The following is a 57,464-nucleotide window of genomic DNA, read 5'->3' as shown; positions in this document are numbered from 1 at the left end:
CTTGCCGTCGCCCGGCAGCTGGATGTCGCCGACGCCCACGTCGATGTTCAGCTTCACGGTCGCGTCCTTGGGGACGATCACCTTGAGCCGGCCGGCGCCCACGTTCGCACTCGTCCTCACCGTCTGGCCCTTGGCGAGGTCGAGATGGGTCAGATCCAGCGTGCCGACGCCCGTGCCGAGGTGGAACGACTCCTGCGCGGCGGCCACGGTGGCCGGCGTCCAGTCGGTCCGTGTCCAGTGGGTGGTGATGTCCTTCGGCAGAGCCACGGAGGCTGCCAGCAGACCCGCGGTGAGCACTGCCAGGAAGATCGAGCCCGCTCCCGTACGCCCCAGGAACGCGCTGATCGCGATGCCCAGGCCGAACACGATGAGCGCACCGGACAGGCCGATCTGCAGGCTGGTGCCGAGCGCGTGGTCCTCCCACGTCAGGCCCGTGCCGAGGCCGCCCGTGAGCAGCGCGAGCAGGAACACCCAGCCGCCGATCCAGCGCGGCCCGCGCGGCTTGGGCTCCCGCGCCGTCCGTATGTCCTGGCGGACGGTGCCGCGAGCGATGTTGACCGCCGCCGCGACGTCCCGCTCCCGGGAGTCCTTCGGGCCCCACAGGTAGCCGGTGCCGCCCACGTGCGAGCCGTCCTTGACGATCGGGTCGCGCCACCAGGAGGGGTAGGAGGCGGGGACGGGCGGGGCCTTGGCCTCGGGCGGGGCGTCGGCCACGGCCTGGGCGGCGAGCGGGTCGGGATCGGGGGCGCCGCGCTGCTGCGACCAGTAGCCCGCGCCCGCGAGGAGGAGGGAGAGAACCACGGCGAAGGCCAGCACCCCGCCGTTCTTGAGCATGGAGAGGAAGACGCCGCAGCCGACCAGCGCGAAGAGCACACTCGCCAGGGCCTGGCCGTCGACACGGCCCGTGAGGAGCTTGCGCACCTCGTTCTCGTCCTCGTCGTCGGAGGGAACGAACAGCCAGACGAAGCCGTAGAAGATGAGGCCGAGGCCGCCGGTCGCGGAGAGCACCGCGAGGACGACCCGGAAGATCACCGGGTCCATGTCGCAGTGCCGCCCGAGCCCTGCGCACACCCCGCCCAGCATCTTCTGCCGGGGGTCGCGCCGGAACTTGCGCGGGACCTCGGGCGCGGCCGCGCCCTCGTGCACACGCGGTTCCTCACCCGTGGCACCCGCGGCGGGCGCGGTGTCCCGCGGGCCGGTGTCCGGTGGTGGGGAGCCCGGGCCGGAGTCCGGCTCCGCTGCCGCGTGCTGGTGATCTGTCATGCGTCCATGGTGCCGGGCGCGGGCCCGCTGCGGCAGTCGGGATGACCCTGGCCGGACCCTGATATCGGCCCTGACATGTGCGGGGACGGGGCGGGGATTCGAAGATCAGGGGAGTCTCGGGGCTCGACCCTGATGCTCCGGACCGCCATGCGTGTGAACATCGATGGCATGCCGGAAGCCGCAGCAGTGCCCCTCGTCGACCCGCGGCCCCCGCGCAAGCTCTACCGCAGCAGCGACGGACGCTGGCTCGGAGGCGTGGCGCGTGGGCTCGCCGGGCATCTCGGGCTGCCGGTGGCCTGGGTGCGGCTCGTCTTCGTCGGCCTGTTCATGGCGGACGGGCTCGGCGGCCTGCTCTATGCCTCCTTCTGGTTCTTCGTGCCGCTGGGAGTCGGCGGCGTCGACTCCGTACGGCCCTCGGCCTTCACCACCGAGACCGCACCCGACGGCCGCCGCAGACTCGTCGCCCGCAAGCCCGACAAGGGCCAGATCGTCGCCCTGCTCCTCATGGTCGTCGTCGCCATGGTCTTCGTCGGCAATGTGAACCTCGGCGGCGGAGCCAAGGCGTATCTGTGGCCGACCGTGCTCGTCGGCGCGGGCGTCGCCCTGGTCTGGCGCCAGGCGGACAACGCGCGGCGGGCCCGCTGGGCGGAGGTCGGCCGTCGCAGGCACACCCTCACGCTGCTCCGCTCGGCGGCCGGCGTCCTGCTCGTCACCGCGGGCGTCACCGGCATCTTCGTGCTGCAGGGATCCGCCGCCCACCTCGGCTCGGTGCTCCAGGCCGCGCTCGCCGTGCTCGTCGGCATAGCGCTCCTGGCCGGTCCCTACCTCGTCCGGATGACGCAGGACCTCTCCGAGGAGCGGCTGATGCGGATCCGCGCCCAGGAGCGGGCGGAGGTCGCCGCCCATGTCCACGACTCGGTGCTGCACACCCTGACCCTGATCCAGCGCAACGCGGAGAACGCCAACGAAGTACGGCGGCTGGCCCGCGCCCAGGAGCGCGACCTGCGCGCCTGGCTGTACAAACCGGAGGGCACCGGCAAGGACGAGGCCGACGAGCCCGACACCCTCGCCGAGGCGGTCCGCCGCAATGCCGCCGAGGTCGAGGACAAGCACGGGGTGCCCCTGGAGGTCGTCATCGTCGGCGACTGCCCCCTCGACGACGGCCTGAGCGCACAGATGCAGGCCGCGCGGGAAGCAATGGTGAACGCCGCCAAGTACGGTGGCGACGGCGGCGCGGTACAGGTCTACGCCGAAGTCGAGGGCAGGACGGTCTTCGTGTCCGTCCGAGACCGCGGCCCCGGCTTCGACCTCGACTCGATACCCGCCGACCGTATGGGCGTCAGAGAATCGATCATCGGCCGCATGGAGCGCAACGGCGGAACGGCGCGGCTGCGCGCCGTCCCGGACGGCGGCACGGAGGTCGAACTGGAAATGGAGAGGGCGGAGAAGACGTCATGAGCGACGCGAACGAGCCGACCGGAGCGGTCGAGCCGAACGCCGGCGCGACAGGGGCGGGTGCGACCGGGGCGACCGCTCCGACGGGTGCCGCCGTGACCCCCGAACCCGTCGGAACAGCCGGCCCGGCCGGGGCCCCCGATGGGCGCCATGTGCGGGTCGTCCTCGTCGACGACCACCGGATGTTCCGTACGGGCGTCCAGGCGGAGATCGGGCAGACCGACCGGACCGGCGTCGAGGTGGTCGGGGAGGCCGCCGACGTCGACCAGGCGGTCACCGTGATCACGGCCACGCGCCCCGAGGTGGTGCTCCTCGACGTCCACCTCCCCGGTGGCGGCGGCGTCGAAGTCCTGCGTCGCTGCGCCCCGTTGATGTCCGACGCCGAGCAGCCGGTCCGTTTCCTCGCGCTGTCCGTGTCGGATGCCGCGGAGGACGTCATCGGGGTGATCCGCGGCGGTGCCCGAGGCTACGTCACCAAGACGATCACCGGTACGGACCTTGTGGACTCCGTCTTCCGCGTCCAGGACGGCGACGCGGTCTTCTCCCCGCGGCTGGCCGGCTTCGTCCTCGACGCGTTCGCCTCGACGGACGCGCCGCCCGTCGACGAGGACCTCGACCGCCTCACCCAGCGCGAGCGCGAGGTCCTGCGCCTCATCGCCCGTGGATATGCGTACAAGGAGATCGCCAAGCAGCTCTTCATCTCCGTCAAGACGGTCGAGTCCCATGTCTCCGCCGTGCTGAGGAAGCTTCAGCTGTCCAACCGGCACGAGCTGACGCGGTGGGCGACGGCGCGGCGGCTGGTCTGATCCCACCCCACCGCCACCCGTGCGTCACTCCTCGGCGGCGCCGGGGTTCACGGCGACCGCCTTGAAGAACGTGTAGTGGAAGGTGCCGTCGTCGGCTGCCGTGCGGTGCAGGTCCGTGATGCCCCGGTCCCAGTCGGACGGGGTCATCAGGCCCGCGGCGAGGGCGTCCTCGCGGACGGACTCGATCATGGCGATGAAGGTGTTGCGGGTGAAGCCGTTCACCAGGGCGGGACGGGAGCGGTCGGCGTAGACGGTGCGGGGGCGGACCACGACATCCTCGTATCCTGCGCCGGTGACGAGAGGGTACAACTGGCGGCCGATCAGAGCGTTTCCGCCTGCGGTGGACTGGAGCTGGACCTGACAGTCGATCGCCGCGTGGGCGTAGGCGCTGTCGGGGTGGAAGAGCGGCGAGCCGTGGTCGCCCTCGATGACGGTGAGTGTGCCGCCGGGCTTCAGGACGCGCCGCAGGGCGGCCAGGGCCTGGCCCGGGGCCGGAAGATGCTCCAGCACGAAGCAGACGAAGACATGGTCGAACTCGGCGTCGGGGAAAGGAAGTTCGAAGAGGTTCGCCTGGAGCCACTCCACCTGCGCCCCGGGTGCGTGCGCGGTCACCCGGGCGCGTGCCTGGGCCAGTGAGTCGGCCGAGATGTCCGCCGCGACGAAGTGGGCCAGGGGGCTCCCCGTCACCAGGTGCACCGTCTGGGCGCCCACTCCGCAGCCGACCTCAAGAACCTTGCTGCCCGGGGGGTACGCCGTGCCGGAGTGCAGCAGGGCCGCCAAGGTGTCGGCCTGGTCGCCGAGGCGGCGGGTCTCGTGGGCGGAGTAGCCGTGCACGTAGCCGATGTCATCGATTTCTACAGGATCTACAGGCGTGGTCATGGACCGACCCTCGCCCGACGGTGGCCCGGCATACAGGGCCAATGGACACCATGTATGCGGGACCAATGTCCGGCGCCTGGTGCCTGGTGCCTGCTGCCTGACGCTTGGTGCCTGGCGCCCGATGTCGTGAGCGGCAGCTACCGGTGCTCCGCGAAGTGCGCAGGCGCCAACACCCGTAGCGCCCACCGGTAATGACGTACGGCCTTCACGACTCCTATCAGGCCGGTCATCCACAGGATCAGGCCGATGCCCATACCCAGGACCACCTCGCTGAAGTACGTCTTCCTTGTCCCGGCCGCCGCGAAGGAGGCCCACAGGCCGATCGCGCCCACCACGATCGAGGAGAGGAACCAGAAGAGACTGAGGCCCGGCGAGCGGAGGCGGGCGTCCGTCGGCGGGTGGCTGTCCAGGTGCAGCCAGGCGTCGAGGAGTTCACGCAGCTTCCGGTCGCGGCGGACGGCGAGGACGACGGCCACGACGGAGGGCGCGAGGGCGGCCAGGCCGAGGATCGCGAAGACCGGGCCCAGGATGAAGCCGGTGGGATCGTGCTGCTCGATCTGCTGCAGCGGAAGCACCAGCAGGGACCAGCCGATGATCGCGGCGAGCGCCAGCAGCCAGAGCAGCAGCACCCGGTGCACCCCGAGGCTCCGCCTCAGCAGCTCCTCCAGCGCCCGCCTCCGGTCGGCCAGCAGCGCTGCCCGGTCCGGCCACGTCCGGATATGCGGGGGCGGAGGGGGTGGCGGCACGGAGGAGCGGGGCATCGGGACCTTCCCGGACGGCGGCACGTACAGCGAGGAGCGAAACTCGCGTCGACGCTACAGCGGTCCCGTCGCCGCTCTCACACCACCCGCGTCGCCCCCGCGAACGGCATCTCGTCGATCGGGGCGAGCCGGACCGGAGCCGTCGGGTTCGGGGCGTGGATCATCTGCCCGTTTCCGACGTAGATGCCCACATGGCTGATGCCGGAGTAGAAGAACACCAGGTCTCCGGGGAGCAGTTCGGAGCGCGCGACGCGACGGCCGGCGCCGATCTGGGCGTACGTCGTCCGCGGCAGCGAGATGCCCGCGGAGCGGTACGCGGCCTGGGCGAGGCCCGAGCAGTCGAAGGCGTCCGGACCGGTGGCGCCCCACACGTAGGGGCTGCCGAGCTTGCTGTAGGCGTACGAGACGGCAGTGGCCGCACGGGAGTTGGGGGCGTCGGCCGCGGCGGAACCCGGCGTGGTCAGGCTCTCGCGCGGTGAAGTGGAGGAGCGCGAGGCGTGCCCCGCTCCGCCCGTCTGGGCGAGCCGCGTGCGCTCGGCAGTGGTGAGCTGCGACAGCAGACGCCGTGCCGTGTCCAGCTTCCCGGTGATCGTCTGCTTGTGCCGCTTCAGCTCCGCCTGGCGTGACTTGAGCGAGGCGAGCTCCACATGGGCGGCCCCGCGCAGCTGCTCGATCTCCCGCAGTTGCTTGCGTACGCGGGCCACGGCCTGTGCCTGCCGGTCGCCGGCGCGTTCGGCGAACTCGGCGCCGTCCAGGTAACGGTCGGGATCGTCGGAGAGGGCGAGCTGCAGCGCGGGGTCGAGGCCGCCGCTGCGGTACTGCGCCGCGGCGATCGAACCGAGTGCGTCCCGTGCGGAGTTGAGCCCCTCCGTCTTGCGTGCCGCCTCGTCGCGCAGCTTGTCCAGCCGCTCCTCGGACCTGTCGGCCTTCTCCTTCGCGCCGTTGTACTTCTCGGTGGCCACCTCGGCCTCCTCGTACAACTTGTCGACCTTGGCCTTCACCTGCGCTGCCGACAGGTGTGGCTCGGCGTGACCCGTTCCGTCGAAGCCCGTCGCCGTCGCCGCTCCGGCGAGAGCGATCGTGGCCGCTGTGCGGGCCGTACCGCCTCCGAGCGAGCGCTGTCTGGGCTTGCGGTGCGCTGCCACGAGGGCCCACATCCTTCCGTACGACCGCCGGGGCGTGAGCGGTGAGCGGTGACGCGTCCGACGGCGGCCCACACAGGGGGAGCGGGCCGCCGCCGGACCTTCTCGGCGGTGGTGTCCGACTGCCGCCCCTGGCCCGGGCGGCGGTGGGGAGCCGGTCACCTGGTGGAGGACGCTAAACCTCACTTAGGTCGAGTGGTAACGCAATGTACGGAAATGATCCGACTCGACCGCCGGGCGACCGTCCGTGGCCGTGATCCCGTTCCTCTGCAGCCGACTTCACGGAGTGTGCTGACCGATGAGGTGGTTCGGCGGCGGCCGGGGGCGGCACCGTGCTAGGCCACCGTCCGGCGCCTTCCGTGTGCCGCATCCTGCCGAGGTCCACCCGGGGGGAGGCCCGGTGCTCAGGGGAACGCGGGCCCCCGGTTAGGCTCCGGCCTCATGGACGTACTCATCCATCTCTTCGTCGGCCTGCACATCATCGGCATCGCCGCGCTCCTCGGCGGCTTCTTCACCCAGATGAAGGCGATGGGCCAGGGCACCGCCCGGTTCGTTCCCGCGATGCTCCACGGCGCGCTGACCATGCTGGTCACGGGCGTCGCGCTGGTCGGGCTCAACCAGGCCGACGACCACACGGTCAACACCTTCAAGATCGGCGTGAAGCTGGCCCTGCTGATCGTGATCCTGGGGCTCGTCTACGTGAAGCGCGACGACGAGAAGGTCGACAAGGGGCTGTTCGGGCTGGTCGGCCTGCTGACCACGGCGAACATCTTCATCGCGGTGCTCTGGACCTGACCGCCCCGGCCGCCCCGGCTGCCACGAGCAACCAGGCCGCCACCGCGATCCACAGCAGCGTCTGCCCCGGGCCGCTCAGCCATCCGCTGCCGAGGGCGGTCCCGACCGCCAGGGTCGCCACCGCCGTCATCCCCATGGGGAACACGGTCGCCCAGCGCCGTACGTCGTAGTGCGGCCGCGGCCAGACCGCCTCGGCGGCGAACAGGACGACGTACCAGGCGAGGTCCAGCACGAGCAGCGCGGCGGTGACTGCGCGCAGGACGCCGTTGTCGTCGTCGTTCCACAGGTACTGGTTCGCGTGGTGCGCGGTCACGAGCTTCGCCCCGGCCAGCGCCGAGATGGCGAGCGCACCGCCCGCCACCCACTGGTCCCCGGCCCCGGTGGCCACCTGCCGGATGTCGAAGCGGAGCAACGCCACCCCGTAGAGGACGATCCCGAGCCAGAACAGCGCCAGCGCGGCATGCGCGAGCCACTCCACGCCCACCAGCGCGGCCAGCACGGAGCCCAGCACGGCGAGCCCCTGGGTGGCCACACAGCCGAGGAACACCGCTCCGGGCATACGGCGCCCCCAGTGCCGTACGACCACGATCAGCAGCCCCGGCCAGAGCAGGGCCGCCAGCGCGAGCAGCGCCTCGGCGAGACCCAGCCACCCGAGGGCGGACAGCCGGGTGCCGAGCACGGTGGTCGCGGCGATGGCGGTGAGTGCGCCCGGCGTGCACGCCTCCGCCACCCAGCGCGCCCGGTCCCGTACGAGCCGCACCCCGAAGTCCGCGGCGAGCGCGAGCCATGCGATGACCGCCAGGACCAGGGCGATACGGGACAGGGTCTCGTAGCCGGTCAGGGACAGCCCGACGGAGACGATGCCGGTGGCCATGACGGCGGCCCCGGCGGCGGGCGGACGCTCCGCCCACCACGCGCGGAGCTGGGAGATGCCTGACATGCGCCCGATGCTAGGGATCTTCGCGCGGCTTGCCGTGCTGCACGCGCGCGTGGAGGACGAAAAACGCATACGGCACGAAAAAGGGGGTCCACGCGCGCGTGGACCCCCTCCCTACGGTGCGTTCACGCCGGTCGCACCACGCTGTGGATGATCGAGGAGCCGGCGTAGTAGACGGACTCCTCGCGGACGTACGAGCCCGGCTTCGGGGCGTGGATCATCATGCCGTTGCCTATGTAGAGGCCGACGTGGCTGATGTCGTCGTAGAAGAAGATCAGGTCGCCGGGTTGTGCGTTGGAGAGGGAGACCGTCGTGCCCGCGTTGACCTGGTCGTAGGTGGTGCGCGGGAGGTCGACGCCGGCCGCCTTCCAGGCGGCCTGGGTGAGCCCGGAGCAGTCGTACGAGTCGGGGCCGGTGGCGCCCCACACATACGGCTTGCCGACCTGGGCGCGGGCGAAGGCGAGCGCCTTGGCGGCCTTCGTGGCGTACGAGGAGTCGCCGGTGGAGGTGCCGGTGCCTGTGCCCGTGCTTCCCGAACTCGAGGAGTCCGAGGTGCCGGAGCCGGACTGCTGCTGAGCGGCTGCCTCCGCCTCCTGGCGCTGCTTCGCCTCGGCGGCCTGCTGGGCCGCCAGCTCCGCCGCCTTGCGCCGGGCCTCTGCTTCCTTCTTCTTCTCGATCGCCGCGAGCCGCGCCTTCTCCTCGGCGGTCAGCTTCGAGAGCATCTCGCGCGCCTCGGAGAGCTTCTTCTGGACGTCGGCCTTCGACGACTTCAGCGACTTCTGCGACTCGGTCAGCGTCTCCAGGCTCTTGGAGGCCTCCTGGCGCTTCTTCGCCGTCTCGGACTGCTCGGTGACGTAGTCGTCGACGGCGGTCTTCTGACGGCTGGTCAGCCGGCTCATCAGCTGGGTCTGGTCGAAGTAGTCCTGCGGGTCGTCGGCCAGCAGCAGGGTCGCGGTGCCGGGGGCGGCGGCGCCGGTCCGGTATTGCGCGGCGGCGAACGAACCCAGCTCCTCGCGCGCGGAGTTGAGCTTGTCGGTGCGCTGGGCGACGTCGTCGAGAAGGGTGTCGACCTGCTTGCGCTGCTTGGTGGTCTTCTCCTTGGCGGTGTTGTACTTCTCGGTCGCCGTCTCCGCCTGGTGGTAGAGGTCGTCGACCTTCTTCTGCACTTCTTCGAGGCTCGGCCTGGGCTCGGCCGAGGGTGCGGCGTTCGCCGTCTGGGAGAGCAGGGCCACGGAGGTGAGGGCCGCTGTTGCCAGGGCGGGAGTCCGCATGCCCGCTACGCGCGTTGCAGCAGGACGCGGCTTTTTGTGCGACGCCAAGGGAGGCGACTCCTTCCGTCATCCGCCTACCGGGTTAGCTGTCGGGTTCGGGCGGGTGCTCCGGAAGGTTTGCCCTACGGTCCTTGCCCCGAAAGGCGGTTGGACCGATTCACCCCAGGTTCGGTGGGTCCCCGGTTCCGGCTGCCGCGTGGGCACACCGAATTCGGCGGAGGCCGCACGGCCCGGCGACGTTCGCCGGAGAGGGTCGAGCGGTCTGCCCGGCACGCTAGCCAACTCGTGTGGTCCCTGTGAAGGTTGATGTTCGATATGCCCGATACATTTTCGTGACCTTGGCCTCAACCGCCGCTTCCGTGACCGTCCGTGGTGACTTGTGACCCCATGCAGTGGTCTTCAAGGGGCATTCCCGCCCGGCCGGTGGCTGACCGTAACCGTACGGCTCTTGATCGTCCTGGACGATTCCTGACGGCGAAGGAGTGCCGAGTGGCCGGTTCTGGAAGATCATCGGCTTCCGGGGCCCTCGCGGGACAGGGAAATCCCGGGGCGGCGGTCTGTTGTCAGTGCGGCGGCCTAGACTCGGAGAGCGATGAGCAGCCTCTTTGACGACAGCTTCCTGGCGGACCTCAAGCCCTCAGGGGCTCACGAGGAAGAGCCCCCGCCGCCGCCCGAGGACGGGGCGGCCGAGCCGCTTCCGGACGACCTGTTCGGCGGCCGTTTCGACGTGCCCCCGGACCGCGACGCCTACTACCGCGACGGAGCCCCGCGCCCCGCCGTGGAGGCGGCCGCGCTCCTGGACGGGCTGAACGAGAACCAGCGGGCGGCCGTGGTGCACTCCGGCGCCCCCCTGCTCATCGTGGCCGGCGCCGGCTCCGGCAAGACCCGGGTGCTCACGCACCGGATCGCCTATCTGCTGGCCGAGCGCCATGTGCACCCCGGGCAGATCCTCGCGATCACCTTCACCAACAAGGCCGCGGGCGAGATGAAGGAGCGCGTCGAGCAGCTGGTCGGCCCGCGCGCCAACGCGATGTGGGTCATGACCTTCCACAGCGCGTGCGTGCGCATCCTGCGCCGCGAGTCGAAGCGGCTCGGCTTCACGTCGTCGTTCTCGATCTACGACGCCGCCGACAGCAAGCGTCTGATGGCCCTGGTCTGCCGCGACCTGGACCTCGACCCGAAGCGCTTCCCGCCGAAGTCGTTCAGCGCCAAGATCTCCAACCTGAAGAACGAGCTGATCGACGAGGAGGACTTCGCCGCCCAGGCCTCCGACGGCTTCGAGAAGACCCTCGCCCAGGCATACGTGCTCTACCAGTCGCGGCTGCGCGAGGCGAACGCGCTGGACTTCGACGACCTGATCATGACGACGGTCAACCTGCTCCGCGCCTTCCCGGACGTCGCCGAGCACTACCGCCGCCGCTTCCGCCACGTCATGGTCGACGAGTACCAGGACACCAACCACGCGCAGTACGCCCTCGTGCGCGAGCTGGTCGGCACCTCCGCGCACCCCGTCGACGTACCCCCGAGCGAGGACGACCTCGGCCCCGCCGAGCTGTGCGTCGTGGGCGACGCCGACCAGTCGATCTACGCCTTCCGCGGCGCGACCATCCGCAACATCCTCCAGTTCGAGGAGGACTACACGGACGCGACGACGATCCTGCTCGAACAGAACTACCGCTCCACGCAGACCATCCTGACCGCCGCCAACGCCGTCATCGAGCGCAACGAGTCGCGTCGCCCGAAGAACCTGTGGACGAACGCGGGCGCGGGCTCGAACATCACCGGCTACGTCGCCGACACCGAGCACGACGAGGCGCAGTTCGTCGCCGACGAGATAGACCGTCTGACGGACGCGGGCGAGGCGAAGGCCGGAGACGTCGCCGTCTTCTACCGTACGAACGCCCAGTCCCGTGTCTTCGAAGAGGTCTTCATCCGCGTCGGCCTGCCCTACAAGGTCGTCGGCGGTGTCCGCTTCTACGAGCGCAAGGAGGTCCGCGACGTCCTCGCGTACCTGCGCGTGCTGTCGAACCCGGAGGACTCGGTACCGCTGCGCCGGATCCTCAACGTTCCCAAGCGGGGCATCGGCGACCGCGCCGAGGCCATGATCGACGCGCTGTCGCAGCGCGAGAAGATTAGCTTCCCGCAGGCCCTGCGCCGAGTCGACGAGGCGTACGGCATGGCCGCCCGCTCCACGAACGCCGTCAAGCGGTTCAACACGCTGATGGAGGACCTCCACACGATCGCCGAGTCGGGCGCCGGACCGGCGACCGTCCTGGAGGCCGTACTCGAACGCACCGGCTACCTCGCCGAGTTGCAGGCCTCGACGGATCCGCAGGACGAGACGCGCATCGAGAACCTTCAGGAACTCGCCGCCGTGGCGCTGGAGTTCGAGCAGGAGTCCGGTGAGGGCGAGGCCGCGGGCAGCCTCTCCGACTTCCTGGAGCGGGTCGCGCTCGTCGCCGACTCCGACCAGATCCCGGACGAGGAGGACGGCAACGGAGTCATCACCCTGATGACCCTGCACACCGCCAAGGGCCTTGAGTTCCCTGTGGTGTTCCTGACCGGCATGGAGGACGGCGTCTTCCCGCACATGCGCGCGCTCGGGCAGGTCAAGGAGCTGGAGGAGGAGCGGCGCCTGGCCTATGTGGGCATCACCCGCGCCCGCGAACGGCTCTACCTGACCCGCTCGGGGCTGCGCAGCGCCTGGGGCCAGCCCTCGTACAACCCGCCCTCCCGCTTCCTGGAGGAGATCCCGGCGGCACATCTGGAGTGGAAGCGCACGGGCGCCATGGCCCCGGTGTCCTCCGGTCCGGCCTCGGGCATCGCGGCCTCGCTGTCGTCGTCCCGCTCGCGCTCCGCCGCCTCGGGCGCGTCCGGCTTCGCCACCCGCAGGGCCACCGACAAGCCGGTGGTCTCCCTCGCGGTCGGGGACCGTGTCACGCATGACCAGTTCGGCCTCGGCACCGTCGTCGGCGTGAAGGGCACGGGCGCGAACGCGGAGGCGACGGTCGACTTCGGCGAGCCGAAGCCGAAGCGGTTGCTGCTGCGGTACGCACCGGTGGAGAAGCTCTAAGAGAGGTTCCAAGGCATACGACGGGGCCCGGTCCGTGCGGCGGGTCGGGTCCGTACGGGGCCCGGTCCGTACGACGTCTCGGCGGGCCCGGCGGTTGTTACGTCGGGTCCAGCCCGTGGCTGCGAAGCCACGGCAGCGGGTCGATCGCCGAGCCGCCGGCCGGGCGGACCTCGAAGTGCAGGTGCGGGCCCGTGGAGTTGCCGGAGTTCCCGGAGTACGCGATCGGTTCACCGGCCTTCACGACTGTCCCGGACGGAACCCGGTAGCTGGAGAGGTGGCAGTACCACGTCTCCGTGCCGTCCTTCGCGGTCACGATCGCCATGTTCCCGTACGCGCTGTTCCACTGAGTCCGGACGGTTCCGTCGGTCGCGGACATCACCGTCGTGCCGTACGACACCGGGAAGTCGATGCCCGTGTGCACGGACATCCAGTTGACGCCCGCCTGGCCGAAGTAGGCGCTGAGCCCCTTCTGCGTCACGGGGAGGACGAACTTCGGACGCAGCCGCTCCTTGCGGGCCGCCTCCTCCGCCGCCTTCTTCTTCTCGGCCACCTGCTGGGCCTTGAGGTCGATGCGCTCCTGCGTACGGCTGGCCCGGTCGGCGAAGTCATCGGCGCCGGCGGAGAGGTTCTGGAGCTGGGTGTCCAGCTTGTTGTTGGCGGCGGACGGTTTCACCGCGGTCGCGTCGGGCGCGCTGGCCGTCGTCTCCTTGCCGTCGTCGCTGCTCAGCGTTCCCACGGAGGCGGCGGCGATCCCCGCGACACCCATCACGCAGGCCGAGGGGACGGCGACGGTCAGCAGGGCGGAGCGTTTCGCCGGGCTGCGGCGACGCGAACGCGAACCGGAGCGGGAGGCGGAGCGAGAGGCCGTGGCCGGGATGACCTCGTCGGCGTCGTCGGGCAACCGAGTCCCGTACGAGCCGTCCGCATCGCCGTCGGCCTCCGAGCTCTCCAACTCGCCCTCTTCGGCAGCCGGTTGCGCGAAGTCGTACGTCACCTGCTCGAAAGTGGCGGTGGCCTGCTGCTCGAAGGTGGCGGTGGCCTGCTGGTCGAAAGGTTCCGGCACGGACGAGGCAGGGTCCGTGCCCGGGTCCGGGGCGTGGGGGACATGGGCGGCGGGCTGCTGTTCGTACGACTCGTAGCCGTCGTAGCCCTCTTGGCCGCTGTAGGTGTCGTGGCCGCCCGCCGAGTTCCACTGCGTGGCGTCGTACGCACCCGTGTCCTGGGTCTGCGCGGTCCACTGCTGGGTCTGGTCGGCGTGGTGCTCGGGCTGGATCCAGGCGCTCGCGTCCCACTGGCCCGAGGCGTCGGGGCCCGGGTGCTGCGCGGGGATGTCGGCGAGTTGCTGGTAACCCGTCGCCCAAGCGGCTGTTTCGTAGCTGCCCGTGTCGTACGCGGCCTGGTGCTGCGCCGCGTACGGGTCGTAGTTCATCGTCTGGTGGCTGCCGGTGTTCCACTGCGTGGCGTCGTACGAACCGGTGCCGCCGCCCGTGCCGGGCAGGTCGCCGAAGAGGGGGTCGGTGGCGAAGGTCGACGTTTCACCGTTCGCAGCCGCGTACATGCCCGTGTTCGCGTGGGTGTTGAACTGCGCGTCATAACCAGTGGCGGCGTAACCGTCGTACGTGGTGAAGTCACCGTAATTGGCTTCCTGCTGGCCGTACGACGACGCGTAGTGCGCCGAGGCGGCATCGGAAGCCGGGGCCGGGGCAGTCACGGTCCCCGACGGGTGACGATCGTTCACCAACTTCTCTTTCGCCTCGACGACAGGGGCTGGCAGAGCAGTGCGGTGACTGTACCCGGCGGTACGCGGGCACGACAATCTTCGGCAGGTTTCCTTGGCGCAGGAAACGGGCATTCGGCCGTGTTTCGGGGGAGTGCGGGCACGGCCTTGGCCTGGCGTTCGACGAGTGTTCGAAGTTCAACGACCCCTGGTCGGCTGTGCGTCGACTGTGCGGCGGGTGTTTGTCGTTCGCTCGAAGGTCTCTGTGCGGGCTTTGTGTCGACCTTGCTGTCGACCTGGTGACGACCTGGTGACGCCCTTTGGGGTCGGCCTTTATGCCACCGTCAGGCCCCCCGTGCGAGCGGCGGTGCGGGCTCCGGTCTCCTCGACGTCGAGCGCCTGCCGTATTCCGGTCGCGACGGCGGGATGCACGGGCAGCGCGAGATGTCCGATACCGCTCACCCGCACGTTCTGCACGAGCAGGTCCGGGTGGTCGATGCAGGCCGTCTCCAGCGGGTCCATCAAGTGGTCGAGATCGCTCCAGAAACTCACGAAATGCGTACGGCAGCCGGGTGCGGGGCTCCGCAGTTCCTCGAGCAGGTCCGAACCCGGGCGCATCTGGCGGACGATGGGATGCGCGTTCATCAACGGCACGACACTGGTGCCCGAGTGCGGTGTCCCGAGCGTGACGAGCGTGCGGACCCGGAGATCGCCGCCGAGCCGCTGTACGTAGTAGCGCGCGATCAGCCCGCCGAGGCTGTGCCCGACGACGTCCACCCGATCGTGGCCCGTGCGCTCACATATCTCCTCTATGTGCCGGCCGAGCAGCTCGGCCGCGGTGCGGATGTCGCACGTCAGTGGCGAGTAGTTCAGCGACTCGATCCGGTGCCTGCCGTGCTGGGCGAGCGAACGGCGCAGCAGGACGAAGACCGAGCGGTTGTCGATGAAACCGTGCAGCAGCAGAACCGGCGGCTTGGCCTCGGTGGGCAGCTGTGTGGCGTCCGGCGAGGGGAGCGTGGGGGCGGACCGGCGCTCCTGGACGATGCCGGAGGGATAGAGGAGGAGATGCCCGGCGAGGATCGCGATCTCCAGGGCCGTCGCCTTCAGGAGGGTCACCGAGAGGCCCGCCAGTCTGCTGGGGATCAGCCGCTGGCAGAGCGGAAGAAAGGGGAACATTGCCCTGGTGACCTTCATGGCCGACCTCCAGTCGGCACGTGGGGGGACAGCTCTGTCCCCCGTGTGCCCTCATGGAAAACCGCGGTGACGGTGACATGCGGTGTGCCCGGGGCGGATGTGACGCCCGTGACGCGACGGGGGGCCCTGCCGTCGTCATGACCTGGTTCCACGCCGTCCGTGCGGCGCGGCTCCCTGTCCTCGTACGGGCGTGGCTCCCCGCTTGCTTGCCATCGCCGTGGCGGCCGGCTCTCGCGCCGCCCCGCTGACGGCGTGGTGATGCGGCCACCTGATAGCGGCTCTCCTTGCGCGAACCCCCGACCCGGCCCGTATGCCGCAGATCCGTGCGGCGCATGAGGCGCAGGAGCGTGGAGCGACGCGCTGCGAACTTGTCCCACCGTGTGATTTCCCCCTCGGTCTCCACCGTGAAACTGCCGGTTGCGGGATGCTGGCGATAACGTTCGTTCACCATCCCGGCCGGTACGGCTCGGGGCAGCCGTGCCGCGGATACGCATCCGGTGCAGCAGGCAGTGGAATGTGCGATATCTGTCGGTACAGGTTGGTGTAGTCGGTTCATGGAGGCAGTGATGGGTGTGGCAGCCGGTCCGATCCGCGTCGTGGTGGCCAAGCCGGGGCTCGACGGCCACGATCGCGGGGCCAAGGTGATCGCGCGGGCGCTGCGCGACGCCGGTATGGAGGTCATCTACACCGGCCTTCATCAGACCCCCGAACAGATCGTCGACACCGCGATCCAGGAGGACGCCGACGCGATCGGCCTCTCGATCCTCTCCGGCGCCCACAACACGTTGTTCGCCGCGGTGATCGCCCTCCTCAAGGAGCGCGACGCGGAGGACATCAAGGTCTTCGGCGGCGGCATCATCCCCGAGGCGGACATCGCTCCGCTGAAGGAGAAGGGTGTCGCGGAGATCTTCACGCCGGGAGCCACGACGGCGTCGATCGTGGACTGGGTGCGGGCCAACGTTCGGCAGCCTGCGGGGGCGTAGGTCTGGCGGGGGCGCCTGCTGCCGTTCGCGGTGCGGTGTGTTGTGGGTCGGGTCCGTGCCGGTACGTCTTGCCCGTCGCCGCGTGGGCGTACTGCCCGGGAGTCGAGCACGGCGAAACTCGACTGGGAGCCGGCTACGCGACGGGCAGAGACGTACCGGCACGGACCCTTCCGTGCGTACGCGACTGCGGGTCGTCCTGGCTGCGGGCAATTGGGCAGCTGCCCGCCCACGCTGCGGCGGTGCGTGTGCCGCCGGGTGGCCGGCGAAGCCTCGTTTCTGCGGGCGCGCGTGTGGCTGGGGACGGTTGCCCACCCGGCAGTGGCGGGTGCGTGTGGCGCCGGGTGGCCGGCGGAGCCTCGTTTCTGCGGGCAATCGTGCCGCTAGGGGCGGCACGGGTGGGCGCAGCGCCACCCCGTAAGCGCCGGGCTGCGTGACCCACCCCTGCCCAGCACCAACGCCGGGTGCGAAGGAAACAAGGGGCGCCCGGGGTTTGCCCACCCGGGGGGTGCCCGATAGCCGCAGGGTGGGGCGGCCCCAGGCCGGCCGGAGCGTCACGGCGGGGTCAGTTCCGCTGACATCGCCGCGCGCAACCGTAGCGTGGTGACGAGGCGCTGGAAGGCCTCGGCCCAGTACCCCCCGGCCCCGGGCGACGCGTTCTCCGGCTCGTCGGGAATCGCGGTGAGCCCCTCCAGCCGTACGGCCTCCGCAGGATCGAGGCAGCGCTCGGCAAGCCCCATCACTCCACTGAAGCTCCATGGATAACTCCCCGCGTCCCGCGCGATGTTGAGCGCGTCGACGACCGCCCGCCCGAGCGGCGCCGCCCACGGCACCGCGCACACCCCGAGCAGTTGAAACGCCTCCGACAGCCCGTGGGTCGCGATGAACCCCGCCACCCACCCGGCCCGCTCGGCGGAGTCCAGCGTGGCGAGCAGCTTCGACCGCTCGGCCAGCGACACCGCCCCCGGCCCCCCGGCCTCCGGGGCGGAGGGCGCCCCCAGAAGTGCTCTCGACCACCCCGAGTCCCGCTGCCGCACCGCCGCCCGGCACCACGCCGCATGCAGCTCGCCCCGCCAGTCGTCCGTCACGGGCAGCGACACGATCTCCCCGGGCGTACGTCCGCCCAGTCGCCGCTCCCATGTCGCGAGGGGAGCCGCCTCGACCAACTGGCCCAGCCACCAAGATCGTTCACCTCGCCCCGCCGGTGCTTTCGGTACTACACCGTCCCGCTCCATGCTCGTGTCGCACTCGTGCGGAGCCTCGACCACGATCGTGGGCGTCTTCTGCGTCCGGTCGACGGCCACGCACGAACCGGCCCGGTCCGCCATCCGTGCGGCGAGCGCCGAACCCGGCAGCGCGGACAGCAGCTCCGCCGCCGTGGCCCGCACATTGCGGCTCCGGTCGGCCAACGCCCGCTCCAGGAACGGCTCGTCCGCCGCGCACAGTCGCGTCCGCAACGAGTCGAGGAACATCAGCCGGTCCTCGGCCCGCTCGGTAGCCCATGTGGTGGCGAGCAACTCGCGTGCGGCGGCGGGTTCCTGTGTCCGCAAAGCCCCGAGGAGTGCGACCCGCTCGGCGAACAAGCCCTCCTGCCAAAGCTGTTGGACGCGCTCGGTCTCGCCCGGCCCGGGCAGCGCGGCGCCGCGGCCCGGCGTGGAACGCAGCGCGAACCGCCAGTCCGGGTTCAGCCGGGCCAGCCACAGTGCACGCGGACCCGCGAAGGCCAGCGCGGCGGGCCGCAGATCCGTGCGCCCCCTGGCTGCGTCGAGGAGGGCGGGCAATGCCTTCGGGGGCGCCGCGAAACCGCGCTCGTTCGCGAGGGTGAGCCACTGCGGCAGCAGCTCCATCAGGTCGGGTGCCGCCCCTCTGCGGCCGCCGCCTCCCGTGCCGGGGCGGTCCGTCAGCAGCATGGCGAGCCTGCGGGACGCGGCGGGCGGCAGCGCCGGGCGGGGATCCCGTGCCGTCGGCTCGGGCCGGGCCGCCGCGCCGGCCGGCCGCAGCCCGGCCCGCCGCCGCAGGGTCCCCGCGGCGGCCGCGTCCAGCAACGTCATGGGCGCCTCCCGTCCGGGGGCCCACCCCGGTGGCGTACGCCGTTCGGTCCCGAGCAGGGCCACCGTGACGAGCTCCTCCCAGGAGTCCCCGACGGACGTCTCCGGCGTCGGAGGGGCCTTGGCGGAAGCGGAGGTGCTGTTCATGAGCGTCCTTTCCGTACGGAGGGCTGAGGGTGAGGAGGGACAGGGAGCGGGAGGCGGGAGGCGGGGAGGCGGCTGCACGGGGCTCCGGGGTTCCCCGGCCCCGGCGCGGGCTCGTGCCCTCAGCAGAGGGTCACCGCTTCCCCGGACCCCTCGGGCCAGGCCGTCAGCGGAGTGAAGCCGCGGTGGCCGCACTCGCCGAAGACCGTGACGGGGGAGCCGCCGGACAGGGAGACGAGCCGCCACAGCCCGGCTCGGGTCCGGGCCGCCGGAGTGAGTGGCAGCGCCAAGTCACCGTCGACGGCGGCCAGTTGCCAGGAGTCGCCGTCCGGGATGGGAACGACGCGGTCCAGGGTCACCGGGACGGAGTCCAGCCAGGGGTCGTCGCGCAGCGCCGCGCCGTAGCGGGCCGCCGCCTGTGCCGGGCTCACCCCCGGCGGCCGTATTTCCAGCGGCGAGGGCGGCGCGAACTGCTCTCCCAGCGCCGCCCGCAACTGCCCGGCCCCCGCATAAGCCGACAACTCCGCCTCTACGGCCAGCCCCACCGGCAGCGCCAGCTCCGGGGCGCGCCCGGCGGCCCCGTAGGAGAGGAGCAGCGCGGTGCGGCCGGACTCCGTCCCGTACATCCAGATCCTGCGCGTCGTGAGATGGCCGTCCGACGTGTCGTACTGGGCGAGGACCAGCCAGCGGTCGCGCACCGGCGGGCCGTCCGCCGAGCCGGTCAGCCCCACCCGGGATCGGACCGTCGCCGCCAGACCGTCCGGCAGCGACTCGCGCCGCAGCCATCCCTGGACGAGGAGGTGGAGCAGCGCGCACTCCTCCAGCAGCCGCACCGGCCAGCCCGGTCCGGACGACGGGATCGCCCCCAACTCCCGTACGCGCGCGGCCAGGCCGGGCGCCTGCGCGTCGACCATCCGGGCCGCCGTCTCCTCCCACAGCCCGTACCCCGCCTGCTCGGCGGCGGCCAGACCGCCCCTCAGTACGTCCGTCAGGCGCTGCTCCAGCTCCGCCGCCCCCGCCGTGATCCGCTCGGCCCGCCGCTCCGCTCTGCGCCGCGCCGCCTCCGGATCACCCGCGGCCGCTCCAGATACCCCGCCCGTCGTCCGTTTCTGCTCCGCCCGCTCTCTCCTCCCTTCCATCCACTGCTCCGCCCAGTCCGGCGCCTGCCCCCGCGGCACCGTGTCGCCCGAGCCCGCCCAGAGGAGCAGCAGCCCCAGCGCGTGCTTGCACGGGAACTTGCGGCTCGGACAACTGCACGTATAAGCGGGCCCGGTGGAGTCCGCGATGTCGATGACCGTCCGATACGGCTTGCTGCCACTGCCCTTGCACAGACCCCACACCGTCCCCTCGTCGCTGCGCCCGGCCGCGGACCACGGTCCGGCCGCGCCGAGTTTGCTTCCCGCTTTGCGTGACGCGGCGTCAGGCGCCAGTGCCAGCACCTGATCCGCTGTCCAGCGCACCGCCTGCTGTGTCATGCAATCGAAGGTAGATCCCGCCACTGACAATCGACTGCCGCGAACGCATTTCCGCAGGTCAGAGCGATTGTCAGTGCCGTGGTGCAGGGTGGAACCAGATCCGAACCGGCGAAGCTGGAGGGGGACCAAGCCATGTCTGTGTCCGTTGACCCGATGACCGTGAATCCGCCCGCGCACGACACGCACGAGGCGTTGCGGCCGCACGCCGAGAACGCGTTCGCGGCCGAACTCGCGGCGCTGGCGGCGCAGGACGACCGGCCCCGCCCGGACCGCTGGCGGCTGTCGCCGTGGGCGGTGGCGATGTATCTGCTGGGCGGCACACTGCCGGACGGCACGGTGATCACACCCAAGTACGTGGGCCCGCGCCGCATCGTCGAGGTCGCCGTCAGCACCCTCGCCACCGACCGCGCGCTCCTCCTGCTCGGGGTGCCCGGCACCGCCAAGACCTGGGTGTCCGAGCACCTGGCGGCAGCGGTCAGCGGCGACTCGACGCTGCTCGTGCAGGGCACGGCCGGGACCCCCGAAGAGGCGATCCGCTACGGCTGGAACTACGCGCAGTTGCTCGCCAACGGCCCCAGCCGCGCCGCGCTCGTGCCGAGCCCCGTCATGCGGGCCATGGCGGAGGGGATGACCGCCCGCGTCGAGGAGTTGACCCGCATCCCGGCGGACGTGCAGGACACGCTGATCACGATCCTGTCGGAAAAGACCCTGCCGATACCGGAGTTGGGGTCGGAGGTGCAGGCAGTCCGCGGCTTCAACCTCATCGCCACGGCCAACGACCGGGACCGCGGGGTCAACGAGCTGTCCAGCGCCCTGCGCCGCCGTTTCAACACCGTGGTGCTTGCGCTGCCCGAGAGCGCCGACGCCGAGGTCGACATCGTCTCGCGCCGCGTCGACCAGATCGGCCGCTCCCTCGACCTGCCGGCCGTGCCCGACGGCATCGACGAGATCCGCCGCGTCGTCACCGTCTTCCGCGAGCTGCGCGACGGGATCACGACCGACGGGCGTACGAAGCTCAAGTCGCCCAGCGGCACGCTCTCCACCGCCGAGGCGATCTCCGTCGTCACGGGCGGCCTCGCCCTGGCCGCCCACTTCGGTGACGGCGTCCTGCGCGCGAGCGACGTCGCCGCCGGCATCCTCGGCGCCGTCGTCCGCGACCCGGCGGCCGACCGCGTCATCTGGCAGGAGTACCTGGAAGCGGTCGTCCGTGAGCGGGACGGCTGGAAGGACTTCTACCGGGCCTGCAGGGAGGTGAGCGCATGACCGGACTTCCCGCGGAGCGGCCCCCGGAGGCCTGTGCGATGGGCGCCGATGGGCCGAAGACCCGCACGGGCTCGTACGGCCACGCCTACGACGACGGGCCCCTGTTGCTCGGCGTACGGCATCACGGGCCCGGTTCGGCCCGCGCGGTGCGGGCCGCGCTGGAGGCTGCCGAGCCCCGCGTCGTGCTCATAGAGGGGCCACCGGAGGCGGACGCGCTGATCCCGCTGGCCGCCGACGAGGACATGCGGCCCCCCGTCGCGCTGCTCGCCCATGTCGTGGACGAGCCCGGCCACTCGGCCTTCTGGCCGCTCGCCGAGTTCTCGCCGGAGTGGGTGGCGATCCGCTGGGCCGGGGAACACGGCGTCCCGGCCCGTTTCATCGACCTACCGGCAACCCACACCCTGGCGTGGGGGAATGAGGAGAGCGCCCCGGAGCAGGCCGAGGAGGCCGAGGGTGCCGCGGAAGTCGAGAAGGCCATCCGGATCGACCCCCTCGCCGTGCTGGCCGAAACCGCCGGCTACGACGATCCGGAGCGCTGGTGGGAAGACGTGGTCGAGCACCGGGGCGGGGCGGGCGCCGATCCCTTCGTGCCGTTCGCGGTGCTGGGCGAGGCGATGGGGGCGCTGCGCGAGGCGTACGGAGCCGGGGGGCACGACCGGGACCTGGTGAGAGAGGCGCACATGCGGCTCCGGATGCGGGCGGCACAGCGGGAGTTCGGGGACGACGTGGCCGTGGTGTGCGGGGCCTGGCACGTACCCGCGCTGCGGCAGAGGTCCGCGGTCGCCGCCGACCGGGCGCTGCTGAAGGGGCTGCCCAAGGCGAAGGCCGACCTGACATGGGTGCCCTGGACACACCGTCGGCTCGCCCGGGTCAGCGGATACGGCGCGGGCATCGACTCGCCGGGGTGGTACGGGCATCTGTTCAGCGCCCCCGACCGCCCCGTCGAGCGCTGGATGACAAAGGTGGCCGGACTGCTGCGCGCGGAGGACAGACTCGTCTCGTCCGCGCATGTCATCGAGGCCGTACGGCTGGCGGACACCCTCGCGGCGATGCGCGGTCGCCCCCTGCCCGGGCTGACCGAGACCTCCGACGCCGTACGTGCGGTGATGTGCGAGGGCTCGGACGTGCCGCTGGCGCTCGTGCACGACCGGCTCGTGGTCGGCGACGTCCTGGGCGAGGTGCCCGCGTCGGCGCCCGCGGTGCCGTTGCAGCGGGACCTCACGCGGCTCCAGCGAAGTCTGCGGCTCAAACCGGAGCCTATGGAACGGGAGTTGGAGCTCGACCTGCGCAAGGACACCGACGCGGGCCGGAGCAGGATGCTGCACCGACTGCGCCTCCTTGGCGTCGACTGGGGCGAGCCGGCCGTGTCGCGCGGCAGCACGGGTACCTTCCGGGAGACCTGGCGGCTGCACTGGGAGCCGGAGCTGTCCGTACGGGTCGCCGAGGCCGGGGTGTGGGGCACGACCGTGCTGTCCGCCGCGACCGCCAAGGCCGAGGCGGACGCCGTCGCCGCGCGCGCCCTCGCCGACGTCACCGCTCTCGCCGAGCGCTGCCTCCTCGCCGAACTCCCGGACGCACTGCCCGTGGTGATGCGGATCCTCGCCGACCGGGCCGCCCTCGACACGGACGTCGGGCACCTCGCCCAGGCCCTGCCCGCCCTCGTCCGCTCCCTGCGCTACGGCGACGTACGCGGCACGGACACCCACGCCCTCACCGACGTGGCGGCAGGCCTCGCCGAGCGGATCTTCGTCGGCCTCCCGCCGGCCTGCACGGCACTCGACGCCGAAGCAGCCGAGGAGATGCGCCACCATGTGGACGCGGTGCACGGAGCGGTGGCCCTGCTGAGGGAGACGCTCACGGCCTCGCCCGGCGGCATACGCGAGCGCTGGCACAGGGTGCTCAAGGTGCTCGCGGGCCGCGACACCGTTCCGGGAGTGATCCGCGGACGGACGGTGCGACTGCTCCTGGACGACGGGGAGTTGGGGCACGACGAGGCCGCACGGCTCATGGGCCTCGTGCTGTCGCCGGGCACGGAGCCGGGGGACGCGGCCGCCTGGATCGAGGGGTTCGTCGGCGGCGGCTCCGGAGGCGGCATGCTGCTCGTCCACGACGAACGCCTGCTCGGCCTGGTGGACGCGTGGCTGACAGGGGTCCCGGCGGAGGCGTTCACCGATGTGCTGCCGCTGCTGCGCCGCACGTTCGCGGCGTACGAGGCGGGAGTGCGCAGGACGCTGGGCGAACTGGTCCGCCGCGGCCCGGGAGTGCCGGGTGCCGCCGGGACCACTGCCTCCGGCCTGCCCGGCTTCGCCCCCGACCTCGACCCTGACCGCGCCGACGCCGTCCTGCCGGTACTGCGCCTGCTGCTGGGACTGGACGAGGGCGCAGCCGACACGGACACCGCCACCGACTCCGACACCGGAACCGACCCAGGCACCGGAGCCGGCACCGACAACGACCGCGATCGAGCCGACCCCGATCGAGCCGACCCCGATCGAGCCGACCCCGATCGAGCCGACCGCGAACGCGACGACCACAGTGACGACAACGACCTTGCAGGGGTGACCTCATGACCACACCGGCGGTCGCGCCCGGCGCAAGCGGCGCGGGGGGCGCGCGTGAGACGGGTGAAGCGGGTGATGAGCGGCTTCGGCGTTGGCGGCTCGTGCTCGGAGGTGAGGCCGCGGACGGCACCGGCTGCGTGCTGACCGGGCAGGACGCGGCGATGGACGGAGCGCTGACCGCGCTGTACGGAAAGGGGGACAAGCCGCAGGCGGGGCGGGACCGTTCGGCGGGGCTGGGGGCGTCGGCGCCGTCTGTCGCGCGCTGGCTCGGGGACATCCGAACGTACTTCCCTTCGTCCGTGGTCCAGGTCATGCAGCGGGACGCCATCGACCGGCTCGGCCTCTCCACACTGCTGCTGGAGCCGGAGATGCTGGAGGCGGTGGAGGCCGACGTCCACCTCGTCGGCACGCTGCTCTCGCTCAACAAGGCGATGCCCGAGACGACGAAGGAGACGGCACGGGCCGTGGTGCGCAAGGTCGTCGACGACCTGGAGAAGCGGCTCGCCTCCCGCACCCGGGCCACGCTCACCGGCGCGCTCGACCGCAGTGCCCGTATCAGCAGGCCCCGCCACCACGACATCGACTGGAACCGCACGATCGCGGCGAACCTCAAGCACTACCTGCCCGAGTACCGCACGATCGTGCCCGAGCGGCTGATCGGCTACGGGCGCGCGTCGCAGTCCGTGAAGAAGGAGGTCATCCTCTGCATCGACCAGTCGGGGTCGATGGCGGCCTCCGTCGTCTACGCCTCCGTGTTCGGCGCCGTCCTCGCGTCCATGCGGTCCATCGCCACCCGCCTGGTCGTCTTCGACACGGCCGTCGTCGACCTCACCGACCAGCTCGACGACCCCGTCGACGTCCTCTTCGGCACCCAGCTCGGCGGCGGCACGGACATCAACCGGGCGCTCGCGTACTGCCAGTCGCAGATCACCCGGCCCGCCGACACGGTCGTCGTGCTCATCAGCGACCTCTACGAAGGAGGCATACGGAACGAGATGCTCAAGCGGGTCGCGGCGATGAAGGCGTCGGGGGTGCAGTTCGTGACGCTGCTGGCGCTGTCCGATGAAGGGGCACCCGCGTACGACCGCGAGCACGCGGCGGCGCTCGCCGCCCTCGACGCACCGGCGTTCGCCTGCACGCCCGACCTGTTTCCCGAGGTGATGGCGGCGGCGATCGAGAAACGGCCGCTCCCCATTCCGGACACCAGGTGAGGAGAGTTGAGAAAGGGGACATGAATACCCATCGGTAACAGGGGACTTGCGCAACCTCGGGCGCCCCGTGCGAGGATCGGGCTTCCTTATAAGCCTCTTACACGCGAGGACCCGCCCGCCTTGTCCCTGTCAGCCGCATGGCCCGGAGCCGGTGCCAGTGCCGCTCTGCGCGTGATGCGCACGGCGGCCGGGCGGCATGCGCTGCAACTGGTGCTGTTGGCGGGTGGGTTGTTCCTGCTGGGGCTCGTCTGCGGCGGACAGGCGTATGCGGCGGACTCGACGGGAGCGACGGTACCGGCGGTGGCGACGCCCACAGGGGTCGTCAGGTCGGTGGCCCAGCCCGTGACGCGGTCGGTGACGGCGGTGTCGAACGCGGCGGAGCATGTCGTGAAGCCGCCGGTTGAGCGGACCGCGGACACCTCGGTCCGGCGCCAGCAGGCACAGGTACAGGCACAGGCCCCCGGGCACCCGGGAGCAGGCGCCACGGACACCGTGCGTGACGTCGTACGGCCGGGCGGGGATCCGGTCGGGGATCTTGTGGAGACGGTCACCGGTGGGCCGACAGGGCCCGGGGCGGACGTACTGCCATCGCTGTCCTCGCTGCCGACCCCGACCCTGCCTGAACTTCCCACGCCACCGCTTCCGACCCCGCCGCTTCCCACCCCACCCGATCTGCCTGGTCTGCCCGGCGTGCCAGGCCTGCCCTCGCTCCCGGACATGGGTCAGACCCTCCCGGCGCCCGCGGCGGCGCAGCCGTCTGACGGGACGACGGCCGGGCGCGGCAGCGCGCACGGGACCACGGTCGCGGCGTCAGGGTCGGCGCCGGTGTCGGGGCCTGCGCCTGTGTACGGCCCCCGCGCGCGGAGTGCGGAAGCCGGCGGTGCGGCCGTGGGTGGTGGAAGCCGGCGTGCACGCATCGCCCAGGCGCCCGCGCACCAGGCGCCCGCCGGTGAGCCAACCGGTGACCCGGCCGGCGCGCTGGGCAATCAGTCGGCGGTCGACAACGGTGCGCCGCGACACGGTGATCCACAGGCCGTCACCTTGAACCACCTGGCGCCGCTGCGGCTCGCGCCCGGCGCACCCGCGGGCGTCACCGCGGCCGAGACCCGGGACAGGTACCGGGACATTCCGGTTTTCCCCGGCTAGGGCAGCCCTTCCCCCGCTGATCGACCTGCCGCGCGGGGGCGGAACAGGTCTGCCCGCCGTCCGGGCACCCCGCTCCTCCGATCCCCGGATGGAAGCCCCCGGACCTCCCGAACCGAATGTCTCGGTCTCCCGAAGGATCTGACGCAAGCATGAACAAGAACATCCGCCGTTCCCTCGTCATAGCCGCCGGTGTCTCCGGCGCGTGGGCGCTCGGCACCGCCGTCGCCAGTGCGGACGAGCTGCACTCGCCGTCCGTCTCCCTTCCCGACGTGAACGCCGACGGAGTCGTCGCGAACGTGACGAGCGACGTCGAGGACACCGCCACCGGCGCCACGGGCGGCAGCGATGTCACCGATGTCGCCGGTGTCACCGATGCCGCCCACAGTGCCTCTGCTGGTACTGCCACCAGCACGGCCACCGACAAGGCCGCGACCGCCACCACGGCCACCGCGCCCGAGGACGAGATCGACTACCTCTTCGGGCCGCTTTCAGCCTTCGCGCCCGTCACTACGAGCACCACGAACGTCCCAAGCACCGCAAGCACCACAAACACCGTGGCCCCGGTCGTCGACGAGACCGCGGCCGCCGCTGTGCCGCCCGTCGCCGTGACCGCCGTCGACGGCGTCGTGCCGCTCGCGGGGCACGCGGCCGACAACGCGAGCAGGCTGGCGTACGGCGTGACGGGTGACGCGCAGCCGCTCGTCGGGGGTGTCGCCTCCGGTGTCGTCGGGGACACGGCGGGCGCCGTGCTGCCGCCGGTCGCGGCGACCGCCGTCCACGGGGTCGTCCCGGTCGCCGGGCAGGCCGTAGGAGACGCGACGACTCTGGCGTACGGCGTCGTCGGCGATGTCCGGCCGTTCGCGGGCGGTGTCGTGGGCGGTGTCACGGGCGGAGTTCCTCCGCTCGCGTGGGGTGCGGTCGGCGGCGTGGCCCCGTTCGCGCAGCACGTCGTCGCGCACGATGTGCGGCCCTTCACCGGCGGTGTGGCCGACGCGGCGCAACCGGTCGTGCAGATCGCGCAGGGCGTCGTCGACGAGGTCCGGCCCGTTGCGGACGGAGTCGCGGGCAGCACCACCCGTCTGGCGTACGGCGTCACGAGCGATGTGCGGCCGTACGCGGGCGGCGTCGTCGGCGAGGTCGACCCCTTCGCGCAGGGCGTGACTGGACAGGTCGCCCCCTTCGCTCAGGACCTGACCGGAACCGTCGGCGCGACCGGTGGCCCGCTGGCCGGCCATGCCGTCACCGGCGTCCACCACGTAGCCCAGTCGGTGACCCCCGGCTACCTCGGCTGACCAGCGGCAACCAGCGGCAGCAGCCGCAACCAGCCGCACCAGCCGCGATCAGCCGTATGTAGATAGATCCCCATGTAGTTCCCTGCCCTCCCAGCTCCGCAGGGCCCGCGGCCCCGGACGGTCGAAAGCCATCGGTCCGTCCGACCGGAATTCCGACCGGGACCCTGCGGATGGGGCGGGTGGTCCCCATTGGGGTGGGGACCACCCGTCCTGGGCCCTTCAAAGCCATTGAGGGCTGTTCAAGGGGTCTCACCGGGCAAACCCCAGCCCGGTGAGGCCCCGTTTCCAACGAATCTGTGACAGGTATCACCGCTCAGGTGTGATCTGCGATTTAGGGACCCGCGTCCAGCGGCGATAACCTGCGAGACGGACATGCCGCGCGCTCGGACACCGTGTGCGCCACCCTTGTGACAGCGGACGTCACGTTGCCCTTCGCGGCACGCCCACGCATCCCAACGAACCGCGAGATCACTGATAGGGACGGACGCGCGTGGACCTGTTCGAGTACCAGGCGAGGGACCTCTTCGCCAAGCACGGTGTACCGGTGCTGGCCGGTGAAGTCATTGACACGCCTGAGGCAGCCCGCGAGGCGACCGAGCGTCTTGGCGGCAAGTCCGTCGTCAAGGCCCAGGTGAAGGTAGGCGGCCGTGGCAAGGCCGGTGGCGTGAAGCTCGCCGCCACCCCGGACGAGGCCGTCGCCCGCGCGACGGACATTCTCGGCATGGACATCAAGGGCCACACGGTCCACAAGGTGATGATCGCCGAGACCGCGCCCGAGATCGTCGAGGAGTACTACGTCTCGTACCTCCTCGACCGCACCAACCGCACCTTCCTCGCCATGGCGTCCGTTCAGGGCGGCGTGGAGATCGAGGTCGTCGCGGAGGAGAACCCCGAGGCCCTCGCGAAGGTCCCGGTCGACGCCAACGAGGGCGTCTCGATCGAGAAGGCCCGCGAGATCGTCGCCCAGGCGAAGTTCCCGGCCGAGGTCGCGGAGCAGGTCGCCGAGATCCTGGTGACGCTGTGGGACACCTTCATCAAGGAGGACGCCCTCCTCGTCGAGGTCAACCCCCTCGCCAAGGTCGCCTCCGGCAAGGTCATCGCCCTTGACGGCAAGGTGTCGCTGGACGAGAACGCCGAGTTCCGCCAGCCGGACCACGCGGCTCTCGAGGACAAGGAGTCGGCCAACCCGCTCGAGGCCGCCGCCAAGGCCAAGAACCTCAACTACGTCAAGCTCGACGGTGAGGTCGGCATCATCGGCAACGGCGCGGGTCTCGTCATGAGCACCCTCGACGTCGTCGCGTACGCCGGTGAGAACCACGGTGGCGTGAAGCCGGCCAACTTCCTCGACATCGGCGGCGGCGCGTCCGCGGCCGTGATGGCGAACGGCCTGGAGATCATCCTCGGCGACCCGGACGTCAAGTCCGTGTTCGTCAACGTCTTCGGTGGCATCACCGCCTGTGACGAGGTCGCCAACGGCATCGTCCAGGCGCTGCAGCTGCTCAAGGACAAGGGCGAGGAAGTCACCAAGCCGCTGGTCGTGCGTCTGGACGGCAACAACGCCGAGCTGGGCCGCAAGATCCTGTCGGACGCCAACCACCCGCTGGTCCAGCGCGTGGACACCATGGACGGCGCGGCCGACAAGGCCGCCGAGCTGGCCGCGGCCAAGTAAGGGACGAGGGAACCACACAGCCATGGCTATCTTCCTCAACAAGGACAGCAAGGTCATCGTCCAGGGCATGACCGGTGCCACGGGCATGAAGCACACCAAGCTCATGCTGGCCGACGGCACGAACATCGTCGGTGGCGTCAACCCGCGCAAGGCGGGCACGTCGGTCGACATCGACGGCACCGAGATCCCGGTCTTCGGCACGGTCGCCGAGGCGATCGAGAAGACGGGCGCCAACGTGTCCGTCCTCTTCGTGCCGCCGGCGTTCGCCAAGGCCGCCGTGGTCGAGGCGATCGACGCCGAGATCCCCCTCGCGGTCGTCATCACCGAGGGCATCGCCGTCCACGACTCCGCCGCCTTCTGGGCGTACGCGAAGTCGAAGGGCAGCAAGACCCGCATCATCGGCCCGAACTGCCCCGGTCTCATCACCCCGGGCCAGTCGAACGCCGGCATCATCCCGGGCGACATCACGAAGCCGGGCCGCATCGGCCTGGTCTCGAAGTCCGGCACGCTGACGTACCAGATGATGTACGAGCTCCGTGACATCGGCTTCTCGTCCGCCGTCGGCATCGGTGGCGACCCGGTCATCGGTACGACGCACATCGACGCGCTCGCCGCGTTCGAGGCCGACCCCGACACCGACCTGATCGTCATGATCGGTGAGATCGGCGGCGACGCCGAGGAGCGTGCGGCGGACTTCATCGCGAAGAACGTGACGAAGCCGGTCGTCGGCTACGTGGCGGGCTTCACCGCGCCCGAGGGCAAGACCATGGGCCACGCCGGCGCCATCGTCTCCGGCTCCTCCGGCACGGCCGCCGCGAAGAAGGAGGCCCTTGAGGCCGCCGGTGTCAAGGTCGGCAAGACGCCGACCGAGACGGCGAAGCTGGCGCGCGAGCTTCTCGCGGGCTGATCCTCCGCTTGCCTGAACGTCGGGTGGGCCCGTACCCCTTGAGGGGTACGGGCCCACCGGCGTTTCCGGAACCGACGCGACGCCTGATGTCGCGCCTGACAGACACGACGCCCGATGTCACGCCTGATGCGATGGTGAGGCGCGCGCCGCCTAACGCGATTGCGGCACCAGCCTCTCCGGACCATGGGCCGTCTGAGACCTGAGCTTGGCTCTCAACTCCAGTTCCTCCTCGGAGAGCGCGCCCGGAGCAGCCCGCGGCGGCACCCCCCGGACCGCGGCGCCCGGGGCGACCGGAGCCTCGTAGTGGTCCGGGGCCTCGCGCAGGGTCAGGGCGGTGATGCCGATGAGGAGGGCCGTGCAGGCGACGGCCGCGCGGGTCCACTGACGGGCACGGCGTTCGCTGCCGGTACGGACGGCCCGGGGTTTGGCGGCGCGGAGCCGCTCCGTGCCGGCGAGTTGCGTGAGGCGCTGGTGCAGCGCCTCCGGGACGGCCAGCTCCGGTAGCCGCGCGGCGACGGCCTGACGCGCGTACAGCAGCCGGTTGGCAGCCGCGGGCGTGCTCGCCTCCGTCTCGGCCGCGGTCTCGGGGAGGTCGAGCCCGACGCCGTCGTAGAGCAGCAGGGTGCGTCGGTAGGGCGGCGGCAGTTGCAGGAGTACGCCGAGCAGCGCCCGGCCGGCGGCGTCGGCGGGCGGCGCCTCCGGGTGCCGGTGGCGGGGGCGCAGCCGGTGCCAGGGGGAGAGCGCGTACTCGTACGCCGTCGCCCGCACCCACCCCGCGGGGTCCCGGTCGACAGCCACCTCGGGCCAGCGGTGCCAGGCCAGTTGGAAGGCGCGCTCCACGGACTCGCGCGCCAGTTCGCGGCGCCCGGTGAGCAGATAGGTCTGCCGTACGAGAGCAGGGGCGCAGAACGCGTAGAGGGCGTCGAAGGCCTGAGCGGGCGTCAGGGGTTCGAGCATGTCGGCCGGGGCCGGCGCGGTGGCCTCCGCCTCCGCTTCCTCCGCCGGCAGCGGGTCGAAGGACGGTCCGCCGCCGACACCGACCAGGGCACGCACGGTCGCTTCGTGACGGTCACTCACCTCGGCCTCGGCGACTTCACGTACCTCAGCGACGACGGCTTCACGCATGTCGGCGTCGGTGTCGGCGGGCGGGCCCTCGGGTGTGCCCAGCAGCTCTGCGTACGCTTCCAGTCTCCGGCCGCGTGGTGTCGTACGGCCTGTCTCCCATGAGCGCACCGTCTCGCGGGTGACGCCCATCCGGGCGGCGACCTCGGCCCGGCTCAGTGACTTGGCCTCGCGGCGGCGGCGCCGTTCCTTGGGGGACGGGAGCGGGGTGGCAGAGCCGTCCGTCACAGCGCGCCCTTTCGTACGAAAAAGTACATAGATGCATATTGAGCGACACATCCGAGCTTCGCCTGTTACGACGGGAAAGCGCGTGTCGTTGGGAGCATGGCGGACGTGACCCACCTCACCGAGCGCGGCACGTCCCGCATCACGTCGTTGTCGTCCCTGCTCACCCGGATGCGCGACCGCTCGCCAGGGCTGGCCGCCGGCGCCTTCGGCGGCGCGCTCGCGGCCGGGCTCGGGCTCGGTTCGTTCGCCGTCCTCGTCATGGTGCTGTGGATCAGTTCGCCGTACCCGGACAGCGGACCCGGCGGCGCGCTGCATGTCGCCGCCGCGCTGTGGCTGCTCGCGCACGGGGCCGAACTGGTCCGCACCGAGACCCTGTCGGGGGTGCCCGCGCCCGTGGGCATCACGCCGCTGCTGCTTCTCGTGCTGCCCACGTGGCTTCTGCACCGCGCGGCGCGCGACGCGGCGGACACCGACGCGGAAGGTGACGAGGACGGCGGCTCCGAGGCGTCGCCGCGCGCGGTGTGGGCCGGGGTCGTGACGGGCTATCTGTCGGTCGGCGGGGCCGCCGCGTTGTACGCCTCCGGCGGCGAGCTGCGACCGTCCTGGGCGTGGACCGCCGTATGCCTGCCGGTAGTTGCGGCCGCGGCGGCGGGAGCGGGGGTGTGGACGGCGTACGGGCGTCCGAGCGGGCCGCTGCCGGCACGGTGGCGCAGGAGGCTGACGGCCGCTCTGCCGGGAGGCCTACGACGGTTCGTCACCGACGAGGGTCTGGAGCCGGGCGCCCGCCGCGCGCTCGCCTCGGCGGTGCGGGCGGCCGGGGCCGGGGTCGCCGTGCTGGTCGGGGGTGGGGCGCTGCTCGTCGCCGCGTCCTCGGTATGGCACGGCGGAGCGGCGCGCGACTCGTTCCTGCAGCTCACCGAGGTGTGGTCGGGCCGGTTCGCCGTACTGCTGCTGTGCGTGGCCCTCGTGCCGAACGCGGCGGTGTGGGGGGCGGCTTACGGCCTGGGGCCGGGGGTCGTGCTGGGTGCCGGGCATGTCGCTGGACCGTTGTCCTCGGCGGGACCGGGGTCCCTGCTGCCACCGTTCCCGCTGCTGGCTGCGGTGCCGGGGACGGCTACGCCGTGGGGCTGGGGGGCCGTGGCGGTGCCGGTGGCGGCGGGGGTGACGGTCGCGTGGTTCACCGTCGCGGCGGCGGCGCCGAAGGGCGGGACTCGGGAGGAGGCCTGGTCGAGGGGACGGACGGCCGCTGTCGTGGGGCTCGCGTCCGTGCTGTGCGGGGCCGCTGTCGCGGGGCTCGCGGGGCTGGCCGGGGGGCCGCTCGGGGTGGATGCGCTGGCCCATCTCGGGCCGGTGTGGTGGCAGGCGGGGCCTGCGGCGGTCGGATGGGTGGGGGTGGTGGGCGTGCTGGTGGCCGGGGGAGTACGGGGCTGGCGGGTACGGGTCTCCGGCCGGCATCGGCTCCGGGTGGCGTTGCCCTCCGCGAAGACCTGGTTCTCGTGGGCGAGGCCACGGTCGTCCCGGTCCGCGGGCAAGGCGGAGCCCGTACTGCCGCCCACTCCCGCGCCGGAGCCCCCGGACCCCACCTTCGAGCCTTACGACTTCCTCCCCGCGGACGCCCCGCCCTCTCCCTGGCACGAGGACGCCACCCGAGAGTCCCGCTGGGCAGCCCTGAAGGAGGCTTCCACCCTCGCGGACCCGGAAGAGCTGGGCTGAGCCCGCACCAGGGCCGAGGGCCCCACAGGCCCCACGCACCTGCGGCCGCGGGCGTACGGCATGGCGCCCGGGATCCGGTGGGTGGGTCGGGGCCGGGCCGGAGCATCCGTCCTCGGCCTGGCGCGGAATCGGTTGCGTTACAGGTGGAGGGTGTTGACGCGCCATCCGCTGCGGGCGGACGTTCCGGCCCGTCCCCTGCCTGCGTACGCGGCTGCGGGGGCGTGGGGGTGACCGGTCCGACTTCACCGCCGCGGGCCCGGCGTGCCAGATGATCCGGCCCCACCCCCGGTCGACCGACCGGCCGGCAGGCAGCAGCCCTTGACGTCAGCGCGTGCCCAAGAGCCCCCGGAGTTCCTTCGGGAGGAGGTCGTTGCAGGACTGTTTGGCGGAGTTGGTGAGGGCGTCGTTCGTGCAGGAGTAGTAGTCGCTGTAGACGAGTTGGGCGGTGAAGGCCGCGGCGACCATGACGATGGCGAGGGAGGCGGTGACCAGGCCGCTCACCGCAGCCGTCGTCTGAGGGCGGGTACTCGCGGTGGGGGCGGGTGCCGGGGCGTCCGGATCCGGCGTACGCGGCTTGGCGCGCAGGGCGCTGCCGCCCCAGTACAGGGCGAGCGCGCCGAGCAGCAGCGCCACGTACGGCCAGCTGAAGAGGGCGAAGAAGAACGCCCACATCCCGGAGAGCAGCGCGAAGCGCGCACGCCGCTGGGCGGGGTCCGTCGGGTCCCAGCGCATCCCGGTGCCCGGACCGCCGCCGGGCCCCTCCTGACCGCCCTGCCCCTGAGGCGCACCGGGACGGTCACCGAAGCGGCCGCCGCTCGAACGGCCCGGCTGCTGATCGCTCCACTGGTTGCCCCACGGGGACTGCCCCTGGTGTCCGGACTGCCCGGGCTGCCCGGACCGGCCGTCGTCCTGCGAGCCCCGCCCGTTCGCGGGCCGCCGGGGCTGCCACGGCCGGTCGGGGGTCCCCTCCGGCGGCGGGGCGAAGGGGTTGTCCTCCGAGGGCGGGTCGGAGGGCGGGTCCGACGGCGTCGGCGTGTCCGACGAGGGGGCCGAAGGCGTTTCCCGGCCCCGCCCGTCCGCAGCGTCGCGTCCGCTCTCCTGCGGCGGCGTGGGCGAAGGGCGCCGCTCGCGCAGCAGGAGCGGAGGGAGTCGGAGACTGCGATCCGGCATCAGGTGTGCGTCTTCCCCTTGATGAATGTGCAGATGAATGTGCTGGTGAACGCGCTGGTCAGCGTGCTGATGAACTTGCTGGTGAACCGACTGATGACTTGCTCGGGAACTGACTCGGTGGTCCTCGCCGGGTGGCGTGGCCGGGCCGTGTGCCCCGGGCCCGAGCCCGGACACGAGCCCCCCGTCCCAGATCAACGTCCCACGCGCACAGGGCGTTCCCTGTGCTGAACGGTGTTCCCGGGTGGAACCTTCCCAGACGCTACCTTCCGGCCACGCCCCCGTCCCGTGGGGGCCGCCCGGTGTGCCGGTATCGTTGCTGACGGTCGGCCGCTTCGTAGACTTCCCCGTATTGAGGGGCGCGATGCATTCGTACGACCGTACAAACGCACCCCCGAGAAAGGGCCCCGTCGTGGCCGAGCCCGTGGTCAAGTCCGCGGCCAGGCGCCTTGTCGTGCTGGTCTCCGGATCCGGCACCAACCTTCAGGCACTGCTGGACGCCATCGCGGAGCAGGGCGTCGAGGCCTACGGAGCCGAGATCGTCGCCGTGGGCGCGGACCGCGACGGCATCGAGGGACTCACCCGCGCCGAGCGCGCCGCCCTGCCGACCTTCGTGCGCCGCGTGAAGGACTACGACACCCGCGAGGAGTGGGACGAGGCACTGGCCGACGCCGTTGCCGCGTACGAGCCCGACCTGGTCGTCTCCGCGGGGTTCATGAAGATCGTGGGGAAGGAATTCCTCGCGCGGTTCGGCGGGCGGTTGGTCAACACGCACCCCGCCCTCCTCCCCAGTTTTCCGGGGGCCCACGGCGTGCGCGACGCGCTCGCGTACGGCGCGCGGGTCACCGGCTGCACCGTCCACTTCGTCGACGACGGCGTCGACACCGGACCGATCATCGCGCAGGGCGTGGTGGAGGTCCGGGACGAGGACGACGAGAGCGCGCTGCACGAGCGCATCAAGGAAGTCGAGCGAAGGCTGCTCGTCGATGTCGTGGGGCGGCTCGCCCGGAACGGCTATCGCATTGAGGGACGAAAGGTAGTTATCCAGTGACCGCCGAGAGCACAGTCACGGCCGAGAGCGACAAGCGGGCCATCCGTCGGGCGCTCGTCAGCGTCTATGACAAGACCGGACTTGAAGAGCTCGCCCGCGGGCTCCACGAGGCCGGCGTGGAACTCGTCTCCACCGGGTCCACGGCCGGCCGTATCGCCGCCTCCGACGTCCCCGTCACCAAGGTCGAGGAGCTCACCGGCTTCCCCGAGTGCCTGGACGGTCGTGTCAAGACGCTGCACCCGAAGGTCCACGCGGGCATCCTCGCCGACCTGCGCCTTGAGGACCACCGGCAGCAGCTCGCGGAGCTGGGCGTGGAGCCGTTCGACCTCGTCGTCGTCAACCTCTACCCGTTCCGCGAGACGGTCGCCTCGGGCGCGTCGCCCGACGAGTGCGTCGAGCAGATCGACATCGGCGGTCCGTCGATGGTCCGCGCCGCCGCCAAGAACCACCCGTCGGTGGCCGTGGTCACCAGCCCGCAGCGGTACGCCGATGTCCTCGCGGCCGTCCAGGGCGGCGGGTTCGACCTCACCACCCGCAAGCGGCTCGCCGCCGAAGCGTTCCAGCACACGGCCGCGTACGACGTCGCCGTCGCCTCCTGGTTCGCCGACGAGTACGCCGCCGCGGACGACAGTGGCTTCCCCGACTTCCTCGGCCACACCTACGCGCGCAAGAACACCCTGCGCTACGGCGAGAACCCGCACCAGGGCGCCGCGCTGTACGTCGACGGCACGGGCGGCCTCGCGGAGGCCGAGCAGCTGCACGGCAAGGAGATGTCGTACAACAACTTCACGGACACGGACGCCGCGCGCCGTGCCGCGTACGACCACGCCGACCCGTGTGTCGCGATCATCAAGCACGCCAACCCGTGCGGGATCGCGATTGCTTCGAACGTCGCCGAGGCGCACCGCAAGGCGCACGCGTGCGACCCGCTCTCCGCGTTCGGCGGCGTCATCGCCGTCAACCGGCCGGTGACCAAGGAGATGGCGGAGCAGGTCGCCGACATCTTCACCGAGGTCATCGTGGCGCCCGAGTACGAGGACGGCGCTCTCGAAGCCCTCACCAAGAAGAAGAACATCCGCGTGCTCAGGGCCCATCAGGGTCCGGCCAACCCCGTCGAGGTCAAGCAGATCGACGGCGGCGCGCTGCTCCAGGTCACCGACCGCCTCCAGGCGGACGGCGACAACCCGGCGTCCTGGACCCTCGCGACCGGCGACGCCCTGAGCCCCGGTGAGCTCGACGAGCTGGCGTTCGCCTGGAAGGCCTGCCGGGCCGTCAAGTCCAACGCGATCCTGCTCGCCAAGGACGGCGCCTCGGTCGGCGTCGGCATGGGCCAGGTCAACCGTGTCGACTCGGCGAAGCTCGCCGTGGAGCGGGCCGGCGCCGAGCGCGCCCGCGGCTCCTACGCGGCCTCCGACGCGTTCTTCCCCTTCCCCGACGGCTTCGAGATCCTCGCCGAGGCGGGCGTCAAGGCCGTGGTGCAGCCCGGCGGTTCGGTCCGCGACGAGCTGGTGGTCGACGCCGCGAAGAAGGCGGGCGTGACGATGTACTTCACGGGGACGCGGCACTTCTTCCACTGACCCGTTCGCTGCCGCACAGGTGACGCACCAGGGCCGTGTCCCCCTGTACGAGGGGGGCACGGCCCTTGGTGTGAGTGGTGCGGGTGGTACGGGTGATGCTGGGGGTTGGTTCAGTAGCGCGGGCGCGCGAACCAGGCGGTGCCGCTGGCGACGACCGGCGCCGCCGTGATGACGGTGGCGAAGACGACCCAGATCAACGGGAAGATGACCGCGGACGCGAGCCCGGAGTCCAGACCGGCGAAGAGCGCGATCAGACCCACGATGCCGCCGAGCGCACCGTAGACGACGGTGGTGATGCGGACGCCTTGACCACCCTTGCTGAACTTCACGCCGAGTGTGATGGAGAGGGTCGCCAGGGCCGCGGCGAGCAGCGCGATCAGGAAGAAGACTCCGGCGGCCATGTGGCCGCCGTCGCTCACCGAGCTGAACCCGTAGTCGTCCGCGCTGTCCGAGACGTCGTTCGCGAAGGCGGCGACGTAGAACCAGAACAGCGCTCCGATGATCTGGGGCACCGAGATGATGAACAGGAACACACGGGCCGTCATCAGCAGGCCCGGCATCGACTGGGGAAGCATCTGGTTGCCGCCCGGGTAGCCGGGGTACGCCGGCTGCTGCGGGTAGCCGTAGCCCTGCGGCGGTACACCGGGGGGCTGCTGGGGGTAGCCGTATCCGGGAGCGGCCGGGGGCTGCTGGGGGGGCTGCCCGTAAGGGTTGTTCGGGTCGCCGAAACTCATGGCGGGTTTTCCTCCGTTGACTATGCGCGGGGACGAAGCGCGGAACGGTCGGAGGAATTTCTACAGAGCGGTCCGTCCCCCCGGTACTGCCCGCGGCACTGTGCCTCTCATCGTTCTTTAGGCGCCTCTTACTTGTCCAGCCGCATGCCATATGTGTTGTGCAAGTGCAACATCCCGATCATGGCCGGATGTGTGACATGCGCCCGGAAATCCGGTGCCGGAACGCCCGCCTGGTGGCCGGATTGGAACCGGGGCCGGGTCATCCGCGAGGATGGGGCCATGACCGCCCAGATTCTCGATGGCAAGGCCACCGCAGCCGCGATCAAGTCCGACCTGACCGCCCGCGTGGCGGCCCTGAAGGAGAAGGGCGTCCTGCCCGGCCTGGGGACCGTCCTCGTCGGTGACGACCCCGGCAGCCAGAAGTACGTCGCGGGCAAGCACCGTGACTGCGCCCAGGTCGGTATCGCCTCCATTCAGCGCGAACTGCCCGCGACCGCCACGCAGGAGGAGATCGAGGCGGTGGTCCGGGAGCTCAACGAGGACCCCGCCTGCACGGGTTACATCGTCCAGCTGCCGCTTCCCAAGGGCATCGACGAGAACCGCATCCTCGAACTGATGGACCCCGACAAGGACGCGGACGGACTGCACCCGATGAACCTCGGGCGCCTCGTCCTCAACGAGCCCGCACCGCTGCCCTGCACCCCGAACGGTGTCCTCACCCTGCTGCGTCAGTACGGCGTGGAGATCAAGGGCGCCGAGGTGGTGGTCGTCGGCCGCGGTGTCACCATCGGGCGCCCGATGCCGTTGCTGCTGACGCGGCGCTCCGAGAACGCGACGGTGACGCAGTGCCACACCGGCACGCGTGACCTCTCCGCGCACCTCAAGCGCGCCGACATCATCGTCGCCGCGGCCGGCTCGGCGCACCTGATCCGCCCGGAGGACGTGAAGCCGGGCGCGGCCGTGCTCGACGTCGGTGTCTCGCGCAGCGCCGAGGGCAAGATCGTCGGCGATGTCCACCCGGGCGTCGCCGAGGTCGCCGCGTGGATCTCACCGAATCCGGGCGGCGTCGGCCCGATGACCCGCGCCCAGCTGCTCGTCAACGTGGTGGAGGCGGCGGAGCGCAGTGTCGGCTGAGGCTGAGGGCAACGGGGACCACGTGGACGTCGACGAGCACGGCGACGCCGGCACCGCCACGGGCGCCGGCCGCGCACGTACCGCCGCAGGCACCGATGGCGCCCGTACCGGCGAAAGAGCCGCTGCCACCGAATCCACCGATGCCGCCGCCGACGTCACCGATACCGACGTCACCGACGCCACCGATGGCGCCGACGACATCGAGGTGCGGGACGCCGTCAGCGCGCCCGACGCCGAGGGGAGGCCGCGTCGCACCACGCGCCGCTTCCCGCTGTTCACCCGTGACACCGCGCGGCCCGAGGGCGGCGGCCGCGCGGCGCCCGGCGACGCTCCGGCGCCGGCGCGTCAGTGGCCGATCCTCGCCGTGCTGACGACCGTCGGGATCGGCCTGCTGCTGACCGCGCTGGACGTGTTCCGCGTCGGCACGGTCCTGATCGGCCTCGCGCTGCTCGGCGGCGGTGTGCTGCGCTGGATGCTGCCCGACGTGGGCATGCTCGCGGTCCGCTCCCGCTTCACGGACCTGGTGACGTACGGCGTCCTGGGCGTGGCCATCGTGCTGCTCGCGCTGATGGCGCAGCCCAATCCGTTGCTGGAGATCCCGTTCCTGGACGACACGCTGCACTTCACGGTGCGCTGAACGGACGGTGGCCCGCACCTCCCCCGGAGGATGCGGGCCACCGCCGTTTCACCCCCTGCGGCGGGCGTCGGCGGGACGATCAGTATCGGACCGCTGAGCGAGGGAGGCTTCGCCGTGCGGCTGACCCTGGGCTCGTCCGGCCCCGTGGGTGAGGGAGAGTACGACCGCGGCCCGTCCTCTCCCCCGAGTAAGGACGGGCCGCGTTCGGGCGGGTGTTCCGCCTGGGTCAACCCTTGTGCACGCCGGCCAGGCTGTTCAACACCTGGCAGTTCCCTGTGGCACGGAAGTGACCATTCCGCTACGGTGTCCGCGCCCGGCAACGGGAACCGTCCAGGCCCCGGCGTCGTCCCTCGCTCACGGGAACGGCGAGGAGGACGGTGATGGGCGCCTGGCAGCCACTTGCGGAGGAACTTCCGCCGGAGGTACGCCACTTCGTGGAGCAGTTGCGGCTGCTCAAGGACCGCACCGGGCTCAGCCTGGTCGCCCTGGGCGCGCGCACGGCGTACAGCAAGTCCTCCTGGCAGCGCTACCTCAACGCGACCCAGCCGCCGCCCCGGCAGGCGGTCGTCGCCCTGTGCCGGGTGCTCGGCGAGGAGCCTGAACGTTTCGTCGTGCGCTGGGAGCTGGCGGTTCAGGCGTGGCCCCGCGAGCCGGCACAGGCCGGACCGCAGGCGACGGCCCAGGCGGCGGGAGGTGGCCCCGCGTCCGGCACGTACGGGCGCGAGGGCGCGGACGTCTACGAGGAGGACCCCACCCTTCCGTGGTGGGACGCGCCCGAAGAGCGGCCCGGAACCAGGGCGTCGCGATCGGCGCGCGGATCCTCGGGGCGGCTGCTCCTCTACGTCGCGCTGCTCGGGCTCGTCCTCATCGGCCTCGTCGCACTCGTCGGCGCCGTCACTCTCGGGTGAACTGATTGTTCTTGTGGCTCCTGAGGTCGCTCCTGTGTTCCCATTGTGTCGATGTCTTGACAAGTTCGGGGATTTACGTCGATCGGCTTCAACAGCCGGGCTAACGTGGCCAATCGGGACGGTACGGGATGCTCCGGGACGTCCCGTGCCGGAATTCGGCGGAGATCAGCGCAGCTCAGAGGTTCGACAGGTCGACCAAGGGGTCAGTGGGACACTGGACCGCAGACCAACCGGCGTGCAACGGTGCATGCCTCGGCCCGAAATGCTCCCGTGCGCCCCCGCCCCGGGAACTGAGATCCCGGCCGGGCGCATCCCTGTGGGTAGCCAGAACGGGGACTTGGCGGAGGGCCGCCACGCGCGGGAGAACAGTCAGGCACGTACGGGGGGAAAGCAATGAGGGGGGACAAGCAATGCCTCGTTGGAGGGCCTTGCCGGATGAGCTCGATCCGCAGGTCAGGGAGTTCGCCAGCCAGCTGCGCCGACTCGTGGACCGGAGCGGGCTGAGCATCGCCGCAGTGGCCGACCGCACGGGCTACAGCAAGACGTCCTGGGAGCGTTATCTCAACGGCCGGCTCCTCGCCCCCAAGGGGGCGATCGTCGCCCTGGCCGAGGTGACCGGGACCAACCCCATCCATCTCACCACCATGTGGGAGCTCGCCGAGCGTGCGTGGAGCCGCTCGGAGGCGCGCCACGACATGACCATGGAAGCGATCCGGATCTCCCAGGCGCGGGCCGCGCTCGGCGAGTTCGGACCGACCCCGGCGAAGGGGAGCAACGGCAAGCAGTCCCGCAAGGGCGGCAGTACGACGGTGACGCCGGGGATCGCCGGACCGGCGGGCGTGTCGCCGACCGTCCCGCCGATGGTGCCGCCGACCGTCCCTCCGCAGCCGACGGCTCCGGACGTCCAGGACTCCGTGGGCGGCGACGTACGGGGAGGCGCGTCTCGGCCGGGTTCGTCCGCGGGTACGGGCGGCGGCGGGGGCGCGGGTACGGGTTCGTCCGGGAGCTCCTCCGTCGCCAACTCGTGGGGGCTCGCCGGGTACGAGAGGCCCGCGCAGGCTCCCGGCCGGGGGGCCGGGAGCACGCCGGAGGCTTCCGGGCGGAATTCGGGGGCGAGTGCCGGTGTCGGTGTCGGTGTCGGTGCGGGGGCGAGTGGTTCCGGTGCCGGGGCGAGTGCGGGTGCGGGTGCGTCCGGGGCGTTCGGGCCGCCGCCCGGTGGGACGCCGCCGCAGGACGCTCGGCCCCCGTCCGGCGGGTCGGCCGACGCGGCGCGTCGCAGGCGGCGGCTCACGATGTTCCTCGCGGGGATCGTCGGCACGCTCGTCGTGATCGCGGCGGCCGTGTTCCTGACCCGCGGTGGCGGTGACAAGAAGGACGAGAGCACGCCGAAGTCGCCCACCACCTCCGCCGCCGTCGACCCCGATCTGCCGGTCGGGGTCAAGTGCAGCGGGAGCAGCTGCACGGGCAAGGACCCGGAGAACATGGGCTGCGGCGGGACGCTGGCGACCACCACCACCAGCGTCACCGTCGGCACCACCCTTGTCGAGGTCCGCTACAGCAAGACCTGTGGGGCGGCGTGGGCCCGCATCACCCAGGCCGCGGCCGGCGACAAGGTCGAGGTGTCCTCGGGTGCGGCGGCCAAGCAGACCGGGGCGGTCGACACGGACACCGACGCGTATACGCCGATGGTGGCTGTGAAGGACGCGGGGGACGCGAAGGCCTGTGCGACGTTGAAGGCCGGGCTGAAGGGCTGCACGAAGTAACCCCGCGGGCGGGGCTGTTCTCGTACGGTGCCGGGCTCGTCCGGCGTACGAGGATGGTCCCGCCTCGCTGTGCGTTCCGGTGCCGGGTCCGCCCACGAAGCCGGTTTTCGCCCCCTCCGCCCCTGCCCTTCCCGTGGTCCTGGGGGCTGCGCCCCCTCTCCCCCTGCCATCGCGCTGACGCGCTCGTCCTCAAACGCCGGACGGGCTGAAATGCCCCACCCGCCGGTCGGCTGAAATACCCCACCCGCCCGATGAGCTGAGGTGCCGCCACCCGCCGGACGGGCTGAAGTGCCCCACCCGCCGGTCGGCTGAAGTGCCCCACCCGCCCGACGGGCTGTCCCACCGCCGGTGGGCCGGCATACCGCCACCCGCCTGAAATCCCGAACCCCAAAACTCCTCCCCGCGCACACGCATGCCCGTGTGTTCTCGGGGCAGGCGGACGGTAACCCCACGGGATCCGGTGGCTGTTCGGGAGGAGACACCCCCTTCCGGGCTGTTCCGGTTGCCATTGGCGGCCGTCTTGCCCACCTCTCCCGGGCAGGCGGCCGCCTTTTCGTCGCTCTGTGGGGTGGGCCACACGTACCTGGACGTTCGGGATCCCGGAGGCGCGATAGCCTGACGGGCGGATCTCTCTTGACGCCAAGAGATCGATCATCTGTATCCCTGATCGATCATCGCGGCGGAGCAGGGGATCCGGATCCTGCACCCGGGGCAGCGACGCCCCACCGCCAGCTGTCATACGGAGAACGCCATGACCCGCACTCCCGTGAACGTCACCGTCACCGGCGCGGCCGGCCAGATCGGTTACGCCCTGCTCTTCCGCATCGCCTCCGGCCAGCTGCTCGGCGCGGACGTGCCGGTCAAGCTGCGCCTCCTGGAGATCACGCCGGCGCTGAAGGCCGCCGAGGGCACCGCCATGGAGCTCGACGACTGCGCCTTCCCGCTCCTTCAGGGCATCGACATCACGGACGACCCGAACGTCGCCTTCGACGGCACGAACGTCGCCCTTCTCGTCGGCGCCCGCCCGCGCGCCAAGGGCATGGAGCGCGGCGACCTGCTCTCCGCCAACGGCGGCATCTTCAAGCCGCAGGGCAAGGCGATCAACGACAACGCCGCGGACGACATCAAGGTCCTCGTCGTCGGCAACCCGGCCAACACCAACGCGCTCATCGCGCAGGCCGCCGCCCCGGACGTACCGGCCGAGCGCTTCACCGCGATGACCCGCCTGGACCACAACCGCGCGCTGACCCAGCTCGCGAAGAAGACCGGCACGACGGTCGAGGACATCAAGCGCCTCACCATCTGGGGCAACCACTCCGCCACCCAGTACCCGGACATCTTCCACGCGACCGTGGCCGGCAAGAACGCGGCCGAGACCGTCAACGACGAGAAGTGGCTCGCCGAGGACTTCATCCCGACCGTCGCCAAGCGCGGCGCGGCCATCATCGAGGCCCGTGGCGCGTCCTCCGCCGCCTCGGCCGCCAACGCCGCCATCGACCACGTGTACACGTGGGTCAACGGCACCGCGGACGGCGACTGGACCTCCATGGGCATCCCGTCGGACGGCTCCTACGGCGTCCCCGAGGGCCTCATCTCGTCCTTCCCCGTCACCACGAAGGACGGCCAGTACGAGATCGTCCAGGGCCTGGACATCAACGAGTTCTCGCGCGCCCGCATCGACGCCTCCGTGAAGGAGCTCGAAGAGGAGCGCGAGGCGGTCCGCAGCCTCGGCCTCATCTGAGCCGACCGAGCCACCCGCTCAACGCGCAAGGCCCCGCCCCGGATTCGTTCCGGGGCGGGGCCTTCCGCATGCGTACGGAAAGTACGTATCGAACGTACTTTCTTTATCCCCGCATGAGGTGACACTGCGGACGTAGCCGTCGCTATCGTCGCAGTGAGCAGGCTGATCGGGGGACGGGGACAAGAGATGTGGCGGTGGGACGCTCACCAGCAGCGGTGGATCGACGACGGCAACAGTGCGGGCGACGGCGCGGGCGGTGACGCCGGGTCGGAGACTCCTTGGTGGGCCGCGGAGGAGACCCGGGCGGCCGGTCTGCGGCCACCGCCGCCGGTCCAGCAGCCGGCGGCACAGCAACCGCCGCCGCCACCGCCGGTCGGAATGCCGCCTCCGGTTCAGCCGCCTCCGGTTCAGCCGCCGCCCGTTCAGCAGCCCTGGCAGCAGCCCGGGCCGTGGTCCGCTCCCGTCCCTGGAACCGTTCCCGGCCCCGCTACCGCGCGCGGTGGCTCCGGGCAGCTGATCGCCATGGTCGTCGCCCTGGTCCTGGTGGCCGGCGGGATCGGGGCGGGGGTGTGGGTGCTGATGCGGCGCGACGCGGCGGACCGTACGGCGTCGGGGGGCTCCCAGTCGTCCGTGAGCGCCTCCGCTTCCGCCCATGCGCCGGAGTCCCCGTCCCCCTCCCCGTCGGCTTCCGCGTTCGCCTCCACCTCGACGCTCGCGAGCACCCCGCCGCAGACATCCCTCGCCCCGCAGCCGGAACCGGCTCCCGGATACAGCCGGGCGGTGGACCCCGTCGGCTACACGCTCGACGTGCCCGACGGGTGGCTCCGGAAGCAGGAGAAGGGCGAGAAGGCGCCGGTCGTCACCTACTACACCGACCCCGGCGACAGCCGCGAGATCGAGCTGTTCAAGGTCACCGAGGACAGCCCGGCCGACTCCCTCGACCAGGCCGAGAACAAACCGTGGGGCTTCAGGAAGCAGCTCTCCGGCTACGAGGTCCTCGACCGTACGTCGGGCCCGGGCTGGGCCGAACTCACCTACCACTACGACGGTGGTGAGGAGGTGGGCCCCCTCCTGGTCATCGACCACCGCTTCACGGCACCCGACGGCACGCTCTACGCGATCCGCGTCAGCCACTACGAGGGGGCCACGTCCGAGGACCTGCGCGGGCTGCTCACGACGGCCGTGAGCTCGTTCTGCCCGACGGGTGCGGACTGCACAGGGGCGTAGCCGGCGGCAGCCGCTTCTCGAACCAGTACGCGGCGTAGGCGTTGTCGTCGTAGCGGGGGATCTCCGTGTACCCGCAGGCCCGGTACATCGCCTGGGCCTCGGCGAGGACCGCGTGCGTGTCGAGGCGGACGACTCCGTGGCCGCGGGAGACGGCCTCGCGTTCCAGGCCGTCCAGGATCCGCCGGGCCAGCCCGAGCCGCCGGGCGTCCGGGTGCACCCACACATGCCGGATCTCGCCGACCCCGGGCTCCAGCCCGCGCAGCGCCCCGCAGCCGACGGGGCGCCCCTCCTCGTACGCGACGAGGAAGGCGCCGGCGGCTGCGGACACCTCGTGGGGCCGTACGAGGGCGGCCGGGTCGAAGCCTTCCGGGAAGCGCTCGTCGATGTCGGCGGCGTAGGCGGCCAGGCAGTGGCGGGCGTCGGCCGAGGAGCCGTCGACGACCTCGACCGTGATCGCCGCCAGCCGCAGCAGCCGCTCGGCTGTGGCGACAGCCGCCGTGAGGTCACCGCGCTGCCGCTCGCTCAGTCCGCCGAGCAGGCCCGCGGCGAGGACGTCGGCGCGGTGGTTCTGCTCCTTCACCTCGACCCGCCCGGCCGGGGTGAGCCGGGCGATGCGCAGCCTGCTGTCGTCGGGATGCACGCTCACCCGGACAAGGCCCTGCGATTCGAGCGCCTTGACCATCCGGCTCAGATATCCGGCGTCGAGCCCGAGCCGGCCCCGGAGGTCTCGGAGGGAGGCGCCCGCCCCGGCCTCGGAGCCCCCCGTGCCATCGGCGGTCGCGGCGGTCGCGGTGGTCTCGGCGATCTCGAAGAGCAGGCGTGCCTCACCGAGGGGGCGGTCCTGCCCGAGGTAGTGGTCGTCCAGGGCTCCGATGCGCCGGGTGAAGTAACGGTTGAAGCGGCGCAGGGCCTTCACGTCTTCCGCGGCGACCGGTTCCGTAGAGACTCGCTCCATATCTTTGACTGTAGTCAAAGAAATCGCTCGGCGTCTCAGATCTTCTGCAACTCGCTCTGCAGCTTCGAGATGTCCACCGACTCGTCCGCCGACGGCGTGGCCGACGGGACCGGCTCGTTGTAGTCGGTGAAGAGCAGGGTCAGGTCCGAGCCCTTGCCCTTCTCCGTCGCCTCCACCAGGTGGTGGTCGTCGTCCGTGCTGACGTACAGCGTGGTCTTCTTGCCGGCTTCCTTGTACGACAGCGGGATGACCTTCGAGCCGTCGACCGTCGTCTCGGCGCCCTTCGTCAGGGTGTGCCGGTTGTCCGGATCGCCGGTGATCTCCTTCTGGAAGGTGTCGAGGTCGCAGCTGTCGGCCATGCCCTTGACCAGGGCGTCGCCGGTGGAGCCGTGGATGTAGCGGTTCTTGAACAGCTCGGCGGCCGCGTCGCCCTGGCCACCGGGGATCTGGGTCTTCCAGAAGGCCTTGTCGGGTTTCATCCAGACCTGTCCGTCGCGCACGACCATCTTCACGCTGCCCCCGTCGGAGCCCATCTCGATGGAGCCCGTGCAGTTGCCGTCCTGGTCGAGGGCGAGGTCCATCGAGGTCGGCTGGGTGGTGCTGGTGCTCGTGCCCGCGCTGTCGTCGGTGAGCTTGAGGTGGACCGACTTCGCCTTCAGCAGGGTCTCCTGCGCCTTGTCGGAGAGTTCCTGTGCGCTCGCGCCGTCGCCGTCGTCCGCCCAGGACAGCGCGGGGGAGAGGGGTGAGACGGGCGAGAGGGGCGACAGGAGAAGCGCTGCGGCGACCGCCGTGCGGGCGAGCGTCTTCCTGGACATCGCGTCACCTCCATGGTGCGCATCAGCGCCTCACTACTCAGCGTACTTTTGTGCCTGTTTGCCCGCATTTTCAGTGACGCGGCCCACTTTCGGCCATGGATCGCGCATGCATCGCTGGTCGAGGGGCAGGCGCTCACGGCCCCCGAGAGTGACACGTGTGTGACACAGGGGCACTGAACAGGAACGGAAGGCAACACCGACCATGGCCGGACAGCAGGGACACCAGACGATTCATGTGGGCGGGGAGTGGCGCGAAGCCGTCTCCCGCGCCACTCGCGACATCCTCGACCCCGCGGATGCCAAGCCGTTCGCCGTGGTCGCGGAGGGCGACGCGCGGGACGTGGACGCGGCGGTCGCCGCCGCCCGCCACGCCTTCGACGAAGGCCCGTGGCCGCACACCGCCGTCGCGGAGCGCGCCGCCCTGCTGCGCCGTGTCGCCGACCTCCTCGTGCGCGACCGGGAACAGCTCGGGCTGCTGGAGAGCCGTGACGCGGGCAAGACGGTCGAGGAGGGGCGCGTCGACATCGACTGCGTCGCCGACGCCTTCCGGTACTTCGCCGACCTCGTCCTGGGGGAGGGCGGCGGCCGTGTCGTCGACGCCGGGTCCAAGGACATCCACAGCGTCGTCGTGTACGAGCCCGTCGGCGTCTGCGCCATGATCACGCCCTGGAACTACCCGCTGCTGCAAGCCAGTTGGAAGGTCGCGCCCGCCCTGGCGGCCGGCAACACCCTGGTGATCAAGCCGAGCGAGATCACCCCGCTGACCACCGTCGCCCTCATCGACCTGCTGGTGGAGGCCGGGCTGCCGGTCGGCGTCGCGGGCATCGTGACGGGGCCCGGGCATTCGGTCGGCGCCCGGCTGGCCGAGCACCCGGACGTCGACCTCGTCTCGTTCACCGGAGGTCTCGCCAGCGGCACGAAGGTCGCCCAGGCCGCCGCCGTGAGCGTGAAGAAGGTCGCGCTGGAGCTGGGCGGCAAGAACCCCAACGTCGTGTTCGCCGACGCCTGTTCGACCGAGGAGGACTTCGACACGGCCGTCGACCAGGCCCTCAACGCCGCGTTCATCCACAGCGGCCAGGTCTGCTCGGCGGGCTCCCGCCTCATCGTCGAGGAGAGCGTGCGCGAACGCTTCGTCGCCGAACTCGCCCGCAGGGCAGGCCTGATCAGGCTCGGCCGCGGCACCGAGGAAGGCGTCGAGTGCGGCCCGCTCGTCTCCGAGCAGCAGCGCGCGAAGACCGAGGCGTACGTCGCCTCCGCGCTCGCGGAGGGCGCGGTGCTGCGGTCCGGCGGCAAGCGCCCCGAGCCGTCCGCCGAGCGGCCCGCCACCGGGTACTTCTACGAGCCGACCGTCCTCGACCGGTGCCACCGGGACATGAAGGTCGTACGGGAGGAGGTCTTCGGGCCGGTCCTCACCGTCGAGACCTTCCGCACCGAGGACGAGGCCGTCGCGCTCGCCAACGACACCGAGTACGGGCTCGCGGGCGCCGTCTGGACCGCCGACGCGGGCCGCGCCCGACGCGTCGCGGGACGTCTGCGCCACGGCACCGTCTGGATCAACGACTTCCACCCCTACCTTCCCCAGGCGGAGTGGGGCGGCTTCGGCAAGAGCGGAGTCGGCCGCGAACTCGGCCCGTCCGGTCTCGCCGAGTACCGCGAGACCAAGCACGTCTACCAGAACCTCGCGCCGCGGCCTGTGCGCTGGTTCAGGGGCTGAGCTCGATGCCGACCCCGACTGCGCTCGGATCCGGCTGGGGGTCCGGGGGTTATCCCCCGGGACAGCACAGCCAGAACCTCGCGCCGAAGCCGGTGCGGTGGTTCGCCGGCTGAGCGCCGCAAGTCCCCAAGAGCCGGGCCGCGTCCCCCACGTACGGCCTTGTCCCCCCGTCCCCCACCCATTACGCGCAGTACCTTGCACGATCTTGAGGAGCACCACTTCATGTCCGAGCACGAGAACACGTACGACTACGTCGTCATCGGCGGCGGCACGGCAGGCTCCGTGATCGCGTCCCGGCTGACCGAGGACCCCGACGTCACCGTCGCCGTCATCGAGGGCGGTCCCAGCGACGTGGGCCGCGACGACGTCCTGACCCTGCGCCGGTGGATGGGCCTGCTCGGCGGCGAACTGGACTACGACTACCCGACGACCGAGCAGCCACGCGGCAACTCGCACATCCGGCACAGCCGGGCCCGCGTCCTAGGAGGGTGTTCGTCCCACAACACGCTCATCGCGTTCAAGCCGCTGCCGTCCGACTGGGACGAGTGGGAGGCGGCCGGTGCAAAGGGCTGGGGTGCGGTGCCGATGGACGCGTACTTCGGGCGGCTCCTCAACAACATCGTTCCCGTCGACGAGAAGGACCGCAACGCCATCGCCCGCGACTTCGTGGACGCCGCGCAGTCGGCGCTCGGCGTGCCGCGCGTCGAGGGCTTCAACCGGGAGCCGTTCACCGAGGGCGTCGGCTTCTTCGACCTCGCGTACCACCCGGAGAACAACAAGCGCTCCAGCGCTTCGGTCGCCTACCTGCACCCCGTGATGGACGAGCGCCCCAACCTCCGCATCCTCCTGGAGACCTGGGCGTACAAGCTGGAGCTGGCGGGGACGCGCGCCACGGGCGTGCACGTACGCGGCAAGGACGGTGCCGAGACCCTCGTACGGGCCCGCCGCGAAGTCCTGCTGTGCGCGGGCGCCGTGGACTCGCCGCGCCTGCTCCTGCACTCCGGGATCGGGCCGCGCGAGGACCTCGAAGCGCTCGGCATCCCCGTCGCGCACGACCTCCCGGGCGTCGGCGAGAACCTGCTCGACCACCCGGAGTCGGTGATCGTCTGGGAGACGCACGGGCCCATTCCCGAGAACTCCGCGATGGACTCCGACGCGGGCCTCTTCGTGCGCCGCGACCCCGAACACGCGGGCCCCGACCTGATGTTCCACTTCTACCAGATCCCGTTCACCGACAACCCCGAGCGCCTCGGCTACGAACGCCCCGCGCACGGCGTCTCGATGACGCCCAACATCCCCAAGCCGCACAGCCGCGGCCGGCTCTCCCTGACCAGCGCGGACCCCGCCGACAAGCCCGCCCTCGACTTCCGCTACTTCACCGACGAGGACGACCACGACGGCCGGACCCTCGTCGACGGAATCAGGATCGCCCGCGAGATCGCCAAATCCGAGCCGCTCGCCGGATGGCTGAAGCGCGAGGTGTGCCCGGGACCCGACGTCACGGGCGACGAGGAGCTGAGCGAGTACGCGCGCAAGGTCGCGCACACCGTGTACCACCCGGCGGGCACCTGCCGTATGGGTGCCGCGGACGACCAACTCGCCGTGGTGGACCCCGAGTTGCGCATCCGTGGCCTCGACGGCATCCGGATCGCCGACGCGTCCGTCTTCCCGACCATGCCCGCCGTGAACCCCATGATCGGGGTGCTCATGGTCGGGGAGAAATGTGCCGACCTGATCGGAGGCGGTGCGTGATGACCACCACGACCACCGTGCCCACGCCCGAGCCCGCGAACGCCCCCGCCACGACCGGGAGTTCGCCCGTCTTCTCCGTCCACAACCTGTGGAAGGTGTTCGGCCCCAAGGCCGAACGCATACCCGGCGACCCCGAACTCGCCGCGCTCACCCCCGCGGAGCTGCGCGCCAGGACCGGCTGCACCGCCGCGGTGCGCGACGTCAGCTTCGACGTGCGCAAGGGCGAGGTCTTCGTCGTCATGGGCCTGTCCGGCTCCGGCAAGTCCACCCTCGTCCGCTGCCTGACCCGGCTCATCGAGCCGACCTCAGGCTCCCTCGCGATCGACGACGAGGACGTCCTCGCCATGGACACCGCCCGGCTGCGCGAACTCCGCCGCCACCGCGCCGCGATGGTCTTCCAGCACTTCGGCCTGCTCCCGCACAGGTCCGTCCTCGACAACGTCGCCTACGGCCTGGAGATCCAGGGCGTCAGCAAGGCCGAACGCCGCAGGCGCGCCCAGGACGTCGTCGCCAAGGTCGGCCTGGAGGGCATGGAGCAGCGCAGGCCCGGGCAACTGTCCGGCGGCCAGCAGCAGCGCGTCGGGCTCGCACGGGCCCTCGCCGTAGACCCTGAGGTCCTCCTCTTCGACGAACCGTTCAGCGCGCTCGACCCGCTGATCCGGCGCGACATGCAGGAGGAGGTCATCCGGCTGCACCGCGAGGAGGGCCGCACGATGGTCTTCATCACCCACGACCTGAACGAGGCACTGCGCCTGGGCGACCGCATCGCGCTGATGCGCGACGGCAGCATCGTCCAGCTCGGCACCCCCGAGGAGATCGTCGGGTCCCCGGCCGACGACTACGTCCGCGACTTCGTCCAGAACGTGCCCCGCGAGCAGGTCATGACGGTGCGCACCGCCATGCGCGCCGGTGACTGCGGCGGCTCGGAGCACCCGGGCCGGCTCGCCCCCGACACCGTCGTCATCGACGCGATCAGGACCGTCGCGCACAGCGGCCGGGCCGCCTGTGTCGTGGAGGACGGCCGTTGCCTGGGGGTGGTCGACCACGAGCGGCTGCTCGACGTGGTGGCCGGAGCGGGGCCGAGCAAGGAGGCGGTCTGATGGCAACGGTCACCACCCCCGCCCCCCGGATCGCGCTGCCCGGTGTCCTCAGACACCGCGCCGCGGGCAAGCTCCTGCTGCTCGCCGTCGCCGCGGCCGTCCTGGTGCCGCTCGCCAACGCCCGCTGGGCGAGCGGAAGCTGGCCGCACGCGCTGACCGTCGACCTGAGCGAACCGCTCGGCCGGGCCAGCACCTGGATCATCGACAACCGCGACAGCCATCCGCTGTTCCTGTACTTCTTCGGATACGTCAGCAACGCCGTCGTCCTCTCCGTCCGCGCCGTCTACCTGGTGCTGCTCGCGGCTGGCTGGGCGGGCGTCACGGCCGTCGCGGCGGTCACCGCGTGGCGGGTCGCCGGTGTCCGGCTGGCGCTGGGCACGGCCGCCGCGTTCCTCGCATGCGGGCTGCTCGGTATGTGGGTGCCCACCATGCAGACATTGGCGCTCATGGTGGTTGCCGTACTCGCGTCCGTCGTACTGGGCGCCCTGCTCGGCCTCGCCGCCGGGCTCTCCGACCGCACCTACCGCGCCCTGCGCCCGGTCCTCGACACCATGCAGGTGCTCCCGGCGTTCGCGTACCTGCTCCCCGTCGTCCTGGTGTTCGGCATCGGCGTGCCCGCGGCCGTGCTCGCCACCGTCGTGTACGCCGCCCCGCCCATGGCCCGGCTCACCGCGCTCGGCCTGCGCGGCGCCGACGCCGGGGTGATGGAGGCCGTCGCCTCACTCGGCGCCACGGCCCGCCAGCGGCTGCTGACCGCCCGCCTTCCGCTGGCCCGCAAGGAACTCCTCCTCGGCCTCAACCAGACGATCATGATGGCGCTGTCCATGGCCGTCATCGCCTCCGTGATCGGCGCGGGCGGCCTCGGTGACCGTGTCTACCAGGCCCTCGCCTCCGTGGACGTGGGCGCCGCGCTCGCCGCCGGCATCCCGATCGTGCTGCTCGCCGTCGTGCTCGACCGGGTGACCGGTGCGGCGGGAGAGCGCCTCGGCGAGCCCAACGGCAGCCCCCTGCAATGGGGTTACGCGGCCGTCGTCGCCGTGGCCGTCGCACTCGCCGGACGGCTCACCGGCCGCCTCGACTGGCCCGAGGCATGGTCGGTCGGCATCGCCGAGCCCGTGAACCACGCCGTCGACTGGATGACCGACCACCTCTACTCCGGCGTCCCGTACATCGGCGGCACCGCCGACTGGGCGGGCCACTTCACCACCTGGGTCCTCGACCCGCTCCGGGACGGCCTGCTCTGGCTGCCCTGGTGGTCGGTCCTCCTGGTCGTCGCCACGCTCGCCTGGCTGATCGGCACCTGGCGCACCGCGCTCACCGCCGTCCTCGCGATGGCCGCGATCGGCGTCCTCGGCGTCTGGGAGCCGTCCCTCGACACCCTCTCCCAGGTACTGGCCGCGGTCGCCGTGACCCTCGTCCTCGGCTTCGCGACCGGCATCGCCGCGGCCCGCAGCGAACGCGTGGAGCGGGCCCTGCGCCCGGTCCTGGACGTCTTCCAGACGATGCCGCAGTTCGTGTACCTGATCCCGGTGGTCGCCCTGTTCGGCATCGGCCGCGCCCCGGCCGTCGCCGCGGCCGTCGTCTACGCACTGCCCGCCGTCGTCCGCATCACCACCCAGGGCCTGCGCGCGGTCGACCCGGCCGCGCTGGAGTCCGCCCGCTCCCTCGGCGCGACCGGCATGCAGCAACTGCGCCAGGTCCAGCTGCCGTTGGCCCGCTCGTCCCTGCTCCTCGCCCTCAACCAGGGTGTCGTCCTGGTCCTCGCCGTGGTCATCATCGGCGGCCTGGTCGGCGGCGGCGCGCTCGGCTACGACGTCGTGTTCGGGCTCGCCCAGGGCGACCTGGCCACCGGACTCGTCGCCGGCGCCGCGATCGTCTGCCTCGGCCTGATGCTCGACCGGGTGACCCAGCCCACGGGCCGACGAGGGAAGAAGGGAGCCTGACATGCGCATACGTACGATTTCGGCGGTGGCCGGGGGATCGGCCCTGTTGCTGCTGACCGGCTGCGGCGCCGCCGACATGACCAAGCAGTCCTCGCCCTACGCCAACGCCCAGGGCGCCAGGACGGTGACCCTCTCCGTGCAGTCCTGGGTCGGCGCACAGGCCAACGTGGCTGTCGCGCAGTACCTGTTGGAGCACCGGCTCGGCTACCGCGTCGACACCGTCCAGGTCGACGAGGTCCCGGCCTGGGACGCGCTCAGCCAGGGCCGCGTCGACGCGATCATGGAGGACTGGGGCCACCCCGACCAGGAGAAGCGGTACGTCGAGGACAAGAAGACCATCGCCCACGCGGGCGACCTCGGCGTCACCGGCCACATCGGCTGGTACGTCCCGACGTACTTCGCCAAGCAGCACCCCGACGTCACGAACTGGAAGAACCTCGACAAGTACGCAGACCAGCTGCGCACCGCGGAGAGCGGCGGCAAGGGCCAACTCCTCGACGGCTCCCCGTCGTACGTCACCAACGACAAGGCGCTGGTGGACAACCTGGACCTGAACTACCAGGTGGTGTTCGCCGGTTCGGAGGCGGCGCAGATCACCCAGATGAAGCAGTTCGCCAAGGAGAAGAAGCCCTTCCTCACCTACTGGTACTCACCCCAGTGGCTCTTCGAGAAGGTCCCGATGACCGAGGTGAAGCTCCCCGCCTACAAGGAGGGCTGCGACGCCGACGCCAAGAAGGTCGCCTGCGCCTACCCGCACACCCCGCTGCAGAAGTACCTCAACGCGGACTTCGCCAGGAGCGGCGGCAAGGCGGCCGCCTTCCTGAAGAAGTTCAAGTGGACGACGGAGGACCAGAACGAGGTGTCGTTGATGATCGCCAACGACAAGCTGACCGCGCAGGAGGCGGCGAAGAAGTGGGTGGCCCGCCACGCCTCCACATGGAAGGCGTGGCTGCGGTAGCCTCCGACCGTCGCGTGATCACCGCAGCCCGTCGGCGATCCCCCGCAACGCCCCCGTCGCCGCCCGATGCAGCCCCGGCCCGAACGTGATCCGCGTCGCCCCTCGCCCGCCCAGCTCGGCCGGCGAGGGGCCCCCGTCGAGCGTGGCGAACACGTTCACCGGCCCCTGGATCCCGGACCGCAGCAGGGGCAGTACGCCGACGGGGGCGCCGATCGGATACACGCAGTCGGCGCCCGCGGCGACGTACAACGCGGCCCGCTCGATGGCCCGTCCGGGATCCGTGACCCCGCGCATGAACGTGTCGATGCGCGCGTTGACGAAGAGCTGGTCGGCCGCGGCGGCCCGCACCTCGGCGAGCCAGTCGGCGTGCCGGGCCGCATCCTTGAGGGCACCCCCGTGCGAGTCCTCAAGGTTGCAGCCCACCGCGCCCGTCTCCAGCAGCCGCTCCACCAGCTCCTTCGGCGCGAGCCCGTACCCGTCCTCGATGTCCGCGGACACCGGCACGTCGACGGCCCGGACGATCCGCGCCACCGCCGCGAACATCTCGTCGGCGGGCGTCGCCCCGTCCTCGTACCCGAGCGAGGCCGCGACCCCGGCGCTGGGCGTCGCGAGCGCCGGGAACCCCGCGTCGGCGAACACCCGCGCGGAGGCGGCGTCCCACGGCCCGGGAAGGACCAGCGGGGCGTCGGGCAGACGGCCCCGGTGCAGCGCGCGGAACGTCTCTGCCTTGCTCACCACGTGGGTCCTCCCGGTGGGATGCGGCGGCTGACCATCAGCCGGTTCCATCCGTTGATGACGGTGATCAGCCCGATGAGATGGGCGAGCCGATCCTCGTCGAAGTGCTTGGCGGCCCGCTCGTACACCCCCTCCGGCACGAAGCCGTCGGTCAGGACTGTGACGGCTTCGGTGAGCGCGAGAGCGGCCCGTTCGCGCTCGCTGTAGAGGTCCTCGGCCTCCTCCCAGGCGTCGAGGAGATCGAGACGCCGCTGATCGACGCCGTGCTCGCGCGCGAGGCCGAGATGCATGTCGAGGCAGAACGCGCAGTGGTTGATCTGCGAGGCGCGGATCATGACGAGTTCGGCGAGCTCCGGATCGCCGAGCCCCTTCTTCGCGGCCGCGCTCAGCGCGGACATGGCCCGCCCCACCCGCTGGGCGAGCACCTGCGTACGGCTCACTTGTGCGTGCCCGCCTGGTAGTGGCCCGGCGTCATCCGGGTGCTCACCCCGAACCGGTTCCACGCGTTGATCACCGTGATCGCCGCGATCAGCTGGGACAGCTCCGCCTCCTCGAACTGCTTGGCGGCCCGCTCGTACACCTCGTCCGGCACGAAGCCGTCGGTCAGCACGGTGATCGCCTCGGTCAGCTCGATCGCGGCCAGTTCCTTCTCGGTGTAGAAGTGCCGCGACTCCTCCCACGCGCTGAGCTGAATGATCCGCTCGACGCTCTCGCCCGCCGCGAGCGCGTCCTTGGTGTGCATGTCGAGGCAGAACGCGCAGTGGTTGATCTGCGACGCCCGGATCTTCACCAGCTCGTACAGCTTGGGCTCCAGGCCCTGGCGGGCGGCGGTGTCCAGCCGCAGCATCGCCTTGTAGACCTCGGGGGCGTGCTGGGACCAGTTCAGACGGGGGGCCTGCTCGGCGGCGTACGGGACGGATTCCTCAGTGGTCATGTCCTCGACCCTAGGAGCGGAGCAGCCCAAGGGTATGGTCCATTTCCATGGCGAAAACCTGGGCCACTTTGGGCGTCGACCTGCACCTGGAACCGAACAGCTCCGGCGGTCTGCGCCGGGGCCTGACCGACGCCCTGCGGGACGCCGTCCGCGGCGGCCGGCTCGCTCCCGGCACCCGCCTCCCCTCCTCACGCACCCTCGCCGCCGACCTGGGCATCGCACGCAACACGGTCGCCGACGCGTACGCCGATCTCGTCGCCGAGGGCTGGCTCACCGCCCGCCAGGGCTCCGGCACCCGCGTCGCGGAGCGCCCCGTCCCGCAGCGCACGGCGGACACCCCACCCCACCCGCGCGAGCCGGGCCGCCCCACGTACGACCTCGTCCCCGGCGCCCCCGACCTCGCCTCCTTCCCGCGCACGGAATGGCTCAAGGCGGCCCGGCGCGCACTGGCGGCGGCCCCGCACGACGCCCTCGGCTACGGCGACCCGCGCGGCCGCGTCGAACTGCGCACCGCGCTCGCGGTCTACCTGGCCCGCGCCCGGGGCGTCCGCGCCGACCCGGAGCACATCGTGGTCTGCTCCGGGTTCGCGGACGGGCTGACACTGCTCGGCCCGGTGCTGCGCGGGCGCGGGCTGCGCTCGCTCGCCGTGGAGTCGTACGGCCTCGACGCGCACTGGAACCTGCTGGAGCGGGCGGGGCTGCGCACCGTGCCGCTGCCGTTCGACGAACTCGGCACGGACATCGGCGAGTCGGCGGGCGTACGCGGCATGCTGCTGACCCCCGCGCACCAGTTCCCCATGGGCCTGCCGCTGCACCGCGACCGGCGGGCCGCCGCCGTCGACTGGGCGCGTCGCACCGGCGGCCTGATCCTGGAGGACGACTACGACGGCGAGTTCCGCTACGACCGTCAGCCGGTGGGCGCGCTCCAGGGCCTGGACCCCGACCGCGTCGTCTACCTCGGCACCGCCAGCAAATCCCTCGCGCCTGGGCTGCGGCTGGGCTGGATGGTGCTGCCGTCGGCCCTGGCCGCGGAGGTCGTCGCGCTCAAGCGCGGCGGTGGCTGGTCCAGCGGAGTCCTGGACCAGCTGACGCTGGCGGAGTTCCTCACGTCGGGGTCCTACGACCGGCACGTCCGCGCCGCGCGCCTTCGTTACCGGCGTCGGCGCGACGGTCTGGTCGCCGCCCTTGCCGCGCAGGCGCCCGGCGTCCACGCCACCGGCATCGCGGCCGGCCTGCACGCCGTCCTCCAACTCCCGCCCGGCACCGAGCAGTCGGTGCTCCGCGCGGCCGCCTGGCAGGGCCTCGCCCTGCACGGCCTCACCCGCTACCGCCACGCCCTGTCGACCGCGCCTCCGCTCGACGCCCTCGTCGTCGGCTACGGCACGCCGGCGGACCACGCGTGGGCGGGGGCCCTCGCCGCGCTGTGCAGGGCGCTGCCGTCGCCGTAGAAGCAGGGCTTTTACCCGTACGGGGGGGGGGGGGGGGGGGGGGGGGGGGGGGGGGGGGGGGGGGGGGGGGGGGGGGGGGGGGGGGGGGGGGGGGGGGGGGGGGGGGGGGGGGGGGGGGG

At 71.6% G+C, this 57,464-nt stretch carries 45 protein-coding genes and 1 riboswitch (1 of these 46 running past the window's edge); of the genes, 27 read left to right on the top strand and 18 right to left on the bottom strand.

From position 1 onward, the window contains the following. Positions 1 to 1,263 carry the 5' portion of a PspC domain-containing protein gene (locus ACN6LB_RS23550; RefSeq protein ID WP_445027654.1) on the bottom strand. The gene continues 138 nt to the left of window position 1, outside the view, so 1,263 of the gene's 1,401 nt are visible here — the first part of the coding sequence; the start codon lies at positions 1,261 to 1,263; the stop codon falls past the left edge of the window. A 168-nt stretch (positions 1,264 to 1,431) separates the two neighbouring features. Here ACN6LB_RS23550 and ACN6LB_RS23545 point away from each other — a divergent pair, with 168 nt between their 5' ends. Both ACN6LB_RS23545 and ACN6LB_RS23540 read left to right on the top strand, forming a co-directional pair. Continuing rightward, entirely contained in the window at positions 1,432 to 2,721 is a 1,290-nt protein-coding gene (locus ACN6LB_RS23545) for an ATP-binding protein (RefSeq protein WP_445027653.1), read from the top strand. After that, entirely contained in the window at positions 2,718 to 3,524 is an 807-nt protein-coding gene (locus tag ACN6LB_RS23540) for a LuxR C-terminal-related transcriptional regulator (RefSeq protein ID WP_445027652.1), read from the top strand. The genes ACN6LB_RS23545 and ACN6LB_RS23540 overlap by 4 nt, the downstream gene beginning before the upstream one ends. Positions 3,525 to 3,548: 24 nt before the next feature. Here ACN6LB_RS23540 and ACN6LB_RS23535 read toward each other — a convergent pair whose 3' ends face one another. The 3 genes from ACN6LB_RS23535 to ACN6LB_RS23525 all read right to left on the bottom strand — a co-directional run bounded on the left by ACN6LB_RS23535 (position 3,549) and on the right by ACN6LB_RS23525 (position 6,309). Further along, the gene (locus ACN6LB_RS23535) at positions 3,549 to 4,403 is read right to left on the bottom strand and encodes a methyltransferase domain-containing protein (protein ID WP_445027651.1); all 855 of its coding nucleotides are present in this window, start codon (positions 4,401 to 4,403) and stop codon (positions 3,549 to 3,551) included. 137 nt (positions 4,404 to 4,540) lie between these two features. Further along, complete coding sequence (locus ACN6LB_RS23530; RefSeq protein WP_445027650.1) at positions 4,541 to 5,164, bottom strand: hypothetical protein; 624 nt, start codon at positions 5,162 to 5,164, stop codon at positions 4,541 to 4,543. Between the two features lie 77 nt (positions 5,165 to 5,241). Beyond that, entirely contained in the window at positions 5,242 to 6,309 is a 1,068-nt protein-coding gene (locus ACN6LB_RS23525; protein WP_445027649.1) for an NlpC/P60 family protein, read from the bottom strand. 438 nt (positions 6,310 to 6,747) lie between these two features. Here ACN6LB_RS23525 and ACN6LB_RS23520 point away from each other — a divergent pair, with 438 nt between their 5' ends. Next, entirely contained in the window at positions 6,748 to 7,101 is a 354-nt protein-coding gene (locus tag ACN6LB_RS23520; protein WP_356131636.1) for a hypothetical protein, read from the top strand. Here the strand turns inward: ACN6LB_RS23520 and ACN6LB_RS23515 are convergent. Beyond that, positions 7,079 to 8,041, bottom strand: coding sequence for a tellurite resistance/C4-dicarboxylate transporter family protein (locus ACN6LB_RS23515; RefSeq protein WP_445027648.1), 963 nt, complete (start codon positions 8,039 to 8,041; stop codon positions 7,079 to 7,081). The two genes, ACN6LB_RS23520 and ACN6LB_RS23515, sit on opposite strands and share 23 nt — an antisense overlap. Positions 8,042 to 8,163: 122 nt before the next feature. Continuing rightward, complete coding sequence (locus tag ACN6LB_RS23510; RefSeq protein WP_445027647.1) at positions 8,164 to 9,357, bottom strand: NlpC/P60 family protein; 1,194 nt, start codon at positions 9,355 to 9,357, stop codon at positions 8,164 to 8,166. An 8-nt stretch (positions 9,358 to 9,365) separates the two neighbouring features. Next, positions 9,366 to 9,536, bottom strand: a riboswitch (cyclic di-AMP (ydaO/yuaA leader). A gap of 365 nt (positions 9,537 to 9,901) precedes the next feature. Between ACN6LB_RS23510 and pcrA the strand changes: the two genes are divergently transcribed. After that, a complete protein-coding gene (pcrA, locus tag ACN6LB_RS23505; protein WP_445027646.1) occupies positions 9,902 to 12,382 on the top strand; it encodes a DNA helicase PcrA in 2,481 nt (826 codons plus the stop codon). Positions 12,383 to 12,479: 97 nt separating this feature from the next. Here pcrA and ACN6LB_RS23500 read toward each other — a convergent pair whose 3' ends face one another. Then, the gene (locus ACN6LB_RS23500) at positions 12,480 to 14,120 is read right to left on the bottom strand and encodes a M23 family metallopeptidase (RefSeq protein WP_445027645.1); all 1,641 of its coding nucleotides are present in this window, start codon (positions 14,118 to 14,120) and stop codon (positions 12,480 to 12,482) included. A 312-nt stretch (positions 14,121 to 14,432) separates the two neighbouring features. Beyond that, on the bottom strand, positions 14,433 to 15,293 hold the full coding sequence (locus tag ACN6LB_RS23495; RefSeq protein WP_445027644.1) for a lipase family alpha/beta hydrolase: 861 nt from the start codon (positions 15,291 to 15,293) through the stop codon (positions 14,433 to 14,435). Positions 15,294 to 15,859: 566 nt separating this feature from the next. On the opposite strand from ACN6LB_RS23495, the gene ACN6LB_RS23490 reads away from it, so the two are divergent. Beyond that, a complete protein-coding gene (locus ACN6LB_RS23490; RefSeq protein ID WP_356131653.1) occupies positions 15,860 to 16,276 on the top strand; it encodes a cobalamin B12-binding domain-containing protein in 417 nt (138 codons plus the stop codon). A 551-nt stretch (positions 16,277 to 16,827) separates the two neighbouring features. Here ACN6LB_RS23490 and ACN6LB_RS23485 read toward each other — a convergent pair. Continuing rightward, positions 16,828 to 18,468: a DUF5691 domain-containing protein gene (locus tag ACN6LB_RS23485; protein ID WP_445027643.1), complete on the bottom strand. Its 1,641-nt coding sequence runs from the start codon at positions 18,466 to 18,468 to the stop codon at positions 16,828 to 16,830. Positions 18,469 to 18,587: 119 nt separating this feature from the next. Then, positions 18,588 to 19,940, bottom strand: a complete 1,353-nt coding sequence (locus ACN6LB_RS23480) for an SWIM zinc finger family protein (protein WP_445027642.1) — start codon at positions 19,938 to 19,940, stop codon at positions 18,588 to 18,590. Positions 19,941 to 20,072: 132 nt separating this feature from the next. Between ACN6LB_RS23480 and ACN6LB_RS23475 the strand changes: the two genes are divergently transcribed. From ACN6LB_RS23475 to sucD, 7 genes are all read left to right on the top strand, one after another. Beyond that, a complete protein-coding gene (locus ACN6LB_RS23475; protein ID WP_445027641.1) occupies positions 20,073 to 21,203 on the top strand; it encodes an ATP-binding protein in 1,131 nt (376 codons plus the stop codon). A gap of 38 nt (positions 21,204 to 21,241) precedes the next feature. After that, a complete protein-coding gene (locus ACN6LB_RS23470; protein WP_445027675.1) occupies positions 21,242 to 23,773 on the top strand; it encodes a DUF5682 family protein in 2,532 nt (843 codons plus the stop codon). Beyond that, entirely contained in the window at positions 23,770 to 24,975 is a 1,206-nt protein-coding gene (locus tag ACN6LB_RS23465) for a VWA domain-containing protein (RefSeq protein WP_445027640.1), read from the top strand. Before ACN6LB_RS23470 ends, ACN6LB_RS23465 begins: the two co-directional genes overlap by 4 nt. 120 nt (positions 24,976 to 25,095) lie before the next feature. Further along, entirely contained in the window at positions 25,096 to 26,121 is a 1,026-nt protein-coding gene (locus ACN6LB_RS23460; protein ID WP_445027639.1) for a hypothetical protein, read from the top strand. Positions 26,122 to 26,270: 149 nt separating this feature from the next. Then, positions 26,271 to 27,413: a hypothetical protein gene (locus ACN6LB_RS23455; protein WP_445027638.1), complete on the top strand. Its 1,143-nt coding sequence runs from the start codon at positions 26,271 to 26,273 to the stop codon at positions 27,411 to 27,413. 490 nt (positions 27,414 to 27,903) lie between these two features. Continuing rightward, positions 27,904 to 29,082 carry an ADP-forming succinate--CoA ligase subunit beta gene (sucC, locus tag ACN6LB_RS23450; protein ID WP_356131674.1) on the top strand — a complete coding sequence of 393 codons (1,179 nt, stop codon included), beginning with the start codon at positions 27,904 to 27,906 and terminating at the stop codon, positions 29,080 to 29,082. Between the two features lie 22 nt (positions 29,083 to 29,104). Then, entirely contained in the window at positions 29,105 to 29,989 is an 885-nt protein-coding gene (gene sucD, locus ACN6LB_RS23445; protein WP_445027637.1) for a succinate--CoA ligase subunit alpha, read from the top strand. A gap of 150 nt (positions 29,990 to 30,139) precedes the next feature. On the opposite strand, the gene ACN6LB_RS23440 is transcribed toward sucD, so the two are convergent. Then, entirely contained in the window at positions 30,140 to 31,339 is a 1,200-nt protein-coding gene (locus tag ACN6LB_RS23440) for a helix-turn-helix domain-containing protein (RefSeq protein WP_445027636.1), read from the bottom strand. Positions 31,340 to 31,435: 96 nt separating this feature from the next. On the opposite strand from ACN6LB_RS23440, the gene ACN6LB_RS23435 reads away from it, so the two are divergent. Then, on the top strand, positions 31,436 to 33,052 hold the full coding sequence (locus ACN6LB_RS23435; RefSeq protein ID WP_445027635.1) for a cell division protein PerM: 1,617 nt from the start codon (positions 31,436 to 31,438) through the stop codon (positions 33,050 to 33,052). A 324-nt stretch (positions 33,053 to 33,376) separates the two neighbouring features. Here ACN6LB_RS23435 and ACN6LB_RS23430 read toward each other — a convergent pair whose 3' ends face one another. Continuing rightward, the gene (locus ACN6LB_RS23430) at positions 33,377 to 34,222 is read right to left on the bottom strand and encodes a hypothetical protein (RefSeq protein WP_445027634.1); all 846 of its coding nucleotides are present in this window, start codon (positions 34,220 to 34,222) and stop codon (positions 33,377 to 33,379) included. A 361-nt stretch (positions 34,223 to 34,583) separates the two neighbouring features. Here ACN6LB_RS23430 and purN point away from each other — a divergent pair, with 361 nt between their 5' ends. After that, positions 34,584 to 35,270 (top strand): phosphoribosylglycinamide formyltransferase, encoded by a 687-nt coding sequence (purN, locus tag ACN6LB_RS23425; RefSeq protein ID WP_445027633.1) that lies wholly within the window; start codon positions 34,584 to 34,586, stop codon positions 35,268 to 35,270. Beyond that, positions 35,267 to 36,847 carry a bifunctional phosphoribosylaminoimidazolecarboxamide formyltransferase/IMP cyclohydrolase gene (gene purH, locus ACN6LB_RS23420; protein ID WP_445027632.1) on the top strand — a complete coding sequence of 527 codons (1,581 nt, stop codon included), beginning with the start codon at positions 35,267 to 35,269 and terminating at the stop codon, positions 36,845 to 36,847. Before purN ends, purH begins: the two co-directional genes overlap by 4 nt. Positions 36,848 to 36,957: 110 nt before the next feature. On the opposite strand, the gene ACN6LB_RS23415 is transcribed toward purH, so the two are convergent. Then, positions 36,958 to 37,581: a hypothetical protein gene (locus tag ACN6LB_RS23415; protein ID WP_356131692.1), complete on the bottom strand. Its 624-nt coding sequence runs from the start codon at positions 37,579 to 37,581 to the stop codon at positions 36,958 to 36,960. 279 nt (positions 37,582 to 37,860) lie between these two features. Here ACN6LB_RS23415 and ACN6LB_RS23410 point away from each other — a divergent pair, with 279 nt between their 5' ends. The 6 genes from ACN6LB_RS23410 to ACN6LB_RS23385 all read left to right on the top strand — a co-directional run bounded on the left by ACN6LB_RS23410 (position 37,861) and on the right by ACN6LB_RS23385 (position 44,991). Next, positions 37,861 to 38,715 (top strand): bifunctional methylenetetrahydrofolate dehydrogenase/methenyltetrahydrofolate cyclohydrolase, encoded by an 855-nt coding sequence (locus ACN6LB_RS23410; RefSeq protein WP_356131695.1) that lies wholly within the window; start codon positions 37,861 to 37,863, stop codon positions 38,713 to 38,715. Beyond that, positions 38,705 to 39,352, top strand: coding sequence for a DUF3017 domain-containing protein (locus tag ACN6LB_RS23405; protein WP_445027631.1), 648 nt, complete (start codon positions 38,705 to 38,707; stop codon positions 39,350 to 39,352). The genes ACN6LB_RS23410 and ACN6LB_RS23405 overlap by 11 nt, the downstream gene beginning before the upstream one ends. Before the next feature lie 380 nt (positions 39,353 to 39,732). Continuing rightward, entirely contained in the window at positions 39,733 to 40,260 is a 528-nt protein-coding gene (locus ACN6LB_RS23400) for a helix-turn-helix domain-containing protein (protein WP_445027630.1), read from the top strand. A gap of 410 nt (positions 40,261 to 40,670) precedes the next feature. Continuing rightward, complete coding sequence (locus tag ACN6LB_RS23395; protein ID WP_445027629.1) at positions 40,671 to 42,023, top strand: DUF2690 domain-containing protein; 1,353 nt, start codon at positions 40,671 to 40,673, stop codon at positions 42,021 to 42,023. A 751-nt stretch (positions 42,024 to 42,774) separates the two neighbouring features. Next, a complete protein-coding gene (locus ACN6LB_RS23390; RefSeq protein ID WP_445027628.1) occupies positions 42,775 to 43,764 on the top strand; it encodes a malate dehydrogenase in 990 nt (329 codons plus the stop codon). Between the two features lie 153 nt (positions 43,765 to 43,917). Further along, positions 43,918 to 44,991 (top strand): hypothetical protein, encoded by a 1,074-nt coding sequence (locus ACN6LB_RS23385; RefSeq protein ID WP_445027627.1) that lies wholly within the window; start codon positions 43,918 to 43,920, stop codon positions 44,989 to 44,991. Here ACN6LB_RS23385 and ACN6LB_RS23380 read toward each other — a convergent pair. Further along, a complete protein-coding gene (locus tag ACN6LB_RS23380) occupies positions 44,936 to 45,946 on the bottom strand; it encodes a bifunctional helix-turn-helix transcriptional regulator/GNAT family N-acetyltransferase (protein ID WP_445027626.1) in 1,011 nt (336 codons plus the stop codon). The two genes, ACN6LB_RS23385 and ACN6LB_RS23380, sit on opposite strands and share 56 nt — an antisense overlap. Before the next feature lie 35 nt (positions 45,947 to 45,981). Next, positions 45,982 to 46,761 carry a hypothetical protein gene (locus tag ACN6LB_RS23375; RefSeq protein ID WP_445027625.1) on the bottom strand — a complete coding sequence of 260 codons (780 nt, stop codon included), beginning with the start codon at positions 46,759 to 46,761 and terminating at the stop codon, positions 45,982 to 45,984. A 202-nt stretch (positions 46,762 to 46,963) separates the two neighbouring features. On the opposite strand from ACN6LB_RS23375, the gene ACN6LB_RS23370 reads away from it, so the two are divergent. From ACN6LB_RS23370 to ACN6LB_RS23350, 5 genes are all read left to right on the top strand, one after another. Continuing rightward, positions 46,964 to 48,475: an aldehyde dehydrogenase family protein gene (locus ACN6LB_RS23370; protein WP_445027624.1), complete on the top strand. Its 1,512-nt coding sequence runs from the start codon at positions 46,964 to 46,966 to the stop codon at positions 48,473 to 48,475. Between the two features lie 222 nt (positions 48,476 to 48,697). After that, entirely contained in the window at positions 48,698 to 50,227 is a 1,530-nt protein-coding gene (locus ACN6LB_RS23365; RefSeq protein WP_445027623.1) for a GMC family oxidoreductase, read from the top strand. Continuing rightward, complete coding sequence (locus tag ACN6LB_RS23360) at positions 50,227 to 51,327, top strand: quaternary amine ABC transporter ATP-binding protein (protein WP_445027622.1); 1,101 nt, start codon at positions 50,227 to 50,229, stop codon at positions 51,325 to 51,327. Before ACN6LB_RS23365 ends, ACN6LB_RS23360 begins: the two co-directional genes overlap by 1 nt. Further along, positions 51,327 to 53,270 carry an ABC transporter permease gene (locus tag ACN6LB_RS23355; RefSeq protein WP_445027621.1) on the top strand — a complete coding sequence of 648 codons (1,944 nt, stop codon included), beginning with the start codon at positions 51,327 to 51,329 and terminating at the stop codon, positions 53,268 to 53,270. Before ACN6LB_RS23360 ends, ACN6LB_RS23355 begins: the two co-directional genes overlap by 1 nt. Before the next feature lies 1 nt (position 53,271). After that, positions 53,272 to 54,228 (top strand): ABC transporter substrate-binding protein, encoded by a 957-nt coding sequence (locus ACN6LB_RS23350; protein ID WP_445027620.1) that lies wholly within the window; start codon positions 53,272 to 53,274, stop codon positions 54,226 to 54,228. A gap of 18 nt (positions 54,229 to 54,246) precedes the next feature. Here ACN6LB_RS23350 and ACN6LB_RS23345 read toward each other — a convergent pair whose 3' ends face one another. Genes ACN6LB_RS23345 through ACN6LB_RS23335 form a run of 3 tightly spaced genes read right to left on the bottom strand, consistent with a single transcriptional unit; the run spans position 54,247 to position 55,897 of the window. Next, the gene (locus ACN6LB_RS23345) at positions 54,247 to 54,963 is read right to left on the bottom strand and encodes an isocitrate lyase/PEP mutase family protein (RefSeq protein WP_445027619.1); all 717 of its coding nucleotides are present in this window, start codon (positions 54,961 to 54,963) and stop codon (positions 54,247 to 54,249) included. Next, the gene (locus ACN6LB_RS23340; protein WP_445027674.1) at positions 54,960 to 55,361 is read right to left on the bottom strand and encodes a carboxymuconolactone decarboxylase family protein; all 402 of its coding nucleotides are present in this window, start codon (positions 55,359 to 55,361) and stop codon (positions 54,960 to 54,962) included. The genes ACN6LB_RS23345 and ACN6LB_RS23340 overlap by 4 nt, the downstream gene beginning before the upstream one ends. 38 nt (positions 55,362 to 55,399) lie before the next feature. Next, positions 55,400 to 55,897: a carboxymuconolactone decarboxylase family protein gene (locus tag ACN6LB_RS23335; protein ID WP_356131735.1), complete on the bottom strand. Its 498-nt coding sequence runs from the start codon at positions 55,895 to 55,897 to the stop codon at positions 55,400 to 55,402. Between the two features lie 47 nt (positions 55,898 to 55,944). On the opposite strand from ACN6LB_RS23335, the gene pdxR reads away from it, so the two are divergent. Beyond that, the gene (gene pdxR, locus ACN6LB_RS23330) at positions 55,945 to 57,345 is read left to right on the top strand and encodes a MocR-like pyridoxine biosynthesis transcription factor PdxR (RefSeq protein ID WP_445027618.1); all 1,401 of its coding nucleotides are present in this window, start codon (positions 55,945 to 55,947) and stop codon (positions 57,343 to 57,345) included. The last annotated feature ends 119 nt before the right edge of the window (positions 57,346 to 57,464 follow it).

The sequence above is a fragment of the Streptomyces sp. SAS_270 genome (assembly GCF_052543295.1).
Note: the sequence above shows the minus strand (reverse complement) of the source record. Positions and strands in the feature narration are given on the sequence as shown.

Excerpts from the sequence above, each read along its gene's own strand:
- ACN6LB_RS23365 (WP_445027623.1), top strand. The coding sequence starts at position 48,698 with ATGTCCGAGCACGAGAACACGTACGACTACGTCGTCATCGGCGGCGGC.
- ACN6LB_RS23370 (WP_445027624.1), top strand. The coding sequence starts at position 46,964 with ATGGCCGGACAGCAGGGACACCAGACGATTCATGTGGGCGGGGAGTGG.
- ACN6LB_RS23335 (WP_356131735.1), bottom strand. The coding sequence starts at position 55,897 with ATGACCACTGAGGAATCCGTCCCGTACGCCGCCGAGCAGGCCCCCCGT.
- sucD (WP_445027637.1), top strand. The coding sequence starts at position 29,105 with ATGGCTATCTTCCTCAACAAGGACAGCAAGGTCATCGTCCAGGGCATG.
- ACN6LB_RS23395 (WP_445027629.1), top strand. The coding sequence starts at position 40,671 with ATGCCTCGTTGGAGGGCCTTGCCGGATGAGCTCGATCCGCAGGTCAGG.
- ACN6LB_RS23545 (WP_445027653.1), top strand. The coding sequence starts at position 1,432 with ATGCCGGAAGCCGCAGCAGTGCCCCTCGTCGACCCGCGGCCCCCGCGC.
- ACN6LB_RS23380 (WP_445027626.1), bottom strand. The coding sequence starts at position 45,946 with ATGGAGCGAGTCTCTACGGAACCGGTCGCCGCGGAAGACGTGAAGGCC.
- pcrA (WP_445027646.1), top strand. The coding sequence starts at position 9,902 with ATGAGCAGCCTCTTTGACGACAGCTTCCTGGCGGACCTCAAGCCCTCA.
- ACN6LB_RS23390 (WP_445027628.1), top strand. The coding sequence starts at position 42,775 with ATGACCCGCACTCCCGTGAACGTCACCGTCACCGGCGCGGCCGGCCAG.
- ACN6LB_RS23470 (WP_445027675.1), top strand. The coding sequence starts at position 21,242 with ATGGGCGCCGATGGGCCGAAGACCCGCACGGGCTCGTACGGCCACGCC.
- ACN6LB_RS23530 (WP_445027650.1), bottom strand. The coding sequence starts at position 5,164 with ATGCCCCGCTCCTCCGTGCCGCCACCCCCTCCGCCCCCGCATATCCGG.
- ACN6LB_RS23480 (WP_445027642.1), bottom strand. The coding sequence starts at position 19,940 with ATGACACAGCAGGCGGTGCGCTGGACAGCGGATCAGGTGCTGGCACTG.
- ACN6LB_RS23415 (WP_356131692.1), bottom strand. The coding sequence starts at position 37,581 with ATGAGTTTCGGCGACCCGAACAACCCTTACGGGCAGCCCCCCCAGCAG.
- ACN6LB_RS23465 (WP_445027640.1), top strand. The coding sequence starts at position 23,770 with ATGACCACACCGGCGGTCGCGCCCGGCGCAAGCGGCGCGGGGGGCGCG.
- ACN6LB_RS23410 (WP_356131695.1), top strand. The coding sequence starts at position 37,861 with ATGACCGCCCAGATTCTCGATGGCAAGGCCACCGCAGCCGCGATCAAG.
- ACN6LB_RS23490 (WP_356131653.1), top strand. The coding sequence starts at position 15,860 with ATGGGTGTGGCAGCCGGTCCGATCCGCGTCGTGGTGGCCAAGCCGGGG.
- ACN6LB_RS23375 (WP_445027625.1), bottom strand. The coding sequence starts at position 46,761 with ATGTCCAGGAAGACGCTCGCCCGCACGGCGGTCGCCGCAGCGCTTCTC.
- ACN6LB_RS23430 (WP_445027634.1), bottom strand. The coding sequence starts at position 34,222 with ATGCCGGATCGCAGTCTCCGACTCCCTCCGCTCCTGCTGCGCGAGCGG.
- ACN6LB_RS23475 (WP_445027641.1), top strand. The coding sequence starts at position 20,073 with ATGTCTGTGTCCGTTGACCCGATGACCGTGAATCCGCCCGCGCACGAC.
- ACN6LB_RS23535 (WP_445027651.1), bottom strand. The coding sequence starts at position 4,403 with ATGACCACGCCTGTAGATCCTGTAGAAATCGATGACATCGGCTACGTG.
- ACN6LB_RS23495 (WP_445027644.1), bottom strand. The coding sequence starts at position 15,293 with ATGAAGGTCACCAGGGCAATGTTCCCCTTTCTTCCGCTCTGCCAGCGG.
- ACN6LB_RS23355 (WP_445027621.1), top strand. The coding sequence starts at position 51,327 with ATGGCAACGGTCACCACCCCCGCCCCCCGGATCGCGCTGCCCGGTGTC.
- ACN6LB_RS23340 (WP_445027674.1), bottom strand. The coding sequence starts at position 55,361 with ATGTCCGCGCTGAGCGCGGCCGCGAAGAAGGGGCTCGGCGATCCGGAG.
- ACN6LB_RS23435 (WP_445027635.1), top strand. The coding sequence starts at position 31,436 with ATGGCGGACGTGACCCACCTCACCGAGCGCGGCACGTCCCGCATCACG.
- ACN6LB_RS23515 (WP_445027648.1), bottom strand. The coding sequence starts at position 8,041 with ATGTCAGGCATCTCCCAGCTCCGCGCGTGGTGGGCGGAGCGTCCGCCC.
- ACN6LB_RS23455 (WP_445027638.1), top strand. The coding sequence starts at position 26,271 with ATGAACAAGAACATCCGCCGTTCCCTCGTCATAGCCGCCGGTGTCTCC.
- ACN6LB_RS23400 (WP_445027630.1), top strand. The coding sequence starts at position 39,733 with ATGGGCGCCTGGCAGCCACTTGCGGAGGAACTTCCGCCGGAGGTACGC.
- purN (WP_445027633.1), top strand. The coding sequence starts at position 34,584 with ATGCATTCGTACGACCGTACAAACGCACCCCCGAGAAAGGGCCCCGTC.
- ACN6LB_RS23350 (WP_445027620.1), top strand. The coding sequence starts at position 53,272 with ATGCGCATACGTACGATTTCGGCGGTGGCCGGGGGATCGGCCCTGTTG.
- ACN6LB_RS23485 (WP_445027643.1), bottom strand. The coding sequence starts at position 18,468 with ATGAACAGCACCTCCGCTTCCGCCAAGGCCCCTCCGACGCCGGAGACG.
- pdxR (WP_445027618.1), top strand. The coding sequence starts at position 55,945 with ATGGCGAAAACCTGGGCCACTTTGGGCGTCGACCTGCACCTGGAACCG.
- ACN6LB_RS23540 (WP_445027652.1), top strand. The coding sequence starts at position 2,718 with ATGAGCGACGCGAACGAGCCGACCGGAGCGGTCGAGCCGAACGCCGGC.
- ACN6LB_RS23520 (WP_356131636.1), top strand. The coding sequence starts at position 6,748 with ATGGACGTACTCATCCATCTCTTCGTCGGCCTGCACATCATCGGCATC.
- ACN6LB_RS23360 (WP_445027622.1), top strand. The coding sequence starts at position 50,227 with ATGACCACCACGACCACCGTGCCCACGCCCGAGCCCGCGAACGCCCCC.